Origin of the sequence: Chryseobacterium indologenes (genome assembly GCF_001295265.1) — a bacterium.
Taxonomy (GTDB): Bacteria; Bacteroidota; Bacteroidia; order Flavobacteriales; family Weeksellaceae; genus Chryseobacterium; species Chryseobacterium indologenes_A.
In genome coordinates, this window is sequence record NZ_LJOD01000002.1 from 230,686 (window position 1) to 288,356 (window position 57,671).

58 protein-coding genes (2 of these 58 only partly in view) are annotated in these 57,671 nt (G+C 38.2%); 28 read left to right on the forward strand and 30 right to left on the reverse strand.

Features of this window, described 5'->3' with window-relative positions; translation table 11 throughout:
• Positions 1-161, reverse strand: partial view of a T9SS type A sorting domain-containing protein gene (locus tag AOB46_RS05085; RefSeq protein ID WP_062696993.1) — the 5' end (the start) only. The gene continues 1,144 nt to the left of window position 1, outside the view; the window shows 161 of its 1,305 coding nt (coding positions 1-161); the start codon lies at positions 159-161; its stop codon lies beyond the left edge, outside the window.
• 186 nt (positions 162-347) lie between these two features.
• Positions 348-1,166 (reverse strand): T9SS-dependent choice-of-anchor J family protein, encoded by an 819-nt coding sequence (locus tag AOB46_RS05090; RefSeq protein ID WP_062696994.1) that lies wholly within the window; start codon positions 1,164-1,166, stop codon positions 348-350.
• Between the two features lie 96 nt (positions 1,167-1,262).
• Here AOB46_RS05090 and AOB46_RS05095 point away from each other — a divergent pair, with 96 nt between their 5' ends.
• The 9 genes from AOB46_RS05095 (at position 1,263) to AOB46_RS05135 (ending at position 10,965) form a co-directional block, all read left to right on the forward strand.
• Positions 1,263-3,398 (forward strand): TonB-dependent receptor plug domain-containing protein, encoded by a 2,136-nt coding sequence (locus tag AOB46_RS05095; RefSeq protein ID WP_062696995.1) that lies wholly within the window; start codon positions 1,263-1,265, stop codon positions 3,396-3,398.
• Positions 3,399-3,409: 11 nt separating this feature from the next.
• The gene (locus tag AOB46_RS05100; protein ID WP_117590557.1) at positions 3,410-4,534 is read left to right on the forward strand and encodes an HmuY family protein; all 1,125 of its coding nucleotides are present in this window, start codon (positions 3,410-3,412) and stop codon (positions 4,532-4,534) included.
• A 19-nt stretch (positions 4,535-4,553) separates the two neighbouring features.
• Positions 4,554-5,432: a hemin ABC transporter substrate-binding protein gene (locus AOB46_RS05105; RefSeq protein ID WP_062696997.1), complete on the forward strand. Its 879-nt coding sequence runs from the start codon at positions 4,554-4,556 to the stop codon at positions 5,430-5,432.
• Positions 5,416-6,456 (forward strand): FecCD family ABC transporter permease, encoded by a 1,041-nt coding sequence (locus tag AOB46_RS05110; RefSeq protein WP_062696998.1) that lies wholly within the window; start codon positions 5,416-5,418, stop codon positions 6,454-6,456. The genes AOB46_RS05105 and AOB46_RS05110 overlap by 17 nt, the downstream gene beginning before the upstream one ends.
• Positions 6,456-7,226 (forward strand): heme ABC transporter ATP-binding protein, encoded by a 771-nt coding sequence (locus AOB46_RS05115; protein ID WP_062696999.1) that lies wholly within the window; start codon positions 6,456-6,458, stop codon positions 7,224-7,226. Before AOB46_RS05110 ends, AOB46_RS05115 begins: the two co-directional genes overlap by 1 nt.
• Before the next feature lie 2 nt (positions 7,227-7,228).
• The gene (locus AOB46_RS05120; protein ID WP_062697000.1) at positions 7,229-7,879 is read left to right on the forward strand and encodes a class I SAM-dependent methyltransferase; all 651 of its coding nucleotides are present in this window, start codon (positions 7,229-7,231) and stop codon (positions 7,877-7,879) included.
• Between the two features lie 4 nt (positions 7,880-7,883).
• Positions 7,884-8,912, forward strand: a complete 1,029-nt coding sequence (locus AOB46_RS05125; protein ID WP_062697001.1) for a hemin-degrading factor — start codon at positions 7,884-7,886, stop codon at positions 8,910-8,912.
• A gap of 238 nt (positions 8,913-9,150) precedes the next feature.
• A complete protein-coding gene (locus AOB46_RS05130; RefSeq protein ID WP_062697002.1) occupies positions 9,151-10,023 on the forward strand; it encodes a ChaN family lipoprotein in 873 nt (290 codons plus the stop codon).
• 312 nt (positions 10,024-10,335) lie between these two features.
• Positions 10,336-10,965, forward strand: a complete 630-nt coding sequence (locus AOB46_RS05135; RefSeq protein WP_062697003.1) for a peptide deformylase — start codon at positions 10,336-10,338, stop codon at positions 10,963-10,965.
• 177 nt (positions 10,966-11,142) lie between these two features.
• Here AOB46_RS05135 and AOB46_RS05140 read toward each other — a convergent pair whose 3' ends face one another.
• Genes AOB46_RS05140 through AOB46_RS05150 form a run of 3 tightly spaced genes read right to left on the reverse strand, consistent with a single transcriptional unit; the run spans position 11,143 to position 12,664 of the window.
• Positions 11,143-11,565 (reverse strand): organic hydroperoxide resistance protein, encoded by a 423-nt coding sequence (locus tag AOB46_RS05140; RefSeq protein ID WP_062697004.1) that lies wholly within the window; start codon positions 11,563-11,565, stop codon positions 11,143-11,145.
• On the reverse strand, positions 11,566-12,000 hold the full coding sequence (locus AOB46_RS05145) for a MarR family winged helix-turn-helix transcriptional regulator (protein ID WP_062697005.1): 435 nt from the start codon (positions 11,998-12,000) through the stop codon (positions 11,566-11,568).
• Between the two features lie 31 nt (positions 12,001-12,031).
• Positions 12,032-12,664: an NAD(P)H-dependent oxidoreductase gene (locus AOB46_RS05150; protein WP_062697006.1), complete on the reverse strand. Its 633-nt coding sequence runs from the start codon at positions 12,662-12,664 to the stop codon at positions 12,032-12,034.
• A gap of 235 nt (positions 12,665-12,899) precedes the next feature.
• Between AOB46_RS05150 and AOB46_RS05155 the strand changes: the two genes are divergently transcribed.
• Complete coding sequence (locus AOB46_RS05155; protein ID WP_062697007.1) at positions 12,900-13,652, forward strand: SDR family oxidoreductase; 753 nt, start codon at positions 12,900-12,902, stop codon at positions 13,650-13,652.
• A gap of 118 nt (positions 13,653-13,770) precedes the next feature.
• Here AOB46_RS05155 and AOB46_RS05160 read toward each other — a convergent pair whose 3' ends face one another.
• From AOB46_RS05160 to AOB46_RS05225, 15 genes are all read right to left on the reverse strand, one after another.
• Positions 13,771-14,088 (reverse strand): hypothetical protein, encoded by a 318-nt coding sequence (locus AOB46_RS05160; protein ID WP_062697008.1) that lies wholly within the window; start codon positions 14,086-14,088, stop codon positions 13,771-13,773.
• A 70-nt stretch (positions 14,089-14,158) separates the two neighbouring features.
• Positions 14,159-15,118, reverse strand: coding sequence for a protein-glutamine glutaminase (locus AOB46_RS05165; RefSeq protein WP_062697009.1), 960 nt, complete (start codon positions 15,116-15,118; stop codon positions 14,159-14,161).
• A gap of 276 nt (positions 15,119-15,394) precedes the next feature.
• Positions 15,395-16,123: a lipoyl(octanoyl) transferase LipB gene (lipB, locus tag AOB46_RS05170; protein WP_062697010.1), complete on the reverse strand. Its 729-nt coding sequence runs from the start codon at positions 16,121-16,123 to the stop codon at positions 15,395-15,397.
• A 78-nt stretch (positions 16,124-16,201) separates the two neighbouring features.
• The gene (trpA, locus tag AOB46_RS05175; RefSeq protein WP_062697011.1) at positions 16,202-16,936 is read right to left on the reverse strand and encodes a tryptophan synthase subunit alpha; all 735 of its coding nucleotides are present in this window, start codon (positions 16,934-16,936) and stop codon (positions 16,202-16,204) included.
• A 59-nt stretch (positions 16,937-16,995) separates the two neighbouring features.
• Positions 16,996-18,186, reverse strand: coding sequence for a tryptophan synthase subunit beta (gene trpB, locus AOB46_RS05180; RefSeq protein WP_062697012.1), 1,191 nt, complete (start codon positions 18,184-18,186; stop codon positions 16,996-16,998).
• Positions 18,187-18,202: 16 nt separating this feature from the next.
• Positions 18,203-18,739, reverse strand: coding sequence for a hypothetical protein (locus AOB46_RS05185; RefSeq protein WP_062697013.1), 537 nt, complete (start codon positions 18,737-18,739; stop codon positions 18,203-18,205).
• Positions 18,711-19,247, reverse strand: a complete 537-nt coding sequence (locus AOB46_RS05190) for a hypothetical protein (RefSeq protein ID WP_131724320.1) — start codon at positions 19,245-19,247, stop codon at positions 18,711-18,713. The genes AOB46_RS05185 and AOB46_RS05190 overlap by 29 nt, the downstream gene beginning before the upstream one ends.
• Complete coding sequence (locus AOB46_RS23795; RefSeq protein WP_241489165.1) at positions 19,248-19,376, reverse strand: transposase; 129 nt, start codon at positions 19,374-19,376, stop codon at positions 19,248-19,250.
• A 42-nt stretch (positions 19,377-19,418) separates the two neighbouring features.
• Positions 19,419-20,105, reverse strand: a complete 687-nt coding sequence (locus AOB46_RS05195; RefSeq protein WP_062697015.1) for a phosphoribosylanthranilate isomerase — start codon at positions 20,103-20,105, stop codon at positions 19,419-19,421.
• Positions 20,106-20,107: 2 nt separating this feature from the next.
• Positions 20,108-20,887 carry an indole-3-glycerol phosphate synthase TrpC gene (gene trpC / locus AOB46_RS05200; RefSeq protein WP_062697016.1) on the reverse strand — a complete coding sequence of 260 codons (780 nt, stop codon included), beginning with the start codon at positions 20,885-20,887 and terminating at the stop codon, positions 20,108-20,110.
• 48 nt (positions 20,888-20,935) lie between these two features.
• Complete coding sequence (gene trpD / locus AOB46_RS05205; protein WP_062697017.1) at positions 20,936-21,925, reverse strand: anthranilate phosphoribosyltransferase; 990 nt, start codon at positions 21,923-21,925, stop codon at positions 20,936-20,938.
• A 42-nt stretch (positions 21,926-21,967) separates the two neighbouring features.
• Complete coding sequence (locus AOB46_RS05210) at positions 21,968-22,567, reverse strand: anthranilate synthase component II (protein ID WP_062697018.1); 600 nt, start codon at positions 22,565-22,567, stop codon at positions 21,968-21,970.
• Positions 22,568-22,605: 38 nt separating this feature from the next.
• Positions 22,606-24,030 carry an anthranilate synthase component I family protein gene (locus tag AOB46_RS05215; RefSeq protein WP_062697321.1) on the reverse strand — a complete coding sequence of 475 codons (1,425 nt, stop codon included), beginning with the start codon at positions 24,028-24,030 and terminating at the stop codon, positions 22,606-22,608.
• A 250-nt stretch (positions 24,031-24,280) separates the two neighbouring features.
• Positions 24,281-24,814 carry a hypothetical protein gene (locus AOB46_RS05220; protein ID WP_131724321.1) on the reverse strand — a complete coding sequence of 178 codons (534 nt, stop codon included), beginning with the start codon at positions 24,812-24,814 and terminating at the stop codon, positions 24,281-24,283.
• Positions 24,815-24,955: 141 nt separating this feature from the next.
• Entirely contained in the window at positions 24,956-25,600 is a 645-nt protein-coding gene (locus AOB46_RS05225; protein ID WP_062697020.1) for a hypothetical protein, read from the reverse strand.
• A gap of 138 nt (positions 25,601-25,738) precedes the next feature.
• On the opposite strand from AOB46_RS05225, the gene AOB46_RS05230 reads away from it, so the two are divergent.
• From AOB46_RS05230 to lysS, 4 genes are all read left to right on the forward strand, one after another.
• Positions 25,739-25,960 (forward strand): hypothetical protein, encoded by a 222-nt coding sequence (locus AOB46_RS05230; protein WP_062697021.1) that lies wholly within the window; start codon positions 25,739-25,741, stop codon positions 25,958-25,960.
• A complete protein-coding gene (locus AOB46_RS05235) occupies positions 25,960-26,334 on the forward strand; it encodes a c-type cytochrome (protein WP_062697022.1) in 375 nt (124 codons plus the stop codon). Before AOB46_RS05230 ends, AOB46_RS05235 begins: the two co-directional genes overlap by 1 nt.
• A gap of 3 nt (positions 26,335-26,337) precedes the next feature.
• A complete protein-coding gene (gene rlmF, locus AOB46_RS05240; protein WP_062697023.1) occupies positions 26,338-27,270 on the forward strand; it encodes a 23S rRNA (adenine(1618)-N(6))-methyltransferase RlmF in 933 nt (310 codons plus the stop codon).
• Positions 27,271-27,525: 255 nt separating this feature from the next.
• Entirely contained in the window at positions 27,526-29,223 is a 1,698-nt protein-coding gene (gene lysS, locus AOB46_RS05245) for a lysine--tRNA ligase (protein WP_062697024.1), read from the forward strand.
• 315 nt (positions 29,224-29,538) lie between these two features.
• On the opposite strand, the gene AOB46_RS05250 is transcribed toward lysS, so the two are convergent.
• The 3 genes from AOB46_RS05250 to AOB46_RS05260 are packed head-to-tail and all read right to left on the reverse strand — an operon-like array spanning position 29,539 to position 32,396.
• The gene (locus AOB46_RS05250) at positions 29,539-30,048 is read right to left on the reverse strand and encodes a ClbS/DfsB family four-helix bundle protein (protein ID WP_062697025.1); all 510 of its coding nucleotides are present in this window, start codon (positions 30,046-30,048) and stop codon (positions 29,539-29,541) included.
• Positions 30,049-30,051: 3 nt separating this feature from the next.
• The gene (locus AOB46_RS05255) at positions 30,052-31,056 is read right to left on the reverse strand and encodes a cytochrome d ubiquinol oxidase subunit II (RefSeq protein ID WP_062697026.1); all 1,005 of its coding nucleotides are present in this window, start codon (positions 31,054-31,056) and stop codon (positions 30,052-30,054) included.
• Positions 31,053-32,396 (reverse strand): cytochrome ubiquinol oxidase subunit I, encoded by a 1,344-nt coding sequence (locus AOB46_RS05260; RefSeq protein ID WP_062697027.1) that lies wholly within the window; start codon positions 32,394-32,396, stop codon positions 31,053-31,055. The genes AOB46_RS05255 and AOB46_RS05260 overlap by 4 nt, the downstream gene beginning before the upstream one ends.
• 459 nt (positions 32,397-32,855) lie before the next feature.
• Here AOB46_RS05260 and gyrB point away from each other — a divergent pair, with 459 nt between their 5' ends.
• The 5 genes from gyrB to AOB46_RS05285 all read left to right on the forward strand — a co-directional run bounded on the left by gyrB (position 32,856) and on the right by AOB46_RS05285 (position 40,563).
• Positions 32,856-34,790, forward strand: coding sequence for a DNA topoisomerase (ATP-hydrolyzing) subunit B (gene gyrB / locus AOB46_RS05265; RefSeq protein WP_062697028.1), 1,935 nt, complete (start codon positions 32,856-32,858; stop codon positions 34,788-34,790).
• 124 nt (positions 34,791-34,914) lie between these two features.
• Positions 34,915-36,807 carry a DUF3857 domain-containing protein gene (locus AOB46_RS05270; RefSeq protein ID WP_062697029.1) on the forward strand — a complete coding sequence of 631 codons (1,893 nt, stop codon included), beginning with the start codon at positions 34,915-34,917 and terminating at the stop codon, positions 36,805-36,807.
• A gap of 8 nt (positions 36,808-36,815) precedes the next feature.
• Positions 36,816-38,750 carry a transglutaminase-like domain-containing protein gene (locus AOB46_RS05275; protein ID WP_062697030.1) on the forward strand — a complete coding sequence of 645 codons (1,935 nt, stop codon included), beginning with the start codon at positions 36,816-36,818 and terminating at the stop codon, positions 38,748-38,750.
• Between the two features lie 89 nt (positions 38,751-38,839).
• A complete protein-coding gene (locus AOB46_RS05280; RefSeq protein ID WP_062697031.1) occupies positions 38,840-39,667 on the forward strand; it encodes an RsiV family protein in 828 nt (275 codons plus the stop codon).
• Between the two features lie 5 nt (positions 39,668-39,672).
• Positions 39,673-40,563 carry a diacylglycerol/lipid kinase family protein gene (locus AOB46_RS05285; protein ID WP_410470264.1) on the forward strand — a complete coding sequence of 297 codons (891 nt, stop codon included), beginning with the start codon at positions 39,673-39,675 and terminating at the stop codon, positions 40,561-40,563.
• 38 nt (positions 40,564-40,601) lie between these two features.
• Here the strand turns inward: AOB46_RS05285 and AOB46_RS05290 are convergent, their stop codons facing one another.
• Both AOB46_RS05290 and ggt read right to left on the reverse strand, forming a co-directional pair.
• Positions 40,602-41,882, reverse strand: coding sequence for a dicarboxylate/amino acid:cation symporter (locus AOB46_RS05290; RefSeq protein WP_062697325.1), 1,281 nt, complete (start codon positions 41,880-41,882; stop codon positions 40,602-40,604).
• 312 nt (positions 41,883-42,194) lie between these two features.
• The gene (gene ggt / locus AOB46_RS05295) at positions 42,195-43,883 is read right to left on the reverse strand and encodes a gamma-glutamyltransferase (protein ID WP_062697032.1); all 1,689 of its coding nucleotides are present in this window, start codon (positions 43,881-43,883) and stop codon (positions 42,195-42,197) included.
• Between the two features lie 288 nt (positions 43,884-44,171).
• Between ggt and AOB46_RS05300 the strand changes: the two genes are divergently transcribed.
• Together AOB46_RS05300 and AOB46_RS05305 are read left to right on the forward strand one after the other, a co-directional pair.
• Entirely contained in the window at positions 44,172-45,137 is a 966-nt protein-coding gene (locus AOB46_RS05300; RefSeq protein ID WP_062697033.1) for an NAD-dependent epimerase/dehydratase family protein, read from the forward strand.
• An 84-nt stretch (positions 45,138-45,221) separates the two neighbouring features.
• Positions 45,222-45,974, forward strand: coding sequence for a polysaccharide deacetylase family protein (locus tag AOB46_RS05305; protein WP_062697034.1), 753 nt, complete (start codon positions 45,222-45,224; stop codon positions 45,972-45,974).
• Positions 45,975-46,000: 26 nt separating this feature from the next.
• Here the strand turns inward: AOB46_RS05305 and AOB46_RS05310 are convergent, their stop codons facing one another.
• The 5 genes from AOB46_RS05310 to AOB46_RS05330 all read right to left on the reverse strand — a co-directional run bounded on the left by AOB46_RS05310 (position 46,001) and on the right by AOB46_RS05330 (position 52,532).
• Complete coding sequence (locus AOB46_RS05310) at positions 46,001-46,942, reverse strand: FAD-dependent oxidoreductase (protein ID WP_062697035.1); 942 nt, start codon at positions 46,940-46,942, stop codon at positions 46,001-46,003.
• Positions 46,939-48,396, reverse strand: coding sequence for an amidohydrolase family protein (locus AOB46_RS05315; RefSeq protein WP_062697036.1), 1,458 nt, complete (start codon positions 48,394-48,396; stop codon positions 46,939-46,941). The genes AOB46_RS05310 and AOB46_RS05315 overlap by 4 nt, the downstream gene beginning before the upstream one ends.
• A gap of 12 nt (positions 48,397-48,408) precedes the next feature.
• The gene (locus AOB46_RS05320; RefSeq protein ID WP_062697037.1) at positions 48,409-49,959 is read right to left on the reverse strand and encodes a serine hydrolase; all 1,551 of its coding nucleotides are present in this window, start codon (positions 49,957-49,959) and stop codon (positions 48,409-48,411) included.
• A 235-nt stretch (positions 49,960-50,194) separates the two neighbouring features.
• Complete coding sequence (locus AOB46_RS05325) at positions 50,195-51,400, reverse strand: metallophosphoesterase (RefSeq protein WP_062697327.1); 1,206 nt, start codon at positions 51,398-51,400, stop codon at positions 50,195-50,197.
• 64 nt (positions 51,401-51,464) lie between these two features.
• On the reverse strand, positions 51,465-52,532 hold the full coding sequence (locus tag AOB46_RS05330; protein WP_062697038.1) for a 3-oxoacyl-ACP synthase III family protein: 1,068 nt from the start codon (positions 52,530-52,532) through the stop codon (positions 51,465-51,467).
• Between the two features lie 101 nt (positions 52,533-52,633).
• Here AOB46_RS05330 and AOB46_RS05335 point away from each other — a divergent pair, with 101 nt between their 5' ends.
• From AOB46_RS05335 to AOB46_RS05365, 7 genes are all read left to right on the forward strand, one after another.
• Positions 52,634-53,203, forward strand: coding sequence for a hypothetical protein (locus AOB46_RS05335; protein WP_062697039.1), 570 nt, complete (start codon positions 52,634-52,636; stop codon positions 53,201-53,203).
• A gap of 3 nt (positions 53,204-53,206) precedes the next feature.
• Complete coding sequence (gene ubiE, locus AOB46_RS05340; protein ID WP_062697040.1) at positions 53,207-53,938, forward strand: bifunctional demethylmenaquinone methyltransferase/2-methoxy-6-polyprenyl-1,4-benzoquinol methylase UbiE; 732 nt, start codon at positions 53,207-53,209, stop codon at positions 53,936-53,938.
• A gap of 3 nt (positions 53,939-53,941) precedes the next feature.
• Positions 53,942-54,724, forward strand: a complete 783-nt coding sequence (locus AOB46_RS05345) for a porin family protein (protein ID WP_062697041.1) — start codon at positions 53,942-53,944, stop codon at positions 54,722-54,724.
• A gap of 140 nt (positions 54,725-54,864) precedes the next feature.
• A complete protein-coding gene (locus tag AOB46_RS05350; protein WP_062697042.1) occupies positions 54,865-55,167 on the forward strand; it encodes a hypothetical protein in 303 nt (100 codons plus the stop codon).
• A complete protein-coding gene (locus AOB46_RS05355; RefSeq protein ID WP_062697043.1) occupies positions 55,167-55,454 on the forward strand; it encodes a cell division protein ZapA in 288 nt (95 codons plus the stop codon). Before AOB46_RS05350 ends, AOB46_RS05355 begins: the two co-directional genes overlap by 1 nt.
• A 228-nt stretch (positions 55,455-55,682) precedes the next feature.
• Entirely contained in the window at positions 55,683-57,251 is a 1,569-nt protein-coding gene (gene rny / locus AOB46_RS05360; protein ID WP_062697044.1) for a ribonuclease Y, read from the forward strand.
• 72 nt (positions 57,252-57,323) lie between these two features.
• Positions 57,324-57,671: the 5' end (the start) of an MFS transporter gene (locus tag AOB46_RS05365; protein WP_062697045.1), read on the forward strand. The gene runs 894 nt beyond the window's last position; only the first 348 of its 1,242 coding nucleotides appear in the window; its start codon is at positions 57,324-57,326; its stop codon lies beyond the right edge, outside the window.

Genomic DNA, 57,671 nt, shown 5'->3' on the forward strand with positions numbered 1-57,671 from the left:
GTAACCGTAGTATTAGCGGCCAGGTCGAAAAATACCCTGTTTTGATATTGAGGTCCCATCGTCATATTCACAGTGGTGTATCCGTTGGCGTCGGTCTGGGATAAAACAGTCTGCTGGATGCCCAGAGTTAATAATGAAGCCAAAAGTAATTGTGTTTTCATAATGCTGACTTTTTGTTTTATTATTTAGAATGATTCAACAAAAGTATATTAATTATTTTTAATCAGTCTAAATAAAAACATGATTTTTATCGTGTTTTAACTTATGGATGTGCACAGAATGCCTGTTAATAAAGAAAAAGCCGGTTGACCAAGAGGTCAACCGGCTGTATCATTACCTGATAAGCCTTATTTCTTAATAAATTTTGATTGGATTACTGAGCCTTCAGAAGTTTCTATCAGCATATAGTATACTCCTGTCTGAAGTTCACTGATATTAAATTTTTGCCCTTCCAGTTTTCCTTCAGCAGCTTTTTGTCCTGAAGCAGAGTAAATCCGGATATTTTTAGGGGCATTTTTCGTAATAAATTCCAGAGCAGTGTTCTCATGATTCACTGCAAATCTGAAGTTTTCCTTTACTTTATTCACATCATTAACGGCTAAACTACCGGAAGTAGTATACACAACATCATCAACCTGTATTGCTACGTGAGTTGCGGAAGGTGTAAACTTGAAAGCAATATAAGAACCTGAAGACGCAGGAATATGTACACTGATATTCTGGGTAACGCCAATTGTTGTTACATTGATAATATTTCCAACAGGCACAAATGTAGTCATATCAGTAGGGCTTGTTGTTACTCCGATCTGGATGGTTCCGGGGCCTGGTGACGGAGAAACCAGAGTAGTGGTAAACGTTAATGTTTTATTACCTGTGGGAGCTTCAATCTGAGGAGAAATCAGATAAGAGGGAGCAGAGCCGTTATTACCTGCATAAGACTGTACAAATCTTTGGGTATTATCATTTTCAGGAGCGGCAACAATCATTCTTGGAGATACCGGGGGAAAAGAGCCGGTAATGGGAGCCAGTACAGCAGACCATCCACCTTGCGGAAAGGTCGTATTACCCAAAGTGAAATTATTAAAGTTCTCATTAAGTGCAGCTACCTGTGCATTGGCTGTAAAAGCTGTTAATAGTAATGTTCCTAAAAGTAATTTTAGTTTCATAACGTTATTTTTATTTAGAATTATTCCACAAAAATAATATTTTATTTTTAACTGTTCTAAATAAAGCATTATATTTGTCGAAAATTTTTTGTGTCTATGAAGAAGAAGGTACTTTCCATACTGTCATTATCTGCCGTTCTATGGGTGAATGCACAGGAAAAAGATTCTCTTAATCAGAAAAGAATAGAAGAAATTGTTGTTACCGGGCAATACACACAGCAGTCTATCAATAAATCCATTTATAAAGTAGAGGTTATTAATGCAGAGCAGATTAAAAATATGGCTGTTACCAATGTAGCAGAAGTTCTTAATCAGAATCTTAACATTTTAATACAGCCGGATAGAAGCAGTGGCAATTCTCAGGCTAATATAATGGGGTTAAGCGGAGAGTACACTAAAATTCTGATTGACAATATTCCTGTTGTAAGTGATCAAGGAATGGGAAACCTGGTTGACCTTACCAAGCTTAATGTCAACAATATTGAACGAATTGAGATTGTAAAAGGATCAATGGGAGTAGAATACGGGAATAATGCCGTAGCAGGAGTTATTAATATCATTACCAGGAAAAATTATTCTAAAAAGCTGAATATCCTGGCTTCATTGCAGGAGGAAACAGTAGGAAAGGATTATGACTGGTTTAAAAAAGGAAACGGACGCCATGTTCAGTCTTTGAATATAGGATATAAATTATCTGAAAACTGGTCTGTTACAGCAGATATTAATCATAATGATTTTCAGGGATATAAAGGGAAATTGCAGGGATACAAATTCTTTGACCCTGATAATGCACTCAGAGGTTATGAATGGCAGCCGAAAGACCAGCTGATCACCAATGCGGCAATCCGGTATACAAAAAATAATACCTCTTTATTCTACAAAGTCAATTTCCTTACGGAAACAGTGAATTTCTATAACCCTCTTGTCAATGTAGACATACTGGGAGAAGGAAACAGAACGTATGTGGCTAATGATAAAGATTACTTTACCAAAAGATGGATTCATCAGTTTAATATTCAGACCCAACTTGGAAGAATAAATTATACCGGGGATTTTTCATATCAAAGCCAGGAAAGGAAATTCCAGGATTACAAATCTGATGTACCCAACAGGGCTGAAAGATCAAGAGACGATAAAAAAACCTATTACAAATCAGAAGTTTTATATTCAAGAGGTATGTTCAGTAACTTCCTGGATAACGACAAAATTAATTTCCAGTTAGGATATGAGCTCGACAGAACAAAAGGTTTTGCAAGCAGTACAACAGGAAGTTTCGGAATGACAGGAAATGAAGATATCAACAGAACTATTTTCAATTACGCCAACTTCTTATCGGCAGAATGGAAGGTAACCAATGATTTTTCCCTGCGTCCGGGAGCAAGACTGGCATTGAGCGACCGGTTTGATCCTCAGTTCAATTATTCATTAACGGCTAAATACAGCTTCTCCGAAAAATCAGATATCCGCGGCATTTTTGGTTCTGCCAACAGATTCCCGACCTATGATGAACTGTATACCTATATGGTGGATAACAATCATGATATCAGGGGAAATCAGAACCTAAAACCGGAAACCGGATATTCTATCGGACTGTTCTGGGACTACAATATCAAAAGCTCAGGCAACTGGATTTTCAATCTGAGCACTTCCGGAATGTATCTGGATGTGAATGACAGAATTGAAAGTGTGATCATCAGCAACAGCCCTCTGAAGTATACCTACCTGAATGTAGATAATTATAAGTCTTTACTGTTTGGGGAAAGCATCAATGTGAGAAAAGACAATTTAAGCCTGAACGCCGGGATCTCTGTAATGGGAATTTCCCAGGTAATGAACACCGGAAAAATTAAATCCCCCAATGATTTCAACTTCTATCTTGAGGCTAATGCAGCAGTCAATTATAAACTGCCAGAAACCGGGACTTTGTTTGCCCTTTATTATAAATACTCCGGGGTAAGCAGACAATATACCCATAAAGCCAATTCAAAAGACCCATTGGATCCGGGAGAATATGTTTTAGGAGAGATCGGTGATTTCAATATGATGAATTTTACCGTTTCCCAGCCATTCTTTAACAATCATCTGGAATTAGCTTTAGGAATCAAAAATATTTTCGATGTTTCTTCTATAAGGAATACCACCATTTCCGGTGACGGTCACAATGCCGGATCCAGTAACCAGAACCTATTCTATGGCAGAAGTTATTTTGCCCGTTTAAATTATAATTTTTAATGAGAGTTAAAATGAAAAAAATAATATTTTGTCTTTTATTGGGAACTTCATTCGTTTTTCAGTCGTGCCTTAATGATAATGAAGATCCTGTAGCTGTAGCACCGGTTCAGGGAGCAATAGGAAATCCTTCTGTAGGAGGGGCAACACAGCCTAATCAGGTGTGGATTGACCTGAGTGAAATTGATCCTCAGACTAAAGGACCCGTACAAACCCTTAGCCGAAGAACAGACTGGGATCTGGCATTCTATTCCGGCAGCGATTTTAAAGTCGTATTAAATTCTTCCATCATGATGGCAGCAGCTAAAATTCCTAATGTTACTTCTTTGGATCAGGTGACGGATGCCGGTGTAACAGCTTTGAAAAACCAGGTTCAGGTTGGCAATTTTAATCCGGCGAATGAAATATATATAGATGATGTCCACGGGAATTTTCCTTCCGGATATACTGCTATTGAAGAGATTAAAGCTAATGATTCTGAAAACGGTATCTACCTGGTGAATATGGGTAAAGAAATTTATACCGGTTCAGTAGCAGTGGGCTCAACAGCAACAGGCGGAGCAGGCAGAGGCTGGAAAAAAATTCAGATTGTAAGATCGGGAGAGGGCTACAAAGTAAAATCTGCTGATCTTGACGGCAATAATTACTACGAAGTAACCATTGATAAGAATGCTGCCTACAATTACAGTTTTGTAAGCCTGAAAAATAAAAAACAGGTATTTATTCAGCCTGAAAAAAATAAATGGGACCTGTGCTTTACGGTATTTACCAATACTATTGAAGGAGCAGGAAGCTATACCTATGCAGATTTTGTAAATAATAATAATCTTGGCGGGGTAGGAGCCTATGAAGTAATTGTTACTTCAGGTTCCGGAATTGATGCCTATAATAATTTCAAACGGGCAGATGTGGTTCAGTCCAAGTTTGTTTACAACGACCATCGTGTTATTGGAGGAAACTGGAGAAATCCGGTCGGAGCCAACGGACTTGAAGTATATGGAGACCGGTTCTATGTTATTAAAGATGCAGAAGGGTATTATTTTAAACTGAAATTCACAAGATTTACAAAAAGTGAAACTGATAATACCGGAGTAGCAGGAGAACGCGGTTTTCCTCAGTTCGAATACAAACCTTTATAATATCAAATAATAGTATATCATGAAAAAATTCATTCTTGCAGCTTCTATCTTAATGGCAGTTTATTCCTGCAAAAAAGAAGAAGGCGCCAAAACAGAAAGTACAACAGAAGCCTCTGCCGAAGCTCCGAAAAGCAATAATAAAATTGTTACCCTGAATGGTGGAATCACCGAAATCGTAAGTGCATTGGGGCACGAAAAAGAAATTGTGGGAACAGATGTTACCAGTACTTATCCTGAAACCTTAAAGGCTACGGCTAAAGATCTGGGCCATGTAAGATCAATGACCATTGAACCGATTATGGCCGTAAATCCTACACTGATCTTAGCTTCAGATAAAGATATCAACCCTGAATTGTTGGGGAAAATCAACTCTTCGGGCATCAGAACTGAGGTTTTTAAACAGGAATATACGGTTGACGGAACCAAAAAGCTTATTGCAGAAGTAGCCAAAGCAGTAGGAAACACAGATTACCAGAAATTGAACGATAAGATTGATGCCGATCTGAAGCAGGTACAGCCAATCGCGAAAAAACCTAAAGTGCTATTCATCTATGCCAGAGGAAATATGCTGATGGTAGCCGGTAAAAATACACCAATGGCTTCATTGATCAGCCTTGCAGGCGGGGAAAATGCAGTTAATGATTTTGAAGATTTCAAACCTTTAACACCGGAAGCTGTGGTAAAAGCAAATCCTGATGTACTATTCTTCTTCTCAACAGGACTTCAGGGAGCAGGCGGAAATGAAGGAGCACTTAAGATGCCGGGAGTTTCCCAGACCAATGCAGGAAAAAATAAGAAGATCATCGCAATGGATGGAGGACTGGTTTCCGGTTTCGGACCAAGATTAGGAGAAGCAGCTGTTGGATTAAACAAACTTTTAATTGAAAACACAAAGTAAACTATACTTTTATCTGACTATAAGCACAGTACTGCTTGTTATTATAGCAGTACTGGCGCTTAATACAGGGGTGTATGACTTTGGCGGAAACTCACCCTTCAAAGTTCTGTGGCAGTATATAAAAGGAGAACCGGGACTATCTTTAAGCGACAAATATGTGATCTGGGATGTGAGAGCAGCCAGGATTATCATGGCCATTTTAATAGGAAGCATGCTGGCGGTATCCGGAACAAGCCTTCAGGGGCTTTTCAAAAATCCTCTGGCAACGGGAGATTTAATAGGACTTACATCGGGAGCAACGCTGCTGGCGGCAATTGCCATTGTTTTAGGAGGACATTTCAAACAGTATCTTCCTGAAGCCGTACAATTTTCACTGGTAGGAATTTCCGCATTTATAGGATCTTTTTTATCAATGATGCTGGTGTACAAAATTTCAACAAGCGGAGGGAAAACCAATGTAGTGATGATGCTCCTTACCGGTGTAGCCATTACAGCCATCGGATTTTCAATTACAGGTTTCCTCATCTATATCTCAAAAGACGAACAGCTCCGGGATCTGACATTCTGGAATCTGGGGAGTCTTGCGGCAGCAACATGGACGAAGAATAGTATTTTAGCCATAGTTCTGATCATTTCCTATATTATTCTGCTTCCTAAAGGAAAAGCACTCAACGCGATGATGCTGGGAGAAAAAGATGCCCAACACCTGGGAATTAATGTAGAAAGACTGAAAAAGCAGATTATTATCACGGTGGCCCTTATGGTGGGAACCTGTGTGGCATTTTCAGGAACAATAGGCTTTGTAGGGCTTATTGTCCCTTATATTTTAAGGCTTTTGTTTAAATCCGATTATACATTTATTCTGCCTTTGTCAGCTTTATGCGGAAGCATACTGCTTCTTACGGCAGATACATTCAGCAGAAGCATCGTAGAGCCATCGGAACTGCCGATCGGGATTTTAACAGCGCTTATGGGAGGACCTATTTTCATCGCTATTTTAGTTAAATTCAAAAAATCACTGTAATGATCAAGGCACATCAGATCAGTTATAAACATAAAGAATTTCATATTCTGGATGGCGTGGATGTTTCTTTGGAATACGGAGAATTTCTTGCCATTGTAGGCCCGAACGGCGCCGGAAAATCAAGTCTGTTGAGTGTTCTGTCTAATGAAGTGAAGAGCAAGCAGGGCGTACTTTTTAAAGACAAAGCAATCAGTGAATGGAACGTAAAAGAACTTTCAAAACATAAGGCTAAATTTTCCCAGCACAATAGTAATGATATTCCTTTAGAAGTAAAAGACGTAGTGATGATGGGAAGATACCCGTATTTTGATGCCCAGCCGGGAAAGGAAGACGCAGAAGCTGCAGAAGGCATGATGAATGAAACCGATATTCTCCATCTGAAAGGTAGGGAATACAATACCTTATCGGGAGGAGAAAAGCAAAGAGTACACCTTTCAAGAGTAATGGCCCAGCTGCAGAATGATATTGCCCATAAACTGGTTTTTCTGGATGAGCCGTTGAATAATTTAGATATAAAACATCAGTATAAAGCGCTGGAGATTATTAAAAAATTTACCCAAAAGGCTAACAGTGCCATTGTTGTACTGCATGACCTGAATCTGGCAGCACAGTTTGCTGATAAAATTTTATTAATGAAGTCCGGAAGGGTTTCCGCCTATGGAACACCACAGGAAGTTTTTACCGCTGAAAATATCAGCCATGCCTATAATTTCCCGTGTACCATCTGTGGACATCCTATTACCAATAACCCTATGATCATTTTTGGATAACCATGGAAAAAGACGATTTAAAGATCCTCGCACAGAATCTTGCCAATCCTCAGGGAGCAAAAGGAATAGAGATCGGTGAGATGATGAATGAAACTAACATCAGCATGACGTTGGAAAGCATTACTAGACTTTTAATAGAAGATGATGAGCATATTCTGGAAATAGGGCACGGCAATGCAGGACATGTTAAACATATTTTCAGCAGAGCCCGAAACCTTAAGTATACAGGAATAGATATTTCCGAAACCATGCATCAGGAAGCAAAAAAACTGAATAGGGAATTTGAAGGAAAAGCAGATTTTGTATGGTACGAAGGAAAAATACTTCCCTTTGAAGATAAAACCTTCGATAAAATATTCACCGTCAATACCGTTTATTTCTGGGAAAACCCCCTGGAGTTTTTAAATGAAATCTACAGAGTTCTGAAGAAAGGCGGAACGGTGGTTATTACCTTCGGACAGAGGGATTTCATGGAAAAACTTCCATTCACGGAATTTGATTTTACTCTGTACAGCAATACTGAAATGGAAAAGCTGGTTTCCAAAAGCCATTTCAAAAGAATGAAGATCACCGAAAAACAGGAAGAAATAAAAAGCAAAACAGGAAAAGAAACCATAACAAGAATTTATACAGTTTTAACCATAAAAAAATAAAGTAATGAGCACATTAGTTAATGATTTAAAGGAAAAATGGGAAGCTCTGAAAGCAGAAAATCCACACATCAGAATAAGAAATGCAGCAGCACAGCTGGAAGTAAGTGAGGCTGAATTACTAGCGACAGGCATAGGAGAAGGAGTAACTGTTCTGAAGCCCGAATTTCAGAATATCCTTACTGAAGCAGAGCAGCTTGGAAAAGTAATGGCTCTTACCCGCAATGATGAGTGTGTGCACGAAAGAAAAGGAACCTATCTGAACGGAGATTTCAGCAGCCCTCATGCCCAGCTTTTTGTAGGCGAAGATATTGACCTGAGAATTTTCCTTAACCACTGGAAATTTGCTTTTGCTGTAGTGGAAGGAGATAAAAAAAGCCTTCAGTTCTTCGGGAAAGACGGTCTTGCCCTGCATAAAATCTACCTGACAAAAGACAGCAATGAAGCCGCCTTCGATGCCATTGCTGAGAAATATAAAGCTGAAGATCAGAATGAAGCCTTAATTGTTGAAGCTGTCGCTCCAAAGGCAGCAGAAAAGCCAGATTCTGAGATTGATGCGGAAGGATTCAGAAAAGCCTGGACAGAATTAAAAGACACCCATGATTTCTTCATGATGACCAGAAAATACGGAGTAAGCAGAACCCAGGCTTTAAGACTGGCTCCGGAAGGATTTGCTAAAAAAATAGATAATGCTAAAGTGGTGAATGTACTGGAAGATGCTTCCGAAAAGAATATTCCAATCATGGTGTTTGTAGGAAACAGGGGAATTATCCAGATTCACACCGGAAATGTAAAGAAAACCCTTTGGCATCAGCAGTGGTTCAATGTAATGGATCCTGATTTCAATCTTCATATGGATGTAACAAAAATCGCAGAAGCATGGATCGTTAAGAAACCTACAGAAGACGGAGAAGTAACTGCCATCGAAGTATTCAATAAAGAAGGTGATTTCATCGTTCAGTTCTTCGGGAAAAGAAAACCGGGTATCCCTGAATTGCAGGAGTGGAAAGACCTTGTAGCAGAATTAGAAAAATAATAATTAGATAATTTTGAATGAGCCGTTTTGTTTTTTTATTCAAAGCGGCTTTTTTTAGCAGATTTGAAATCAGATTCAATGATGGGAAAATTAGACAAAACCTTAAATACTGCTCAATTATTATTTATCCTTGTCTTACTTGCGATTTGTAAATCTAATTTTTCTGAAGTTGATGCCCAATCCTGATTGGCTGTTCGTTCAAAAAAATGTAATTTGTGATTAAATTAAATAACAGGAAATGAAGAATATTTTCATAGCCGTACTGGTGGCAGGATTCTGTTCATTAAAAGCGCAGAATTTTAAAGCCTATCAGTTTTATGATAAAAAAGGAAAAGAAGTAAAGACCGAAAAGCTTGTCAAAGAACTGGCGGAATATGATGTGGTTTTCTTTGGTGAAAATCATAATAATTCTATCAACCACTGGCTTCAGCTGAAAATTACGGAAGCTTTATCCGAAAAGAAAAAGGGTCAGATCATTCTTGGGGCCGAAATGTTTGAAAGAGACAACCAAAACCAGCTGAATAACTATCTCAACGGGAAATTTGATGCTAAAACTCTTAAAGATTCAGCTCGTTTATGGAACAATTACGCCACAGATTATAAGCCTTTGGTTGATTTTGCAAAACAAAAAAAACTAAGTTTTATTGCAACGAATATCCCCAGAAGATATGCTTCCCAAACGGCTAAAGAAGGTATAGAATCTTTAAATAAATTAAGTGAGCAGGAAAAAGCGTACATTGTCCGGCTTCCGGTAAAAGTTACCCTGGATACACCCGGTTACCCTGAAATGAAAACTATGATGGGTGAGCATGCGGAAGGAACAAAAGTCATGAACTTTATTTCTGCCCAGGCGGTAAAAGATGCTACCATGGCAGAATCTATCCTGGAAAACCTGCAGGCCGGGAAAACGTTTATCCATTATAACGGAAACTATCACAGCAAAGAATACGGCGGAATTTACTGGTATATTAAGCAGAAGAATCCCAACCTCAAAATGGCAGTCATCTCTGTTTTTGAATCCGAAGATCCGGATCTGAAAGTCCCTTCAAAAGATTATATCCCGACAGATTTTAATCTGATTATTCCTTCAGATATGACGAAAACCTTTTAATCATATTCATAATAAAATAGATACTATTTAAAACAGGTTTTGGCCTGTTTTTTTGTTTCCTGCAGATTTTTCTGTATTGATGTGATTCATTCTGCTTCATCAGAATAGTTCATGTTTTTCGGACAGATTACTGTTCATTTAATTTAATTCTTAATCCGGGATAAAAGTTCATCTTTTTAAGAGCATCTGATCTTAGAGTGGATTTCAGTATCTATTACAAAAGCATCTTTCAGCCTTTTTATACCTAATTTCTTATCCCTGAATCAGGTTAATCTGCAACAATCTTTATCTTTGCACTACATTTCAATAACAATGAAAAAAATATCCTTTCTGCTTATCTTATGTATTGGTTTAGTCAATGCTCAGAAGTTGACACCGGCTGAACTTTCCATCATCAATCAGGGAGACGGCAGCACTGCACTTCCGATTTACCAGGCCACAGACGATCATCAGCATAAAATATTACTGGCTTTTTCTTCAGAAATTGATGCTACAGATCCTCATACTGCCGTTTTAGTCAAAAGAATGAAAGAGTCGCTTCTTTCTACGAACGGTGGAGTGGGAATTGCGGCTCCGCAGGTAGGAATCAACAGAAAAGTGATCTGGGTACAACGTTTTGATAAGCAGGGAGAGCCCCTGGAATATTTTATCAACCCTGTTATTGTCTGGAAATCAGATATACAGAATCTGGGTCCTGAAGGTGATCTTTCCATTCCTGATTTCAGAGATCAGTTTTACAGGAGCAAAGTGATCCAGTTAGAATATGTTGATTTAAAAGGACAGAGATATTCAGAGATTGTGGAAGGTTTCACTGCTGTGATTTTCCAGCATGAAATTGATCACCTTTTCGGTATCCTGATTTCTGATAAAAAAGAACGGGAAAAGAACGATGCTTACAAAAAAGTGGATGCCTATCAGAAGAGTGATCTGATGAGAAGATAGGAGAGCGGGAACAATAAATTCATAAAATTTTAATACGAATTTTTTTGCTTTTAATCTCTCGCGGATCTGGCAGATTGTATTCCTGGAATTAGCTTCTGTTTATCGTGTTTATATGGTTTAGGTACAAAAAAGACATCTTATTTTTGATAAGATGTCTTTTTATTATGTAGAAAATAATTAGTTATTGGTTACCGAAAGTTTCACTTCCATATTATTTCTTGTTGCATTGGAGTACGGGCAGATCTCGTGAGCTTTCTCCATCAGTGCCTGCGCTTCCTCTAAGGAAACTCCGGGGATATTCACATCCAGTTCTGCTGCCAGACCAAACCCTCTGTTTTCAAGCTGTCCAATGCTTACCTTTGCCGCTACGGTTGTTTCACCGGTCTTTATTTTAGAAAGGCTGATCACGCGGTTAAGGGCACTGTCAAAACATGCTGAATATCCCGCCGCAAAAAGCATTTCAGGATTGGCAAAATCATCATTGCTTCCACCTAAAGCTTTAGGCATTCTTACGTCAAGATCCAGAACACCGTTTTCACTTTTTACATGGCCGTTTCTTCCGCCCTGAGCTGTTACTTTTGTTGTATATAACGTTTTCATTTATTTTTCTATTTTGTTTAATATTTTTTGGATGGTTTCCTTAAGATGAATAAGATCTTCGGGGTCTGCATCAATCTTATTCCGGATTTTTCCGGGAATTTCACAGGCCTTTTTTTGAAGCTGTTTCCCTGATTCCGTTAAAAATACTTCAACTACTCTTTCATCTTCTTTTTTTCGTTTTCTGTTAATAATTCCTTTGCTTTCCAGTCTTTTCAGAAGGGGAGTTAAGGTTCCGCTGTCCAGGAAAACTTTTTCACCGATATGGCTTACCGTAACTCCGTCATTTTCCCATAGTACCATCAATACAAGATATTGAGGATACGTAATGTCAAGCTCATCCAGAAATGGGCGGTAAAGACCTGTGATCTCTTTGGCAATAACATATAGAGGAAAGCAGATCTGGTTTTCTAATTTTGGAGGGTTTGAATTGTCCATAAGGTTGAATATGAAAGAAATGATGAAGATATTACTTTTTGATGATAAATTCCTCCATAGGAATTCTTACTTTTTTCATAGAAGACAGCCAGTCATTTGCTTCATCCCTGTATCCAAGGTATAAAAGGCTTACACTTCTAAGTCCCAATTCTTTTAATCCAAGAATTTCATCTACTATCTGGCTGCTGAACCCTTCTGCGGGAGTACTGTCAATTTTTAACTCGGCTGCCTGTGCTAGAGCCATTCCCAATGCGATATACGTTTGACGGGCAGTGTGGGCAAAATGTTCTTCAGAGCTCTGTGCATTGTACATTTCCTTAATTTTATCAGTATAAGATCCGAAACGTCCTCTGGGAAGTTCTCTTACATCAGTATGATAATCATATACCTTATCTATTTTTTCATTGGAATAGCTGTCCCATGCCGCAAATACGAGAACATGTGAGGAATCTCTCATTACCTCAGGATTCAGAGCGCCGGCCATCATTTTATTTTTTAATTCCTGATTTTCTACAACAATAATGCGGAAAGGCTGTAATCCTGATGAAGTAGGGGCTAATCTCGCAGCTTCTAAAATTTTGTTCAGATCTTCTTCAGATACTTTTTTGCTTGAATCATATGCTTTTACTGCATGTCTCCATTGTAAATCTTCTATTAATGACATTTTTCTTATTTTTTTAATTAAACTACCTGGGTTGTAATTTCCAGTTTCATGAACCGGATGTTAAAATAACTATGCAAATATACAAACAATTAAATTGTGTGCAATTTAATTATGAGAAATTTAATTGTGCTTTGCATAATTTATTCTCAGCGTCCAATGATTTTTTCCGCAAGAATCGGATTTTTCTGAATGGATTGTATTTTAATCTTTGCAGGAGAATTTTAAATAAAAACAAATGCAACGATTTAAAAACAAAACCATTTTAATTACAGGCGGCACCAACGGAATGGGATTAGCCACAGCAGAACAGTTTATCCGTGAGGGAGGAAGAGCGGTTATTACAGGCAGAAGTGAGGAGACTGTCCGCAAAGCTTCAGAAAAATTGGGAGAAAAAGCTTTTGGAATTGTTTCCGATGCAGGGAGCCTCACAGACCTGATGAACCTGCGTAATGAAGTGTTAAGATATACCGAAAGCATTGATGTGCTTTTTGCCAATGCAGGGTATGGAAGGTTTGCTCCAATTGAGAATGTAGGGATGGAACAGTTTGATGAACTTTTCAATATGCTGGTGAAAGGATCATTTTTTACCGTTCAGCAGATCCTGCCGATGATGAAAAAAGGAAGTTCGGTGATTTTCAATACTTCTATAGCGACTGAAATGGCTATGCCGAATTTTTCGGTGTATTCAGCAGCGAAATCGGCAGTACAGTCTTTTATTAAAACCTTTGCGGTAGAGTTAACGGAAAGAGGAATACGGGTAAACGGGATCAGTCCCGGACATATTAAAACCAATATTTTTAATAATACAGGCCTTACAGAAGAGCAGATTGATCAGGCGGTTATCGATATTATTCCTACAATCCCTTTCAAAAGGCAGGGAGAGCCTGCGGAGATTGCCGGTACAGTACTGTTTCTGGCTTCGGATGATGCTTCGTATATTCATGGTGCAGAAATCAAGGTAGATGCGGGAATTTCTGTCATCCGTTAACAGAAAAGGACCCCGTCGAGAACTGGACGGGATCCTTAAGAACAGTCTGCTGAGAAGAATGCAGACTGTTTTTTGAAATCAATCTTTTAATCAAAAATGTATAGAAAAGTCGGAAGGCTTATTTCTCCTTTTTCACTTCTTTCATTTCTTTAATGATGTTGGTGTTATTTTCAATACCTATATCAAAAGCTTTTCCTCTTTTATAGCTTTGAGTTGCTTTATCCAGGATGAGACCATCATCTTTCTTTCGGGATACATAAAATACCTGCTGGCTTATTCCTATAGATACACGCATGAAGTTTTCCGGATTGTCCGGGTCTTCTGTAATATGGGTAATGGTTGAATTGTTATACCATGTCAGGTTTTTTGGGCTTGAATTTCCGGAGCAGGAGGTAATCATAACGAATAATAAGAATAGATAAGTCCAGGCTTTCATAAAATAATGTATTAAATAACAGTTCCTGCAATTTATTAATAAAACAGATACAGGAACTGCTGAGATTTAGTTAAAACCCACAGTGTCCCACATAAGGAGCCGGGGAAGGAGAACATCCGGATAAAGAGCTGAAGGTGGTCAGTACGCAATTGGTATTGATGTAGCTGTTATCATACATCAGAGCACCGGCAGGGCTTCTGTAGTAGACATTTCCTGCTGTATTGGCATATGAGCTTACCGATACAGATCCACAGCTGGAATTGGCACATGCAGCTCTCCATACAGCGTCTGTAACCGGTCCGCTTGGGAAAAGGGAAGGGTCAAAGATTCTTTTCTCTGTAACACCGGAAGCATTTTTATAGCTCACCAGAAGGGCAACGTGATAGCTCCATGATACACAGCAGGTACCAGTGGAAGCTTTTAGGTTACCATATACAAACTGCTTTTCAGCATCGTATCCGTTGTTGATGAGGATCTGTCTCATTTTGTGCGCTCTGGCATAGCATCCGTCAACCGGGTATCTGAAAGTAATACATGGTGAAGAAGCTGTTGAGGTTCCGCAGGCCTGATTTTTAATCAGGGTGAACATGCTGTTTAAAGTCGCAACATTAGGCAGAACACTGGTTAGTTTATTAGTCTCCTCCTTTACTTCTTTTGACAGGACAGATTTGAAGTAACGAAGGTCTTCCTCGGTTGCTTTTTCAACTTTGGCAATTTCAGTGGTATTGGGCTTAAGAAAAACATGAACCGGAGTTTCGTTTTTCACGGCCTGCCGGAGCATTTCAACATAGCTTTCATTTTCTTTGGTTGGCTGAATGGTATAGAACTGTGCGGTAACAATGAATGAAACTTTAAGGGCTCCGTTTTCCTCTTCTATTCCCACCGGAATGGTTTTTCCAAAGTCTTTTAAAGCAATACTGCTTTCTTTAGCAGTTAAATCCTGATTCGCATTGGAATCTGCACAGGCATTAAGTGACAGAACACTTAGAAATGCCATCATGGATAGGATAAGGTTTTTCATAATTCTCATGATTTTGTGGTTTAAAATATATTAAGTTGGTGTAGTTTTTAGTTTTATTGTAAAGATAAATTAGTTCACCTAATTGTGATATTAAATGTAAATAAAAATAAAATATGAACCAATTATTTTGAACTAAAAATCAAAAAAAAATTGCTTTGAATAAGAAATGGATGATTTGAAAACCAATGAAATAAAGGGTTCTTATGAATTTTTAAGGCTGAAAAAAGACCAGCTGTAATACCGCTGGTCTTTGATTATATAATGTAAGTTTTATTGATTTCTGAGCTATTTGTAAAGCAGTTCTGCCTGGAAAACATCTGCAAAATGCTTTCTGATTTTTGCTTTTACATCTTCCATTTCCTCCGGGGTCAGGTCTCTTTCAAGCTCTCTTTTTAAAGAAGTTACCTGTTTATCTTTGATACCGCATGGAATAATATATTCAAAATAGCGCATATCTGTGTTTACATTCAGGGCAAAACCATGAAGGGTAACCCATCGGGAAGCTTTTACACCCATGGCGCAGATTTTTCTGGCATAAGGTTTACCAACATCCAGCCATACTCCTGTCTCTCCCTGGGAGCGTTCTCCTTTAAGCCCATATTCATCAATGGTTCTGATGATCACCTCTTCCAGATTTCTCATGTACAGATGAATATCCGTAAAGAAATTTTCAAGATCCAGAACGGGATAACCTACAATCTGCCCGTAGCCGTGATAGGTAATGTCGCCACCGCGGTTGGTCTTCACAAAAGTTGCTTCAATCTCTTTCAGCTTATCAATCCCGGCAAGCATATTTTCTTCATGTCCGCTTTTTCCCAGTGTGTAAACGTGAGGATGTTCCACAAAAAGAAGGTGGTTAGGCGTAGTAATATGCTGCTCTGCAGGAAGATCACGGTTTTTAATCTTGGTATCGATGATATTTTTCATCAGACTTTCCTGATAATCCCAGGCGGGCTGATATTCTTTGATTCCCAGATCCTCAAATGCGACTGCTTTATTCTGATTTGTATTCATATACTGATGTCTGTTTTATTTTAATGGATGGAACCTTGATTTCATACCATTTTTCTAACCCTACAAATTTAGTGAATTTTACCCTTTTACAGCATGGATAAAATCTATGGCAGCATTCTTCCAGTCTTTATTCTGCAGCAGGATGTTCACAAATGCTGTTCCGATGATACCACCGTCTGCTTTTTCCGTTACATTTTCAAAATCTTCCTTCGATTTGATTCCAAAACCAATCATTACCGGATTTTTTATCGGCAGGGAGGCTAATTTTGCCAGATAGTTTTCGTTCTTCAGGACAGCGTTGTCATTCCCTGTTGTAGAAGAGGAGCTTACTGCATACAGGAATCCTGAACTTAAAGAATCCAGATACAGAATTCTCTCGTCAGAAGTTTCCGGTGTTACCAGAAAGGTAAAGTTGAGATGGTATTTTTTTAAAATCTGCTGATAATTTTTTTCAAATTCAATAGGAGGAAGATCAGGAATGATCAATCCTGAAACCCCGCTTTCTGAGCATTCATGACAGAATTTTTCAAACCCGAAACTTAAAACCGGGTTGATGTATCCCATCAGAATTACCGGAACTGTAATCTTCGCTTTAATTGTTTTTAATTGTGAGAAAAGCTTTTCAATGGTCATTCCGTTTTGTAAAGCCAGCTCATGTGCCTTCTGGATGACGGGTCCGTCTGCTACCGGATCAGAATAAGGCATTCCGATTTCAATCATATCCGCTCCGGAATTCTGAATCAGTTGTATAATGTCTGCAGTATCTTCCAGTTGTGGAATTCCTGCTGTAAAGTATATGTTTAGTTTTTTCATATTTTTAAAAAGATAAATAAAGATCCTAAAGCTTCCTGAATAGCTACCAATAAGTATTTTTATTCATTATTACCCAGATGTTTCAGATAGGTTTCCATGTCTTTATCGCCGCGTCCGCTCAGGCAGATAACGACGATATGACTTTCGTTAAATTTCTTCTGATCTAAAACTGCCAGAGCATGGGCGCTTTCGAGTGCGGGGATAATTCCTTCCAGTCTTGTAAGCTCAAAAGCGGCCTTTAGGGCTTCATCATCGTTAATGCTGAAAAATTCGGCTCTTTTTTCTTTAAAGAGATGGGCATGAAAAGGGCCAATTCCCGGATAATCAAGTCCTGCGGAAATCGAGTGGGGCTCTGTAACCTGCCCGTCTTCCGTCTGCATCACAAGACTCTTGCTTCCGTGAAGAACTCCTGAAGTTCCCAGAAAAGTAGTTGCGGCAGACTTTCCGGAATCAATACCATATCCTCCTGCTTCTGCGGCTATAATTTTTACATCCTTTTCTTCCACAAAATGATAGAAGGTTCCGGCCGCATTGCTTCCTCCGCCTACACAGGCAATAACGTAATCGGGGTTCTCTCTTCCTTCCTGCTCGAGAAGCTGTTCCTTGATCTCTTTTGAAATGATGCTCTGAAATCTGGCTACCAGATCAGGAAAAGGGTGAGGGCCCACTACACTTCCAATCACATAATGAGTGGTAACAGGGTTGTTTATCCAGTCTCTTAAAGCTTCGTTTACGGCATCTTTCAGTGTTTTGGAACCGGAGGTGGCCGCTACAACTTCGGCCCCGAGCATTTTCATCCGTGCCACATTGGGAGCCTGCCTCTGAATATCAATTTCGCCCATATAAACAATGCACTTCATTCCAAGAAGAGCGCAGGCCGTAGCGGTAGCCACCCCATGCTGTCCGGCTCCCGTTTCGGCTATAATTCTGGTTTTTCCTAAACGTTTTGCCAGCAATACCTGTCCTAAAGCGTTATTGATCTTATGGGCTCCGGTGTGATTAAGATCCTCTCTTTTAAGATAAATCCGGGTATTGTATTTTTCACTTAAGTTCTTAGAAAAATAGAGCGGAGTAGCGCGGCCTACATAATTTTTAAGCAGATCCTGATATTCTTTCTGAAATTCTTCAGATTCTATGATTTCAAGATAGTTTTCCTGAAGTTCTTTTACATTCGGGTAAAGCATTTCGGGGATAAAAGCGCCTCCAAATTCTCCATAATATCCGTGTTCATCGGGGTTTCTATAATTCATTTCTTTTTATTCTTTATTAATTAAAATAAGCATTGTTTTCTGGGCTGAGGGATTTCAGCAGCTCTTTCCTTTTACCGGACAGATGAAAAATCAGGATGTCATCGTCTTCAGAAGCGGTCCATTCTGTTCCGTTGTTTTCCATAATGTTTTTGGCTTTATTTTCTAAAATCTCAATCCTGCATTGACGATAAAAAGGGCGTAATTTTTTTAGACAGAATCCTATGGCTTCCAGGTTTCTCTGCTGTGTGTTTTCTTGTAAGAATTTTACCAGAAGAGAACCATATCCTTTTTTTTTCTGTGCAGAAACCAATCCTGTAATTTCTGCAAAAGCATACTGTTTTCCGTAGATTTCAAGGGTGAAATCAAAATTGAGCCTGCTCAAAGCCAATATTTTTTCATGATGATCCGTCAGGAAATGAAATTCCGAATCCTTAAAAGAAAACCTGAAATCTGAAGGATTCATGGTCATCCATTCAGGAATATCCCAGAGCTTCAGGATATATTCAATTTCCGGGAGGCTTAGTTCATCCGTTTTTTTGATCAAGTAATTCATGGATAAATTTATTTATAAAATCCTGATTATACTGATATTGCTGTGCAGGGATCAGTTTTTTATGATAAAGCATTTCAATTTTGTTCGCCAGATCAATCCATGTCGCCATATCTATTTCAGATTCATACATCGTAACCGCAATTTCAAGGTTATCAATTAAAAAATACGGATCGGAATCCTCATAAAGCAGAAAAACTTTAGCATAAATTTTTCCGAGATCGTATTTAACACTGGCCTTAACATGACTGTTTAAAAATTTGTCTGAAATAATCACCAGATAGTAGCTGTTCCACAAGCCGATTCTTTCGAAAAAGTATTGAATATCACTTTCATCAAAACTTTTGATGATGTTGATAAATTCAAGAAGCGGTCCGTCTGTAGTCCAGTATTCCACATCCCTGTCATTCCGGGAAACAAAATTATACAGGGCCTGTATTTTTTCATTCCCGAAATTTGGCGGAAACAGGGTTTTATAAAATGTCTTTTTTAACTGATGGATATTCATCATTTATTTGTTGTTTTTAAATACAGCAATGTAGGAAAACAATTCTTTTTCTATCACTTCATCAATGAAATTTTCCCGGTATTTTGTACTGAAAATAATATGGACATAATTTTTTACTAATGATTGGGACATTTTGTGTTTTTATTATTTTAACCGGATTGTAACGATTCTTTGTTAAGCCGTCCCTTCGGGACTATTTGGGAATATTGTTTTTATTTTATCAAGGTCTTTAATCCCTGGTGCTGTTTCAAATTTAGAATTGATATCTACTGCGAAGGGCCTTTGCTGCAAATGACGGATATCGTTAATATTGTTTTCGGAAATACCGCCGCTCAGAAAATAGGGAAGGGGAATTTCCAATTCATTTAATAGAGTCCAGTCAAACTGTTTTCCCGTTCCTCCAAAAGCGCTGCTGTCTGTATCAAAGAGTATATAACTGATAACTGAGCGTTGAGAGTTCAATACTCTCTGAATCCTGTCTCTGGTTTCGTGATTATTTTCACCTACTCTTATCACTTTTATAATTTTAGTTTCAGGTGGTAATTTTTTTTTCAGCTGGCTTACAAAATTTTCGTTTTCATCTCCGTGAAGCTGGATCATACTAAGACCTGCTTTTTCTGCAATGTCTGCAATTTTATCCGTTTCTTCATTGACAAAAACACCTGTTTTTCCTGGATGGCTGAGGCTGAAAATATCTTCCGGATTCAAATGATTCAAAGCATATCTCGGTGACTTTTCATAAAAAATAAAACCCAGAAAATCTGCTTTCATCGAAATAAGCTCTTTGATCTGATCATATTGTGTTAAACCGCAGACTTTCAGTTTAAGAGACTGGTTAAGGGGAATAGATGGCAAACTCATAATTATTTATAAATTTCAACACTGAACTCTTCAAATGCTTTCATCGGATTTGAACTTTTCATAAAATATTCTCCCATCAGAAAACCATCAAACCCTTTATTTTTTAAGTAATGAAAATCCTCAATACGGTAAATTCCGCTTTCCGCAACAGATAATGTATCCTTAGGAAGCTGGTCTTTTAACCGGACGGAATGCTGAAGGTCAATTTTAAAATCTTTTAAATTTCTGTTATTGATACCAACCAGGTCGATATCCGTATTGAAGTGTCCAAGCTCCTCTTCTGTATGGATTTCCAGTAATACTTCCAGATCAAGCTGGTGGGCAAGCTCTGTGAATTCCTGAACCTGCTGTGGTGAAAGGCATGCGGCAATTAGTAAAACGGCATCAGCACCAATATTTTTTGCCTCATAAAACTGGTATTCATCAATCATAAAATCTTTTCTGAGGATTGGAATATGAGTCTGTGACCTGACTTTCAGAATGTCATCAAAGCTTCCTCCGAAAAAATCTCTGTCAGTAAGAATTGAAATTCCGGAAGCTCCGAAATTTTGATAGGCTGCTGCTACTTCCGATGGCAAAACCAGGTCATTAATAATTCCTTTGGAGGGTGATTTTCTTTTAAATTCAGCAATAATTCCGCTTTTACTTTGTATAGATTCTTTCAGGGACAGGCTTTTTCTTCCGAAAAACGCTGAGTCTTTCAGTTGGTCTGTTGAAATTTCTGCTTTTGAAATGGCAACTTCTTCTTTTTTTCTCGCAATAATTGTATCCAGGATCGTCATTTGTTTATGCATTACAAAAGGTCATTAAGTTCATTTTAGTTTATACGATCAACCGTTGATCAGTAATTCCAGGCTTCTCAGTGCTTTTCCGTTGTGCAGGCTTTCCCGGGCGAGCTGCAGGCTGTCCTCATACGTTCCGAATTTACGGGTGTGATAAAGGGCAGTGGCTGCATTGGCAAGCACTACCGAATTCTGGGATTCTGTTCCTTTTCCCTCCAGAATATTTCTGAAAATACGGGCCGATTCTTTTGGGCTTTCACCTCCCTGTATACTTTCCGGGGTAACAGGATGAAACCCGAGATCCTCCGCAGAATATATTTCTTCAGTATTTTGGGTGATAATCTTACTGTCCTGGGTAAGGCTTATTTCATCATAGCCATCCAGTCCGTGAAGGAGAATAAATTCCTGATTCTCTTTCTGAAGAAGATACTGGTAAATTCTTGCAATTTCCAGGTTATAAACCCCGATCACTGAATACTGAGGTTTGGCAGGGTTTACTAAAGGGCCGAGGAGATTGAAGAAAGTCCTCAGTCCCAAGGCTTTTCTCAAAGCCCCCACAGATTGCAGGGCAGGATGAAAATACGGAGCATGAAGAAAACATATATTCGCTTTTTCCAGATCCTCATTCAGCTGGTCGGAATTGTTTTTAAACTGGTATCCCAATTCTTCCATGACATTGGATGATCCTGTAGTAGCAGATGCTCCGTAGTTCCCGTGTTTGGCTACTTTTTGTCCTGCTCCGGCAACCACAAAGCCTGCCAGGGTTGATATGTTGATTGTGTTTTTTCCATCACCTCCGGTTCCTACAATATCCAGTGTATCATGGGTGTAAAGATTTACCGGAACAGCCATCTGCAAAAGGGCTTCCCTGAATCCTTTCAATTCATTAAGGGTAATATTACGCATCAGAAATACACTGATAAACGCAGTAACTTCCGCAGAATTGAATTTATTTTGTGCAATCTCAATCATCGTAGCTTTTGCTTCAGATTTAGATAAAGTATGATGGTTGAACAGGTATTGAAGAATTTCTTTCATTTGTGGAGTTTTTATGGTGGTTGAAGAAGAGTTTGGCATTCTTTAATGATTTAAGAAATTCCGGATAATAACTTCCCCGTCAGGGGTTAAGATACTTTCAGGGTGAAACTGAACCCCGTGTACATCATAGGTTTTATGCTGAAGAGCCATAATCATCCCGTCTTTATCTACAGCAGTAATTTCCAGTTCTTCAGGAAAACCTTCAGGGTTGACAGCCCAGCTGTGGTATCTCCCTACTTCCAGCCCGCTGGAAAGGTTTCTGAAAAGCCTGGTATCTTCTTTTACCAGTTCCGCAGAGGTTGCAACCCCGTGAAAGATTTCAGAAAGATTAATCAGGCTTCCTCCAAAAGCTTCAGCAATAGCCTGCTGTCCGAGACATACTCCCAGAATACTTTTGCTGGGTGCATATTCTCTGATAAGGTCAAGTAAAATTCCTGCTTCTTCAGGAATTCCGGGTCCGGGAGAAAGAATGATTTTGTCATATTTTCCGATTTCCTCTAAAGTAATTTCATCATTTCTTACCACATCTACTTTTTGGTTCAGAATTCGTTCAATGATCTGGACAAGGTTATAGGTAAAGCTGTCGTAATTATCAAAAACGAGAACTTTAGCGGGGGATTGAGAATGGGTGGTATTGTTCATTGTTCTATTTTTAATTGTTGGAAGATGAATAAGTTTTTTTAATTCACCATTAATTTACCGGCTTTATCCACTGCTTTTTTGAGTGCGTTTAATTTATTATTAACCTCCTGCAGCTCATTTTCAGGTACAGATCTGGCTACAAGCCCTGCTCCGGCCTGATAATACAGGGTATTGTTTTTGCTTAAAAAAGTACGGATCATAATGGCCTGATTGCAGCTTCCGTTGAGGCCGATCATCCCAATACAGCCTCCGTAATAGCCGCGGGAATCTTTTTCATACTGATTAATAAGCTGAAGAGCTTTATGTTTGGGAGCACCGCTTAAAGTTCCCTGCGGAAAGGTAGCTGATACCATTTCCAGAGGATTGATGTTTTCCTGAATATCAGCTGTAACTTCACTTACCATATGAATGACATGGGAGAATAGCTGGATTTCCTTAAGTTTGGTAACCGTTACATTTTTACCCAGTTTACCGAGGTCATTTCTGGCAAGGTCTACCAGCATGGTGTGCTCTGCATTTTCTTTGGGATCATTTTTTAGTGCTTCAATGGATTGAAGATCAGTCTCAAAATCTCCCGTTCTTTTAAAAGTTCCTGCAATAGGATGTATTACGGCCTTCCCGTTTTTAATGATCAGCTGGCTTTCCGGGCTGGATCCGAATAATTTGTAATTTCCGTAATCAAAAAAGAAAAGATAGGGTGAGGGATTGATATTTCTTAAAGCACGGTAGACGTTGAATTCATCTCCTTTAAACTTCTGTTCAAACCTTCTGCTTAAAACCAGTTGAAAGACATCACCTCTCATACAGTGTTTCTGGGCAGTTTTTACCAGTTCTATATATTCTTCATCGGTTAGATTAGATATTTCATCACCGGTTTTTTCAAAAGGGTAGACGGGGGTATTCTGATTTTTAATAAGGTTTTCCAGCAGATAAACTTCAGATTTTATACCGCTGATCTGGTTTTCAATGATATGCATTTCATCATTGTAATGGTTGATGGCGATAACGTATTGATATAACCTGTAGCGGAGGATAGGAATTTCTACTTCCGGGCTTTGTGGCTTCAGGCTGATGTTCTCAAAAAATTGTACAGCCTCAAAACTGGTATATCCGAAAAGACTTTGAGCGGTCTGTTCAACCGGATCTGCAGAGGATTCGCTTTCGAAAACAGTACGGAATTCATCAAATATTTCTGTAATATTCCGTTCCCCGATAAACTGTTTTACGGGATCGGAACCGGGAAGTTTCACTTCAAATTCGCTGAGGTTTTTAACTTCTATTCCTGCAATGGCATTAACGGCAATAAAAGAGAAATTATTATCAATGTTTTTTGAGTCCGAGCTTTCCAGGAGGATGGTATCACGGAAGCGGTCCCGGATCTGAAGATAAATATTCATCGGGGTATGAAGATCACCCAATGTTTTCTTTGAAACGGTTTTTATTTTAATTTTTTGAATAGACATCTGCTGTTTTTTTTGTTGGTTTACTGAGATTGAATCATAAAAAAAGGCTTCAACGGAATCCGTCAAAGCCTATATATTGTTTTTGCTTATTTCTATTGTAAAATTAACAACAGGACAATACTTCCAGACCCGACGAAGAGTTTGAAAGCCACCACCACATATTGTTGTTGATATTTAACATGGGACAAATGTAGAAATTTTTTTTGATACAGAAATAAAAAAAATGAAAATAAAAGAACTTTAATACACTTTACCGGTAGTTTGCCCGGTAATATCGTACCCCTTTCGCTCCTACAAACAGCATAAGAATTCCCATGAATCCAAAAAAAGCAATTAATAAATATGTGTTTTTCTGGTGTGCTTTATTGTAATCGTCCATCGTTAAGTACTGAAGATTATTTTTATGAATTTCAACAATACTTATGGTGTTGTTACGTAAATAGTTTTCAGGAAACGGGATTTTCTCCGATCTTAAAATTTTACTTCTGAATTCTGTACTTTCAATCGAGAAGCTAAGGGTATCATCCTGTTTGTTTTCAGACATCAATTCATGAGTATAGGTTTGATCTATTACAATACTGCCTATCACAAACTTTATTTCCGGATATTCTTTTAAGCTGATGATTAGCGTTTCGCTACCTCTTTTTCCCTTTTTAATTTTAATATTCTCCTTTAAAACTCCTTTTATTTCAGTACTATTATCAAAGGTTACCCGTTGTTTCATGGAAGCCTTAACGGCAATGAAAAAGAAGATGAAACATGAAATGAAACAAATCCAGATCATTCTCACATTTGTTTTTTTTTCTATAAAGTCTGTTTTCAATGGATAATAGTTTAAATTATATAAAATGCAGATGCAGTTCAAATGATAATTTGCACAGTTTATAAATTAAGATCTGTTTTATGGCCCTTTCCAACTAAACTGCTATCTGGAGCTGTCTGATTCTCTTTTTAATTCCTCGAGTTTATTCCTGTATTCAGGTTCTTCGTATAACTGCAGATATGCTTCCAAGGCATCGGAATATTCCCGGATAAATTCCTGATTGGTCCTGTCTGCTTCATATTTGATTCTTGCGGAATTTACCGGACCGAGCTTTTCATATCTGAGCATCTTTTTTCCCTCTTCTGACTGATAGTAAAGGATCACAATATTTTTTTCATACCCCGGAATATATTTTACGGGGAATGGCTTTTCAGTCTCCGGAATTCTGATTGCATTTTCAATAGGGTAAATAGAGGCTGTTGTAGTGGAAAAGAATGTAGCAATATATTTTCCATCCTGTTTTTTTACAATAGCTTCGTAATCATGGATGTACATGTCATTTAAGGTAGAGTTGGTTTCAACATCTGAAGTAATAACAGCAATACTCTCTGTTCCGTATTGGTTTAAAAACCAGGCGTTCAGATACTGTCCGGCAAAACCGTTCAGAATAGCTAAAGGAAGAATCGGAATGAGAAGCCATGCTTTTTTTGTCAGAAATGAAAGCAGTCCGAAGAACAGCAGAAGGACAATCACAGTATAAAAACCATGATGGCTGGTGAAAAACAGTATTTTAGAAATAAAAATCATAGTTTAAATTTAAAATTATCTGTGAGAATTGCTGCTATAAAGTCGTTAAATTCTGTACAAATATCATGAATGTGGACAGATGTCATGATCTGAAACACTTATTTTTTATATTTTTGTCTAAATTTTATAGAAAAAATAATGAAAAAAGTATTAGCAATCGCATTCATCGGAGGTTTATTGGCTGTAAGCTGCTCTAAAAAACCTGATCATTCATTACAGGACAGCAACACGATGCTGCCGGAACCGGACGCTCCAACTGTAGCTGCAGATTCTACAGCTAAACCTGCTGCAACACCAGCTGCTGCTCCTGCAACTGCTGCTCCTGAAGCTGCTAAAACAGATTCTACAGCAAAAAAATAATGAAAAAATTACTTTTGGCAGGAGCTATGGGATTGCTGATCCTTTCCTGTTCTAAAAAAGAAAATACGGTGGCAGAAAGTCTGCCTTCTGAGACCAGTACGGCTTCAGAACCGGCAAAATCTGATCTTTCCGGTGAGCAGATTATCGGAACATTAGACTGTTCAGGGTGCCATGCCGTTAATGAAAGAATGATAGGACCTTCTTATAAGGAAATTGCAGAAAAGTATTCTGATAAAGATATTGAACTGCTGGCTTCTAAGATTATAGAAGGCGGAAGCGGAGTTTGGGGAGGCGTTCCGATGGCTGCCCATCCACAGGTTTCGAAAGAAGATGCCAAAAAAATGGTAGCCTATATTTTAAGCCAGAAAAAATAAAATATGGCTGCTGAAAAATCCAGTCTGCACACAAGAAATCTGCATCGGGATCCCTATGATTTTGAGCAGCTTATTTCTTGTGTGCCAGAACTGAAACATTATGTTTTTGTGAATGCCCACCAGACGGTAACCATCAATTTCAGCATTCCTAAAGCCGTAAAATTACTGAACAAAGCGTTACTGCTCCATTTTTATAGTATCAAAGACTGGGATATTCCGGAGATCAACTTATGTCCTCCTATTCCCGGACGGGCAGATTACATCCATTATCTTGCCGATTTGCTGGCAGATCAGCATCCGGAAATTCCGACAGGAACTTCGGTAAAAGGATTGGATATCGGAACGGGAGCTAATCTTATCTATCCTTTGCTCGCTAACAGGTCTTACGGATGGACAATGACCGGAACGGATATTAATAAGGATTCATTGGGAAATGCACAGCTTATTTTGAATCAGAATCCTGATTTATCATCTTTTATTCATGTAAAGCAGCAGCCGGATTCCAATCATATATTCAAAAATATTATAGACCCTGGTGAGCAATTCATGTTTTCTATGTGTAATCCTCCTTTTCATGATTCAGAAGAATCTGCATTAAAAGGAAGTTTCAGAAAAAGAAAAGGCCTGGGACAGTCAAAGTCCCGAAAGCCGCTGCTTAATTTTGGAGGACAGCAATCTGAATTATGGTGTGAAGGAGGCGAACTGGCTTTTATCTCAAAGATGATTGAGGAGAGTTCTTCTTACTCTTCGCAGGTTTTATGGTTTACATGCCTGGTTTCAAAAGGTGACAACCTTCATAAATTAACAGCACTCATCAAAAAAATAAAAGCCGTGGATTTTAAAATCATTGATATGGCCCAGGGGCAGAAGGTCAGCAGAATTTTGGCCTGGACGTTTGTACCGGAGATGGACAGATCCGGCTTTAAAAGCCAATAGTCAATTTTGCTTTGCAAGTCAATAGTGAATTGTGGTAACTTGTGAAAATTCACTGCGAAGCAAATTAACAATTGTCCATTCACATTTTCATAGGCCTCTCATCTCTTCGTCTATTATCTTTTCTCTTTTCCTTACTTCTGTCCTTCTTTCCAGCAGAAACTCCCTTACCAACTGCCATTTAATAAATTTCTGATAAAAGACATTGACGGTCAACTCAAAAATCCCTAAATTTGTACGCTTTTAGAAAAATAAGAAATGCAATTATCAGAACAAGAAATCATTAGGAGAGAAAAGCTGAACAAGCTTACTGAAATGGGGATTAATGCGTTCCCTGCGGATGAGTATACCATTACAGATACTACAGAATCTATAAAACAGGATTTTTCTGAAAATAAACAGGTGAAGATCGCTGGTAGATTAATGTCCCGCAGAATTCAGGGGAAGGCTTCTTTTGCAGAATTGCAGGATTCTAAAGGGAAAATCCAGGTTTATTTCAACAGGGACGAAATCTGTCCGGGAGACGATAAGGAATTATACAATGAAGTGTACAAGCACCTTTTAGATATCGGTGATATTATTGGTATTGAAGGTACCTTGTTTACTACGCAGGTGGGGGAAAAGACAGTTTTGGTAAAGAATTTTACATTGCTTACGAAGGCTTTACGTCCGCTTCCACAGGCTAAAACAGATGAAAACGGAGTCGTACATGACGGATTTACAGATCCTGAACTGAGATACAGACAGCGTTATGTAGATTTAACGGTAAATCCGCAGGTGAAAGAAATCTTCGTAAAAAGAACAAAACTGTTCAATGCCATGAGGACGTTCTTCAACGATGCCGGATATTTTGAGGTTGAAACGCCTATTTTACAGTCTATTCCGGGAGGAGCAGCTGCAAAGCCGTTTATCACGCATCACAATGCTTTAGACATCCCATTATATTTAAGAATTGCTAACGAATTATATCTGAAAAGACTGATTGTTGGTGGATTTGACGGGGTTTATGAGTTCTCGAAAAACTTCAGAAACGAAGGAATGGACAGAACCCACAACCCGGAATTTACGGCAATGGAAATCTATGTAGCCTATAAGGACTACAACTGGATGATGGATTTCACTGAGAAATTACTGGAATTCTGCGCAATTCAGGTGAATGGAACTACAAAAGCTACCTTTGGAGAGCATGAGGTGGATTTCAAAGCACCTTACCCAAGAGTCTCCATGACAGAAGCCATCCTGAAATTCACAGGTTTTGATATTACAGGAAAAACGGAGAAGGAATTATATGATTTCGCCAAGTCAATCGGTATTGAAGTGAACGAAACAATGGGTAAAGGAAAATTAATTGATGAGATCTTCGGTGAAAAATGTGAAGGAAACTTCATTCAGCCGACTTTCATTACAGATTATCCTATTGAAATGTCCCCACTGACTAAAAAGCACAGAAGCAAAGAAGGCTTAACAGAGCGTTTTGAATTGATGGTATGTGGTAAAGAAATTGCCAATGCCTATTCAGAGCTTAATGATCCAATTGATCAGAGAGAGCGTTTTGAGGCACAGATGGCTTTATCAGAAAGAGGAGATGATGAGGCAATGTTCATTGATCAGGATTTCTTAAGAGCTCTTGAATACGGTATGCCGCCAACTTCAGGTTTAGGAATCGGTATGGACAGATTAATCATGTTCCTTACCAATAATGCATCCATCCAGGAAGTATTATTCTTCCCTCAGATGAGACCTGAAAAAACAGTTCCTCAGATTGAATTGGGAGAGGACGAAAAAGTAATCCTTGAGATCCTGAATTCACAGATAGAACCAATGGCTTTAGCTGAAGTAAAAGACAGAAGCCAGTTATCAGGAAAAAAATGGGATAAAGCTTCCAAGACTTTAACCAAAAATAACCTGGTGAAAGTAGAAAAGATTGATGAAAATCTTTTGATGAAACTGGTTTAAAATCTAATAAGATAAAAAAAGACTGCCTCACAATTTAAGCAGTCTTTTTTTATAAAGTAACATTGGTATATCGCTTCTGATATTCTGCATTATAACAATAACGAGGAAAATAATTTTGCTGTTTTTTCTAAACCTGAACAGCCCTCATGTTCATAAAGCTTTACTTCATCATGATTAAGCCTGATCCATACAGTCCATAAACTATTACTTCCGCAGGTTACTTAAAAGCAAGATTGGATCATTTTTTTTTTAAACTGTATAGATAAAACTCAACGCTGATCAACTCAAAATCTTTTAAATTATACTCCTCTGAATTCATTGACTTTCTTTTTTCCATTTCCGAAGTTGTGCCCTGAAATTCTTAAACGGGGCCACCGTATTAATATGAATCCATTTCCAAACCGGCCATTTTGCAGGAGTGGTTGCCCATTTTCTCTGCTCCGGAAGAAATAAGGCCTCATCATCAAGATTTTCTATCCATTGGACAATTTCATCTACCTGTTTTCTCAGCAATTCTCTTTGCTGCTGCAGGCTGTAAGAACTGTATTCTTCATAAAAAGATTCATATAACCCTTTTAAATTATTCCATTTGTATTCCGGTGTGGGAGTTTTTACATCAATACCTCTCTTCTCATCAGATTCCCATTGTAAAAGAAGGCTGGTCCAGCCCAGCTGGTAGGAAATATTTTGAGCAGGCGTTTTATCAGCTCCCGGTTTCAGAAGATCTTTTTCCCCTTCCTTAATATCATTGAATTCCTGATCATAAAGCAGATAATTCTTTCTTATGGTGTCAATAAGGTCTGCTTTGTCTTTATACTGAATCATTCGTTATTTTCTCTGTTTGCTGAATGATGCCATCAGGTAAAACAGAAACGGGAGAATGAACAGAGAGCCCAGCATCAGAGCCCATCCTAAAGCTGCGATGGTTTTCGGAGGAGCTGTATGCGCAAGTAATGAAAGGTGCTGCCCGTTTCCTAATAAAATGATATCCGGATTATGCTGATAGGTAGCAGCAACAAGGATCATTACCATCTGGAAGCCCGCAAGAGCGCGTACCGGAAGTAGTTTTTGTCTGTTCATAGCCCGAAGAATAAGCAATAAGGCAATAGTAGCAAAAGCAATTGCCATAATTCCCAAAGGCTTTGAAAATACCCACATCAAAAGAGGAATGTCTGAAAGATAGGCGGTTAAAAATACCAGTATTCCGGTGATCACTACAAAGATCATGGTCTGTTTGGATTTCCTGATCATCAGGAGCAGATCTGCTTTATCCCGGGTTTCCCTTAATGAAAAAATGGAAGCCAGGTAAGCACAGAGAGCTACGGTAAATAATCCCACAGAAACCCCGAACCAGTTCAGCCAGCTGAAAATATACAGATCCAGAAAACCAACGGTATCAGGGTTTATAGAATGAGACACCGTAGCTGCAGCAATCAGCCCCAGAAAAAACGGGGTCAGAAGACTGGCATAATAAAAGATCTGGGTATATAAAATCTGCCAGTTGTCTTTCACGGCATCATAATGTCTGAATGTAAAAGCTGTTCCTCTTGCAATGATTCCTAAAAGCATCAATACCAAAGGAATATGAAGATAAGTAGACATTGTGGTATAAATTTCCGGAAAGCCTACAAAAAGAATCACAATTGCGATGATCAGCCACATATGATTGGCTTCCCATACCGGAGCAATGGATTCATACATGATCTCTTCCGTTTTATGACGTGCCTTTTTATGGGTGAAAAGCTCTACAATTCCTGCCCCGAAATCAGCTCCGCCTAAAATAATATAAAGACAGATAGAGAGCCAGAGAAAGCCTATAACAATGTAGATCATGATTTTTTGCTTTTATTGTTAAACTGAGGATCGGTAGGATCGTAAAGCTTCGGTACCATCTGAATTTGCCTTCTGAGCAGGAAAATAATAATCAGGGATAAGGAAACAAAAATAGCGGTAAAGAAATAAAAGGAATACTGTATTCCCGGCATTGGGGTTACCGCATCTATGGTTCTCATCACTCCGTAAATAATCCATGGCTGGCGTCCTACTTCTGTAACCGTCCATCCGGCTTCCAGAGCAATATATCCGAAAGGGGTAGCAATCAGAAATGTTTTTAAAAGCCAGTTTTTGGTGAGCCATTCTTTCCTGAAAAAATGAGCATACAGATAAACAGCTCCAATACATATCATAACTACTCCGAAGAAGATCATAATCTGAAAAGCATAATGTGTAACAGCAATCGGAGGCCACTCATCTCTTGGGAAATCATTCAGGCCCTTAACTTCAGAATTAAAGTCATTGCTTACCAGAAAGCTCAAAACCTTAGGGATCTTTATGGCATATTTTATTTCACCTTTTTCTTCATCAGGAATCCCTCCAATAACAAAAGCGGCTCCTTTTTCAGTCTCAAAATGAGCTTCCATGGCAGCAAGCTTAATAGGCTGTCTTTCAGCAACAGATTTGGCAGCAATATCACCGCTTAAAGGGGCACCGAATGCTCCTATTAATGCAAAACCGGCAGCAATTCTGAATGCTTTGGTATGAAATTCCACATTTTTCTTCTTCATAATCAGAAAAGCATGTACCCCGGCTACTGCAAATCCTGTAGCACAAAATGCAGCAACGGTCATATGAAGTGCCTGTGGAAACCACGCATCATTAAACATGGCTTTGATTGGATCAATATTCAGATACTGTCCGTTGATATAATCGAATCCGGAAGGAGAATTCATCCAAGCATTGGCGGCAACAACCAGAATTCCGGAGGCTAAGCCGCTTAACCCTACCAGAAATCCGCAGAACCAGTGGAACCATTTGTTGAATTTCTCCCAACCGTATAAAAAGAATCCTATTGCAATAGCTTCAATAAAAAATGCTGTTCCCTCTAAAGAAAAAGGCATTCCGAATATAGGTCCGGCATGTTTCATAAATCCGGGCCAGAGAAGCCCAAGCTCAAAAGAAAGCATTGTCCCGGACACGGCCCCCGTTGCAAACAGGATAGCAACGCCTTTACTCCATGCTTTGGTGAGTCCTTTATATACTTCATTATTCGTCTTAAGGTATTTCCAGTGGGCGAAAGCCATCAGAAAAGGCATGACCATTCCCACACAGGCGAAAATGATATGAAAGCCCAGCGAAATGGCCATCTGCGCTCGGGCAGCAATAAAATCATCCATACTATCAACTTTTGAGTAAATAAATTTACGGATAAATTATTGATGATGAATATGATTTACAACAGCAGGAATTTTAGAAATCAATTTTAACTTTGGTATTTTTTGAGAATATAATTTTTTTGCCAAAATAAAAAACACACAGATAATCATGGGAGAAAAAACTCATTCCGGCATCAGTCTTATGCCTTCATCTGCATCTGATACTATTCAACGGAATACATAGGGCTTATATAATTAAATTCATAACGGAATCCAGTAAAATTATTTCGGGGCAGGCAATAAAAAATTGATTCTTAAATGGTAATGAATTTTGTGAATTACTCTAAAAACACAAGCAGGCCCGGGTCTGCTTTCTTTATGCTGATAACAATACTTTTTTGACACTTTTTAACTTTCATACCTCGAAAAAAATCACGATATTTGTAGGTCTTTGCATTTGGCAGGATTTAATAATTTAATATGAGTCAGAAACAATATACAGCTAGTAGTATTCAGGCATTGGAAGGAATGGAACACGTTCGTATGCGTCCTTCAATGTACATTGGTGATGTAGGGACAAGAGGTCTCCATCATTTGGTTTATGAAGTAGTAGATAACTCTATTGACGAAGCGTTGGCAGGATACTGTGATACGATCTTTGTTGCAATTAAAGAAAGAAACGGAATTGAAGTAAGCGATAACGGTAGAGGTATTCCTGTTGATTTCCACGAAAAAGAACAAAAATCAGCTCTTGAAGTTGTAATGACCAAAATCGGAGCCGGAGGAAAGTTTGATAAAGATTCCTACAAGGTTTCGGGAGGTCTTCACGGAGTAGGGGTATCGTGTGTGAATGCACTTTCCAACGAAATGATCACTACCGTTTACAGAGACGGAAATGTATATCAGCAGGTATATTCCAAAGGAAAAGCACAAACCGAGGTTGAAGAAATAGGGCACAGTGACAGAAGAGGAACAAAGCAGTTTTTCCAGCCTGATGATACGATTTTCACAGAACTGGTTTATAACTATGATACTTTAGCCAGCCGTTTAAGAGAACTTTCCTACCTTAACAAAGGAATCACCATTACTCTTACGGATGAAAGAGAAAAATTGGAAGACGGTTCTTTCCGATCAGAGGTTTTTCATTCTGAAGGCGGTTTAAAAGAGTTTGTTGCCTATATCGATGGAAACAGAGAATCAATCATGGAGAATGTTATCTTCATGGAAGGCGAAAGAGATGATATTCCGGTGGAAGTAGCGATGCGTTACAATACCTCTTTCAATGAGAACCTGCATTCTTATGTGAACAACATCAATACTCATGAAGGGGGAACCCACCTGGCAGGTTTCAGACGTGCTTTAACGAGAACCCTTAAAAAATATGCTGATGATCTGGGAATTCCGCAGAAAGAAAAAGTAGACATTACCGGAGATGACTTCCGTGAAGGTTTAACAGCAGTAGTTTCTGTAAAAGTAATGGAGCCTCAGTTTGAAGGACAGACTAAAACTAAGCTTGGAAACTCTGAAGTTTCAGGTGCCGTAGATAAGATTGTTGGAGAAATGTTAACCAACTTTCTTGAAGAAAACCCTAATGAAGCAAAACAAATTGTACAGAAAGTGGTTTTGGCAGCAAAAGCAAGACAGGCTGCGAAAAAGGCCCGTGAAATGGTTCAGAGAAAATCCCCGATGGGAGGTTCAGGGCTTCCTGGAAAGCTTTCTGACTGTTCTTCCAAAGATCCGGCTGAATCTGAATTATTCCTGGTAGAGGGAGATTCCGCAGGTGGAACCGCAAAACAGGGAAGAGACAGACATTTTCAGGCAATCCTGCCTTTAAGAGGTAAGATCCTGAATGTGGAAAAATCTATGCTTCATAAAGTATATGATAACGAAGAAATCAAAAATATTTATACTGCGCTTGGAGTTTCTGTAGGAACAGAAGAAGACAGCAAAGCGTTGAATATGACTAAATTGAGATACCACAAAATTGTCATCATGACCGATGCTGATATTGATGGATCTCACATTTCTACCCTGATTCTTACATTCTTCTTCAGATATATGAAAGAGCTTATTGAAAATGGATATATTTACATTGCCCAGCCGCCTCTATATCTATTGAAGAAAGGAAATAAGAAAGTATATGCTTATAACGAAAAAGAGCGTGAGGAATTTACTCTGGAAATGTCTCCGGATGGAAAAGGAGTAGAAGTACAGCGTTATAAAGGTCTTGGAGAAATGAACCCGGAACAGCTTTGGGAAACAACGCTGAATCCTGAGCATAGAATTTTAAAGCAGGTAACCATTGATAATGCAGTAGAAGCAGACAGTATCTTCTCTATGCTGATGGGGGATGAAGTTCCACCAAGAAGAGAGTTTATTGAGAAAAATGCAAAATATGCTAAGATTGATGCGTAATTGTTAAAAATATAAATTAAAAAGGCTTCAGCAATGAAGCCTTTTTTTATAAATATCATTTAGATTAAAATAAAAAATTTAACAGTTATTAAGATTTTACTATTTTTGCGCAATTTTAATAACTATGATGAAATTTTTAATCTTAGGGGCATTCTCCACAGCCTCAATATATTTTGCCCAGACCTATCCCGTTTCTGCAATCCCCGAAAATTTAAAGAAAAACGCTGATGTTGTCATCAGGAAAGATTTCACAACTATTCAGATTAATAAAATTGATGAAATACAGTATACAAGTAATACCGTAACAACCGTTCTGAATAAAGAAGGAGATTCCAAAGCTGCTGTATATATTCCTTATAAAAAAGGCGATAATATTTCCGAAGTAAAAGTTACCGTGTATGATGAGAGCGGAAAGAAAATAAAAAGCTTTTCAAAATCTGATTTCGGAGACTTTGCGAATAACGGACAGGGAGTGTTTTATTCAGACAGCAGAGTTTTAGTATTGTCATATACCCCTGCTCAATATCCTTATACTATTGATTTTTCCTATAAGACCGAATTAGAGAATACTGCTTTTATTCCTGATTTTGTACCATTTTCTTCAACCAATACCTCTTTGGAAGAAAGCCAGTTTAAAATCATCAATAAATCAGGTATTGAGCTGAGAACCAAAACATATCCGTCAAAATATGACTATACATCCGTTTCATTTAATGATCTTGGAGGCGAAAAGATTTACTCCTATAAAAATGTTCCGGCTATCGATAATGTGCTGATGCTGCCTCAGCCTGTAAAAATTTTACCAAAAGTAAGTTTTGCGCTTTCTAAATTTAATTTAGAGGGAAAACAGGGAACTTTAAATAACTGGACAGATTTCGGAACCTGGTATTATAATAATCTTGTTGAGCCGGTTTCTATAGCTACTCCTGCAATCAAAGCTGAGGTTGAAGCCCTGAAGCTGACAGGTTCCACAGAGGAAAAAGTGAAGAAGCTTTTCCAGCATATGCAGTCGAAAACCCGCTATATATTTGTAGGACTTGGGATTGGCGGATGGCTTCCCATGCTTCCTGATGAGGTGCAGAAGAAAGGCTATGGAGACTGTAAAGGCCTTACCAATTATATGAAAACCTTACTGAATGAAGCAGGAATTCCTTCCAATTACTGTGTGATCAACTCCAGCTCTTCACAGGTCTCCTTTGATCCTGATTTTCCTACAATGGCAGGAAATCATGCTATCCTTATGGTTCCCACTGAAAAAGGAAATATCTGGCTTGAAAATACGTCCCAGCAGATTGCTTTCAATCATTTAAGTTATAATACAACAGACAGAAATGTTCTTGCTGTAACAAAAAAAGGAATAGAGCTCATCAATACCCCTTCCTATACAGCTGAGCAGAACGCTGAAAAACAGAAGATAAGAATCAGTATTAACGATGATAACAGTATTAATGGTGAGGCTCAGTTCACTTATACCGGAAGTCAGTATGACTTTAACCTGGCCTATGCCTACCGGTCTCCAAAGGAAAAAACAGAAACTGTGAAAAACAGATTTGATGTTTTGAATTTTGAAAAAGTTGAAGTGAAGAATTTTGTTAACGATAAAGATAATGCATCGATAAAGCTTGATATAGATTTTAAAGCCGGAAATTATTCTAAAAATGTGGGAAGCAGCTTAATTTTCAGAGCGGTACCTATTTTTTCCAATTACAATTACAAAGCCGATGAAAAAAGAGAGCTTCCGTTTGAAGTAGGGCAGTCCTATGAAGACGAATATGAAATAAGCTTTGCGATTCCAAAAAATTATAAAGTAGATGAGATTCCGGATAATGTACAGATTAATTCTGAATTTGGAAGCTATAAATTAAATATTGCCAAAAGTGATGGCGAAGTAAAAGTCACCAGACTTATTAAAATGAATAAAGGCATATTCCCGAAAGAAAAATATAATGAATATATGAGCTTTAGAAAAAAAATCGTCAATGGTGACAATTCAAAAATCTTAGTAACAAAAATATAAAACATACAATGAAGAAAGTCTTATTATTGGCCTTCTGCTATTGCAGTCTGGCATTAGTCAGCGGTCAGAAACACGAGTTCCTGGATACTCCTAAATTCAACAATGAAGATCTGAGTAAAACAAAATCTGCCTTGGATGAAAATGCTCCGGCTGAAATCTTATACAGATCAGTTCATTATTATATTGACGGAGTGAAGGGAGAATTCCACAAAAATGTGGTCTGCAGAGTAAAAATCTATGATAAAGATAAAGCAGAAGACTGGCTTAACCTTGAAATTCCACTGTATCAAAACTCTACTGCCAGAGAAACCCTGAATAAAATAAAAGCCTTTACCTATAACCTTGAAAATGGCAATGCCGTTTCTACCAAAGTAGATAAAAGCTCAAAGTACAAAAGTAAAGAGAGTAAATATACCACCATCACAAAATTTGCATTTCCTAATGTAAAGAATGGTTCCGTAATAGAATATCAATATGAGGTTTTATCACCGTTCCTGTATTCAATTCCGCAAGCCCTGATAGAAAGTGATACCCCTTCACTATATACAGAATATGTATTGGACAGCCCGGTTAATATTTCTTATAATGTGAACTATACAGGATCTTTAATGCCAAAATACAGGATGGTTGAAGATAAGCTGATGAATGGCATGGATTATAAGACTTACAGATTAGGTTTTGAAAACTTAAAAGGGTTTAAAACGGAGAAGTTTGTAAAGAATGACAGGAATTACCGTACTAAAATAAGTGCAGAGCTTCATTCTACCCATATCGGACAGTTGAAATTGTACTCTTCATCCTGGGAAGAAATCAAAGAAAAGCTCTATAGTGACGATGATTTTGGTGGAGAATTAAAAAAGACGAGATTGGCAAAAGAAAATATGCCTGCTCATATTGCCGGACTAAAAACAGATGAGGAAAAAGCAAACGCCATTTTCGATTATGTAAAAAATACCTTTACCTGGAATAACGACAGAGGAATTTATACAGAAGATGGTTTGAAAAAATTAATAGAAACCAAAACAGGAAATGCTGCCGAAATCAACCTGTTTCTTGTTATGATGCTTAGAGAAGCAGGGCTTAAAGCAGATCCGCTTCTTATTTCTACTGTGGACAACGGGCTGATTAACCTGGCATCTCCAAGTCTTATGAGTACCAACTTTGTGCTGGCTGCCGTGGGCAACAAAGAAGGTTATAACCTGTATGACGCTACCTCAAAGCAGTCTTCAATGAACAATCTTCCACCCAGAGACTGGAACGAATATGGAATTCTGATGGCAAAAGATAAAGCACGACAGATGCAGATGTCAAATGCTACAGCGAGCTTCAATTATCTGATCGCCAACGCCAAAATTAATGACGATGGCAGTATTTCCGGAACTTATGCTGATAAAGATACCGGAACTTTTGGAATGTTTGCCAAGGAAAGCTATGATGAAAATGCCGAAAAATATAAAAAGCAATACAAAGAAAACTTTTCAATAGATTTTACGGATATCAATTGTAAAGTTCTGGATAAAGGAGAATTTGAAAGTACAATGAAATTCACTTCTGAAAACCTGATAGACAAAATAGGAAAAAAGATGATCATTAATCCTATGCTTTTCCTGGGAAAAACTTCCAATGAATTTGATCAGACAGAAGCCAGAAAATATCCTATCGATCTAATATCTGCCTTTGCTAAAGTAAAAAAAATTACCTTGGAAATTCCGGAAGGATATACCATTGAAGAAATGCCTAAGAGCAAAAAGATTGTTACAGACGATAAAGAAATAGAATACAGCTATACTGCCGATTTGAAAGGAAACAAGCTGGAGGTTACCTCGGTTATTAAGATTGCAAGCCCGGATTATCCGAAAGAATATTATCCTGCTTTTAAACAAATCTGGAACACCGCTTCAAAAAGTGAAAACCAGGTGATCAGTCTGATTAAAAAGTCTTAATATTCAGATCTGATATAAAAAATAAAGATTTTTTTTAAACCATTCATCTTTTTGAATGGTTTTTGCATTCCTATCGGAAAATTGAAATTATGAAAAACAGTATTGCTGTTCTGGCTCTTTCGTCTTTGCTGGCTTTTTCTGCGTGTAAAAAAGAAGAAAAAGGAGGAATTCCGGCAGATAAAACAGAAAACCTGAAATCTGTAAGCCTAAAAATAGATTCAGTGAATGTATCTGATTCCGTAAAGATCAGCGATTCACTATCAGTAGCGTTCTCTTCCGAGTTCCTTGTTTTTCCGGAACTGAAGGATAAAACACTGTTAGATAGTATTTATTGGGGATATAAACGAATCAGAGACTTCTCGAAACAAGGGTTGGAAAACTATCTGATCAATGAAAAGGATAATTATTTTACCTCTGTAAAAAAAGAAAGTAAAGATGTACTTTCGGATCTTTCCTACGCCCAAAACTGGTATTCAGAATTCCGGATGAGTTTAGTTTCGAACATCAATGACTATATGCATATTAATTATGCCCAAAGCTCATATACAGGAGGAGCACATGATAATTACGGATTTTCAGAAAGAGTTTTTGATCTTAAAAAGAACAAAAGGCTGGAGCTTAAAGAAATTACTTCTATGCCTAAAGCCAAACTGGAAGCTATTCTGATGAAGAATGTCAATAAAATTCCCAACGGGTCTATAGACGAAAAAAGAGAAATTAAAAACTCTGATATGCTATTGGTGGAAGTTATTCCCGTAACAGAAAACTTCTATTTTGATCAGAAAAATCTGTATTTCCATTACAGCCCTTATGAAATTGCTGCTTTTGCCGCTGGGGATATCATTATTCCTGTTTCCTGGGAAGATTTAAAAGGTACCCTGAATTCTGAATTCAAAGAAAGAATGAAAATAAAATAAATAAAATGCTTCCCGATCAGGAAGCATTTTCTATTTTTGCGGTAATGGAAAAAGCAGCGTTTATCATCAATCCCTTTTCGGCTAAAAAAAATTACCAGCCGTTTCTGAATGAGCTTAAAAAAAAGGTCGATAATCCCTTGTATTATGTCTCTGAATCTATTCCGGGGACAGATGATTTCATCAGAACCCATTTTGATGAGGTGGATATATTTGTAGCGATCGGAGGGGACGGAACCATTTCTACCGTTGCTAAAAATCTGATCAGTACAGAGAAGATTCTGGCCATATTTCCGGCCGGATCAGGAAATGGCTTTTCCAATGAAACCCGTTTCAATAAAAATCTGGATGAACTTTTAGAAAAAATCAAAGCCGGAAAATCCAGGAAGATTGATACCTTTATGGTCAATGACAGGCTTTCCATTAATGTCTCAGGAACAGGTTTCGATGGTAAAGTGGTCAAGGAATTTGAGAAAACAAGCCGCGGATTTAAAAATTACATTAAAGTCTCACTTAAGACCTTCTTTAACTATAAACCAATCAAGGTTAAGTTTTTTGATGAAGAATATGAAAAATACAACGGGAAATACCTGATGCTGAATATTGCCAATACCCGCCAGTTCGGAAACAATGCCTATATTGCCCCGAATGCAAGCAAAAGCGATGGCCTTGTTGATATGGTTTTGGTGAAAAAATTTCCGCTTACCTATTCTGCTCTTTTCGCCTTCAGAATGTTTACCAAGCGGCTGAAAGATGATGAATATGTAACCTATCTTCCCGTTTCTGAAATATCATTTAAGGTCAATACCAAAAACTGGCATCTTGACGGGGAATTCAATAAAATAAAATCTCCGGTTCATGTAAAAGTGCTGCCAGCCAGTCTGAATATTCTGGTTTAACTTTCTTTTAAAAGCTTCTGTCTTCCATTGCCCATCGTTTAGACTTCCAGTTTTTTCTCAATTTCAGCCGGATAGTCCAGACAATATTGCAGCTGTTTTTTATCCAGCTGTTTTTCCCAATTGGCAACAACCACTGTTGCTACAGAATTTCCGATGACATTGGTCAGGGCTCTGCACTCACTCATAAACTTATCAATTCCCAGAATCAGGGTCATTCCGGCAATCGGGATTTCCGGCACAACAGCAAGGGTAGCTGCCAAAGTAACAAATCCGGCTCCCGTAACGCCGGCTGCTCCTTTCGAGCTCAACATGGCTACCAGAAGCAGCATCAGCTGTTTTTCAATCGAAAGATCAATATTAAGGGCCTGTGCAATGAATAAAGAAGCAAGCGTCATATAAATATTAGTGCCATCCAGGTTAAAAGAATAACCGGTGGGAACTACCAACCCTACAATCGCTCTGGAGCAGCCTGCCTTTTCAAGCTTTTCCATAATGCCGGGAAGAGCAGATTCAGATGAGCTGGTTCCTAAAACAAGAAGAAGTTCTTCTTTCAGATAAAACATCAGTTTAAAAATATTAAATCCATTGTACCAGGCCACGGCTCCTAATACCAAAACAACAAACAGGAAAGATGTAATATAAAATGTGGCCACCAGAAATATAAGGTTCAGAACAGAATGAAGGCCGTATTTCCCGATCGTAAATGCCATGGCTCCAAACGCCCCGATAGGCGCAAGCTTCATCAGCATGTGAACGATCTTAAAAACAGGTGTTGATAGATCCTGAAGAAAATTTGTCACTTTCTGGCTTTTTTCCTTCGTTAAAACAAGTGCTACCCCCATTAAGATAGCTACCAAAAGTACCTGAAGAATATTTTCACCTACCAGCGGACTGAAAAGTGTTTCAGGAATAATATTCATAATGAATCCTGTAAGCGTAGATTCGTGAGCTTTCTGCTGATATTGGGAAACATCTCCTGAAAGAGTTGAGGGATCAATATTTAATCCATGCCCCGGCTGAAGAAGGTTTCCTACAATCAATCCGATGATCAGGGCTAAAGTAGAAAACGTAAAAAAATAGATCATGGCTTTTACGGCGATTCTTCCTACTTTTTTAAGGTCGGTCATATGGGCAATTCCCAGGGTGAGAGTAATAAAGATCACCGGTGCGATAATCATTTTAACGAGTTTAATGAATCCGTCACCCAGAGGTTTCATTTTTTCACCCAGTTCAGGATAAAAATTTCCCAAAAGAATACCTGCGGCAATCGCCATAATCACCTGGAAGTAAAGCTGCTGATGGAATTTTTTCGCTTTCAAAGATTGGTTTGTTTTCAAAGAGCGAAAATTAAGAATTTTAATCTTAAAACATGACAAAAATCAGTAATAATTGTACATCCTGACCGGATCAATAATAATGGTTAACCAGAAAGATTTTATGCCTTTAATGGATTCAGAGTAAGATTAAAGAGAGGGTTTCCGCTCATTTTTTGATATGCATGTTTTTAGCTTTAAACGGATGATAGTGCATTCCCACTAACTAAGAGCAAATGTTTTTTCAGGAAAAATATAATGAAAAATGTCCCAGGGATTATAATCCGGGACATTTTTATAAAATTATATCAGATACTGTTATTCAACCGCAACAGAATCATCTCCGCGGCCGTCTGCCACAGCATGAATAGTTCCGTTGTCATCAAGAACAATCATTTCTGTTTTTCCGATCTGCTTTACCTTTTCAATCACATAATTCTTACTTTTCAGCTCGGCAATTGTACTTTCCGGGAAATTATTTTCGACTTTTATCGTTTCCGGAAGCCATTGATGGTGAAATTTAGGAGCATTAACCGAAATATTGGCATTCAGTTTAAAATCCACTACATTGACGATTGATTGGTAAACAGAGGTAGGAATTGTTGTTCCTCCCGGAGTTCCTACTACCATATATGGTTTTCCGTTTTTCAGAAGAATGGTAGGAGTCATGGAAGAAAGCATCCTTTTATTGGGTTGTATAGAATTGGCTTCTCCGCCTACCGCTCCGAACATATTGGGTACGCCGGGTTTGATGGAGAAATCATCCATTTCATTATTTAAGAAAAATCCCGCTCCCGAAACTACGACTTTGCTTCCGTAATAGCCGTTAAGCGTTGTGGTTACAGAAGCTGCATTTCCGTCTTTATCCAGAACGGAAATATGTGTGGTCTGGGTGGACTCTTTCGGTTGAGGAATGATTTTCCCGACTTCAGAACTCGGAGTTGCTTTACTGAAACTGAAGTTTTTCCATCGGCTTTTTAAATAGTCATCAGAAATCAGGTAAGCGGTCTTATCCTGAATGAAATCAGGATCGCCCATATATTCTGCGCGGTCTGCAAAAGCTCTTCTTTCTGCTTCCGTCATAATCTGAACAGCTTTTGTGGAGTTTTGCTGGTATTTTTCAAGGTTCTCAAAACTGGCCATTCTGAGCATCTGGGCGAGAAGGACACCGCCGCTTGAAGGCAGAGGCATGGAAACCACATTGTTACCTTTATAATCAAATTCTAAGGCTTTTCTTTCAGCAACCTTATAGTTTTTAAGATCATCCAGTGTAATAATTCCGTTGCCTCTTTTCATTTCAGCAACAAGAAGTTCAGCGGTTTTTCCTTCATAGAAACCTTTAGCTCCCTGTTTCTGGATTAGTTTCAGGGTTTCAGCAAGTTCTTTCTGAATCAGAAGATCGCCTGCTTTCCAAGGGGTGTCTTTTACAAAAACGATGGAAGATGTATTATGTTTCTTGAAATATTCTCTGTTGTTATTAAGCATATCAGCTTCCTGCTCCGTGATGGCAAATCCCTGCTCTGCCAGATCAATGGCTGGCTGGATGATTTTTTCCATCGGAAGTTTGCAGTGTTTTAAAGTCGCGAAAAAACCAGCAACACTCCCCGGAACACCTACTGCCAGTCTCCCGTTTTGGGAAAGATCAGTGTCTGCTTTTCCCTTCTTATCAATATACATATCTCTCGAAGCCTTTTTGGGAGCAGTTTCCCTATAGTCCAGAGTAAATTTTTCTCCATTGTTCTTCACTCCGACTAAAAATCCGCCTCCACCGATATTTCCGGCCTGAGGATATACAACAGCCAGTGCATATTGCGTAGCTACAACAGCATCATAGGCGTTTCCTCCCATTTTAAGAACTTTAGCGCCTGCTTCGCTGGCCAATGGATGCGCAGATACCACTACACCTTTATTCTTCACTTTTACCTCTTTTACAATGCTGATGTCAGTAAATTGGGCCCGGTAAAATTGACCGGCCAGCAATACCGCAGCAATAAAAAACTTCTTCATAGGATTTTCTTTATAACAACAAAAGTAGATATTTTTTTTCTGTAAACAGCTGCATGCTAAACTGATGGAATATTCCGGCTTAACAGAATGGATAATATAAAAGAAATCTGTCTCCGGATAATGGTGATTATTTTTTATTAAAACCTTATTATGGTTAACTTCCCGGAAATCTGAATGGTTGTAATGCTTTTTTTCAATCGCTCTTATAGAAAGTGTTTTTAGAACACCTTTTTTATTATGATAAGCATGATTTTTTTACTTTTGTACAATTCTAAAAAAATCTGAAAAATGGAATCCTATACGGAAAGAATACTGATCACGGGAGCCTTGGGACAAATAGGCACCGAACTTACCAACAGACTTGTTGAAATTCACGGAGCAGACAATGTGGTTGCTTCAGGACTGGACAGATGGCAAGAGGGAATTACCTCTGCCGGACATTATGAAAGAATGGATGTTACCAATACACAATTGGTAAGACAGGTAATTCAGGATTATGATATCACAACAGTGTATCACCTGGCGTCACTTTTGTCCGGAACTTCAGAAAAGCAGCCTATTTTTGCCTGGAAACTGAATCTGGAACCTCTTCTTCATTTTTGCGAAATGGCGAAAGAAGGACTGATTAAAAAGATCTTCTGGCCAAGTTCCATCGCCGTATTTGGAAAAGGAATTCCAAAACATGATGTAGGGCAGGATGTCGTTCTGAATCCAACTACAGTGTACGGAATTTCTAAAATGGCTGGAGAGAAGTGGTGCGAATACTATTTCGATAAGCATGGAGTAGATGTAAGAAGCATCAGATATCCTGGACTGATTTCATGGAAAACTCCTGCAGGGGGAGGAACAACGGATTATGCTGTAGAGATTTTTTACAAAGCAATAGAAGACGGAAAGTATACAAGCTTCATTTCCGAGAATACAGGAATGCCGATGCTGTATATGGATGATGCCATCAATGCAACCCTGAAATTAATGGAAGCTCCGAAAGAAAGTTTAACAGTCCGTTCTTCATACAATCTGGGAGGAATGTCATTTACTCCAAAAGAACTGGCAGAAGAAATCCAGAAAGAAATCCCGGATTTTACAATTGATTACAACCCGGATTTCAGACAGGCAATTGCAGATTCCTGGCCGGCTTCCATCGACGATTCTGTGGCTAAAAAAGATTGGGGACTGACCTACGATTTCGGAATTTCTGAGATGACAAAAGATATGATTAAAAATCTTAAAGTAAAATTAGCTAAGAATTAATTACTTAAAGTTAAAGTTTAATTGAAAATTTATTTAACATCTGATTTTTAATTATTTATAAAATTTATCTAAAATTTAATTGATATGATATTGTTGACTTTTAACATCCTGAATATTGAAGCCGAAGCCAAAAAAGAGGCTCAGATTTCTGATGAAGAAAGATTAAAAATCACAGAAGACAATACCAAAGCATTGTTAAGAATTTTAGATATTCATGACGTAAAAGCAAGTTTTTTTGTGGAGATTTCCATCGCAGAAAAACTTAAAAATTTAATTAAAGCAATTTCATCCCAAGGGCATGAAATTGCTTTTTATAACAAGAGCTCCAGTCTTAAGGAAATTGAGGACGCTAAAAAAAATCTTCAGGAACTTCTGGAAAAACAGATCCGGGGAATCCGGCAGAAAGATCATAAAGAGCTTCAGGAGAATCTGAAGTTATTAGAATTTAATTACGTTTCAAATATTGATAATGCTGATATTCTTTTTCCGTTCAAAAGACTGAAAAGGGATACTGAAATTACCGAAGAGGACGGACTGAGTATGGTTCCGGAAAGTATCTCTCCCTACAGCCAGCTGCCATATAATGATTTTGTGTTTCAGATCCTGCCGATGAAGTATTATCAGAACATGGTATTTGAAACCCTGAAGAATGACGATTTTGTTCTCATTTACCTTAACTCCTGGCAATTCACCGATTTCAATAAATATCCGTTTGATATCCCTTTTTACCGGAAGCTGTTTTCGGGCAAAAAAATGGAGGACAAATTAGATGCCCTTCTTACCTGGATTAACGAGAAGGAGCTGGCTACTTCCCGGATGAAAGATTATATTTTTTAATAAATACACTCAGTAATAAAAATTGCTCAGCAGGAGCCGGAGATTATTTCGGCTAATTCCAATGCACAGCCCCAAGCTACGGTGAACCCTGAACCACCATGTCCATAGTTATGAAAAATATTTGGATACTGATCATCAAATGTAAAGCGTACCTCACTACGTTTGGGACGTAATCCAACCACTTCTTCAAAAATTACAGGAGGTTTTGGGAAAAGCCCGGCAGAGATAAAACGGGATATAATCAGATCTGTATCGTTCTGGCTTGCGTTCATATTCCAGTCATTAAGATAATCAGTGCCTCCGATAATACAGTCGTTGTTTCTCCTGATAATATAGCTCAGAGCTCCATCCCGGATAGATTTTACACATGATTGTACATCAAGCACTTCTGTTCTAAGTATTTGTCCGCGCATTGGAATAAGTTCTTCATCCATACAGATAAACTTTGCGCCTAATCCTGTACAGTTGATAACAAGATTGTCTAGTTCACTGAGCTGTTTTAAGGTTTTAATTTCAATTTTTTCAAAAGACCCTCCATTACTTATGAAACGTTGAAAAAGGTGCGGTAGATATAATGGCGGTTCAGCAAGGGGTACGATGGCAACATAGGCGGTTTCTGCTCCGGAGGGTAATTCTTTATTTTCTGCAGGCCTTATAGTTCCCGCTGGTAATCTTTGTGCCCATGAAATATCACTGGTCGTATCATAAACGATGGTAAAAGGAATAAATGAAACGCCATTGCCCGGGAATTGTTCCTTTGTATACTTGTGATAGGTCTTAATGCTCCATCTTGTTGATTTTTCTACGGGTTGTATAGCAAAGGGGAACCATATTGCACCTACTTTATGTGATACCGTATTGTCAAATCGTTCTTTTGCTATCAGCCGGACTTTCCATCCTTTTTCCTGTAGGGCAACTGCACTTGTAAGGCCGATAATGCCACAACCAGCAACTGTAATCTGTCTCATCTTGTATTTATTTTACTTCCTTTGATGGGTCTTCCCGGAAATATATTTTTAAGAATTTTTCCTTTTGAAATGAGGGTTTTTCCGTTTACCCATACATAGTCCATTCCTGAAGAATTGGAAAATCCGTTTTCATAAGTTGCATTATCTTTTACCTTATGGGGATCAAATAGTATAAGATCCGCAAAGCATCCTTTTTGTACTCTTCCTCTCAGTTTCATTTCTGGTACTACCTTTTCCAGTACTTTTGCCGGCATTAGGGTCATTTTTTTTATAGCTTCAGGTAAACTAATCAGACGTTCTTCACGGACATATTTACGTAATATTTTACAGAAAGTTCCGGATGCTCGGGGATGGCCTTTGGTAGAGTAATTCCCGCCGTCACTGGCAATCATTGTAAAAGGAGATGAAATAGCTGTTCTGATCCAGTCTTCCTTGAGCATGTGGATGATTACCTGGCCATTTTTCTTACGGTATTTTTCAAATGTTTCAGGGGTAAGTCTTTCACCGGTTTCTACCCATTGCAGGTCATGATATGAACATCCCAAACGCTCCTGCCATCCTTCATTAAATATGGAAGAACCTATTTCTGTATTGCCTGCTGTATACGGGTATAGTTCTGTAGTGATGGGAAAGCCTCTCGTCTGAGATTTACGGATCATATCAAGACAGGGGAGGATGTCTTTACGGGCCATACTGTTAATATGGCAAATATGTAGTTGTGTTCGGTTCAGTATTGCATCGGCAATAGCCTGTTGGAATGCTATGGCTCCTCCTTCACGGACATGGGTGAATACAGGTACATTCCATTTACCGGCCATGGTATATACAGCAGTGATTTCCTCTACGGATGCCGCAGGTAAGTATCCAACCGGAATACCAATTCCGATAGCTCCTTCATTTATGGCTTTTCTGATCTGTTTTTCAAGAGCTGCAAAATCTTTTTCCGGTAGTGGTTGCTGGGAAATGCTGTCAGTTATTTCATCATAAACGGAAGGAAGTGCTTTTTGATTTTGTCTAATGATTTTGTTTCTGTAGGCTATTTGACAGGCAGATGCTCCATAGTTGAGCAGTGCTTTATCCTTACGAAACTTAAACCAGCTGCTAAGGGTATCAATACCTATTTCCAGTTCTAATGCTGTAGTTACGCCGTCAAAAGCCTGATAAGCATTTTCTATATTGGTTTGTCCATGGGCATGAAGGTCTATAAAACCGGGAGCAAGTACTTTGCCTTTCCCGTTGATCATTACTTTTCCTTTAATGGGTTGACCGGTTACGGCAGCAATTTTATCATCAATAATTCCGACCTGAAGTATACTGTCAGTTTCGGTCTCCGGATCGATGATGCGGGCATTTTGAATTACAATATCATAGATCTGCTTGTGTTCGGAGCTGCTACAGGAAAGAATTAAAGGTATCAGAATCAGTAATATCCATTTTTTGAATTGTGTCCTCATAGATTGACGGCTTTATTTAGAACTATTTTTTTCTTTTGCAGCGTATATTCTTATGAATTGAATAGGGGGAAGCATGGGCTCCATTTGGGCAGTTAGAGAACTGATATTTCCTGATTCATCTGTTTGAAAATTAAAGTTGAATCCAATATCTGAGTTATTTTCCACAGTGCCGTTTTTTACAATCATGGGTGTAAATGTATCGTAATGCCTGTGTGATAGGTAGAATTGTTTATTCAGGGTCTGAACAAAAAGAGAATCATTTTTAGCCGTGATATGAAAGGTTCCGTATCCGGAATGCTTATAGTGTCCTGTGAATGCCTGAAGTAGGTGTGAAGGCTTTGTATTCTTTATGGTGTTGTTTTCCTGCCGCTTTCTATTAATGGCAAGCTGATCTTTTGCGCTCTTCAGTTTTTCTTTTAAATACGCTATCCAGTTAGTAGGCTTACTGTGAAGTATCATATCAGAAGCTATATTACGGGCTAAAGCTGGAAACATGGATGAATTTTGGTTGCATAATACGACAATTCCGAGATTGTCTGATGGAAAAAGACAGACATTGGCAGAAAAACCATCAATATTTCCACCATGTTCCAGGCGGTAATGTCCTTTATATGAAGATATACGCCATGCGTATCCATAGCTGTTTAGATGCTGATCCGGAAATTGAAGGTCACGGATTCCGTCTTCCAGTGAAAAGAGTGGATTGACTGCTTTTTTTACATAACTTTCAGGAAGTATGGATTTTTCCTTATATCTTCCTTTATTCAGCCATATTTCAAGCCATCTGCTCATTTCGGCAGAGCTGCTGTTGATACTTCCTGCGGGGCTCATGGAGGCAATATTGTAGTATTCCATAGCTCTTGTAGTTTCCATGTTTTGCCATTCGTAGCCAGTAGCAATATTTTTTGCTTGTTTCATCTCTTCAATGCTTACACTGGAACGTTTCATTTCAAGTGGAATAAAGAAATGTTCACGGATATTATCTTCCCAGGATTTTCCTGTAATTTTTTCAGCAATCATTCCTTGAATCAGATAACCAAAATTGTTATAATGCCATTGGGTACGAATAGGCCTGAAAGGTTCCTGATACCTTATCCTTGAAAGCAGAGTGTCTTTGTTTTCGGTTGGAAAAAGATACCATGACATATCATGCCTTGGTAATCCTGAACGATGGCATATTAAATCTTTTATAGTGAGTTCTGTATTAAGTGTATTATTGTAAAACTCCAGTTGAGGCAAATATTTACGTGGGTTATCATCAAAGCTTAGTTTACGTTCAGATTCCATAATGCCCAGTAAGGCAGTGGTAAATGCTTTTGACGTAGAACCTATAGCGAATAATGTATTTTCGTCTGTTTTTTGCCGTTTTTCTATATTGCTGTATCCGAAGCCTTTGCAATAAATTAATTTGTTATCCTTTACAATAGCAATAGAAAAGCCAGGAACATGACTTTCATTTAACAGTTCAAGCAGTTTCCGGTCTAATTTTTTACCAGAAAAAGTGGTTTGAGAGAATAATAAGACGAACTTAAACAAAAAAATGAAAAAGAAAGTAATCTTCATAATAAATGTGTTTTTCACAAATATAATGAATTATTATACTGTTTTTTTTGCTGTAAGCTTAAGGGAAATAATGTTTTACGCGGGTGTTTGTTATTGATTGTATTTTGATGTAAAAAATTAAAAATATAAAGTATCTGAAAGAATTTTGTTTATCGTATATTGACTTTTGATTGATATTGGCTTTTAAAGATCAGGAGAACTATAATTGAGTTTGGCATTTTTTATATTGGTTTTGTTAGCTCAATTCAAAAAGCGTAATTTCCGGCAGTACACCCACTCTTCCCGGATAACCAAGCACTCCGAATCCTCTGTTCACGTAAAGCATTTTTCCTTCACTTTCATATAAATCGGCCCATTTTGGATAACGGTACTGTACCGGAGACCATTTTACATTTTTAAGATCAAGGCCGAACTGCATCCCGTGAGTGTGTCCTGACAGCGTTAAATAAATGTTTCCGGGGTGTTTTTTTACAACGTAATCAAAATGGGTAGGGTCATGGCTCATCAGGATTTTAGGAGCAGATTCCGGAATCCCTTTTAAAGCATCATCAATTTTTCCGAATTGAGGAAAAGGTTTCAATCCCCAGTTTTCGACCCCGAGGATGTATAGTTTTTCGCCGTTTCTTTCGATAATTCTGTTCTCATTTCTCAGCATATCAAATCCTGCCTGTCTTTCATAATCGATAAGGGTATCAAGGTTTTTCTTTTTGGCATCCATGGAAGTCCATGTCACATAATCCCCGTAGTCATGATTTCCAAGTACAGCCAGCTTGCCGTCTTTAGCTTTTATTTTTGAAAACAAAGGGATGAAAGGTTTAAACTCATCTGCGACATTGTTTACCATATCCCCGGTAAAAAGAACAAGATCAGGTTTCTGCTCATTGATCAGGTCAACCGCATGCTGAAGTTTGCCGGGATCTGGAAAGCTTCCGCTGTGGACGTCCGAGATCTGAATAATTTTGTATCCTTTAAAATTTTTACCCAGACCCGGGATTTTTACTTTGATCTTTCTTACTTTATGCCTGTATTTTCCGAAAGTAATTCCATCAATGAAAAGAGTGGAAAGTACCCCGCCAAGCCCCAGTCCAACCAGGCTCAGAAACTTTCTTCTTTCCGGGAAAAAGTTTTCTTTCGGCTGTGTTAAGCCTACTAAATAGCTTCCCGTTCTGAAAATGTCATCAATCAGCAAAAACAGGACGATGAAAATTTTCGGAAGGATAAAGATCAGGAATAGGGAAATAGCGATCTGGGCCCTCAGGGAAGTTCTGTCTGCCTTTTGGAAATGGGAGATTTCATAGGCGAAAAAGCCGTAAACAGCTAAAGATACCACCCAATATCCGATTCGTACCCAAAAATTATCGCTTAAAGTTCTTATTGCCTGGTAAATATAAACCTCCAAAATAAAGAAGATACCGGCAATGATTAAAAAGTTCTTCATGATCAGATCTAAAAAAAGCACAAAAGAAGACTTCCTTTTGTGCTTTTATATTTTTAATTAAAATTATTTAAGGAAATCTGTAAACGATAGCATTGATGTTCATTCCGGCACCTACCGAAGTCATCACAATGTTACCATTATCTTTAAACGATTGACCCTCCATTTTTCCTTTAATTATTAAATCATACATGGTAGGAATTGTTGCTACAGACGTATTTCCAAGGTCCTGGATCGTCATAGGGGAGATTGAGTGGTCGTAATCTTTTATGTCGTAAAGCTTGTGAAGTCTTTCAATCATGGCATAATCCATTTTGGCGTTGGCCTGGTGGATCAGGATTTTATCGATGTCTTCAATAGAAAGCCCGGCTTCATCAATGGTTTCCTTGATGGCTACAGGAACGTTTTTAAGAGCGTATTCATAGATTTTTCTTCCCTGCATTCTTACGAAAATGCGGTTCTGATCAGAATCTTTATTGATAGAAGGGCCGTTGGCCAGATAGTTCAGTTCAATACCGTTGTCACAGATCGTATTATGGGCAATGATTCCTACATTTTCGTCATCAGTAGCTTTTACGACTACAGCACCGGCGCCATCTGCGAAGATCATTCGGTTTCTGTCGTGCGGGTCAGTTACCCTGCTTAACGTTTCACCTCCTACAACAAGAATTGTCTTCGCTGTTTTAGCTTTAATTAAGTTGTCGGCCAAAATCATCGCTTCTACCCATCCCGGACAACCGAAAAGCATATCATAGGTAACGCATTTTCTGTTTGTGATGCCTAATTTATTCTTCACTCTTGCTGCCATTGTCGGCATAAAATCAGCATATCCGTTTTGTGTTACTTCTCCAAAGTTGCTTGCGTAAATAATATAATCCAGTTCCTCGCCATCTATTTTTGCGTCTTGAATAGCGAGTTTAGCAGCTTCATAACCGATTTGTGAGTTGGAAAGATCGTCCTCAATAAATCTTCTGTTTTCTATTTCTGTGATTTCTACAAACTTGGCAATAGTTTCTTCCGCAGGTTTTTCAATCTTCACCCCGTCTTCCGTATAGAACTCAGAATCCATGAAATAGTCTCTACCAATAACTCTGTTAGGAATATAGGATCCGGAACCAATAATGATCGTATTCGGCATTCGTTTATATGATTTTTTTAAAGATGCAAAGTTAATAATTAATATTAATAACGGAGAATTAAAAATATTATTAAATTTGCAAAAATTGTACTTTACAATCTATGAAAAACAATCCGTCCTTAAAAGGCTTACTTATTGCAGCTGTGGCGTTTATCGTTGCCTTTGGGATCTACTTCCTTTTTTTAGCCAAGAAGAATTATTATGTCGTAGATAATCCTACCCCCAATACGTATTATTTTAAAATCAATAATGGTTCCGAAGGTATTATTTCTGCAGGACAGTCTGTGCATGTTGATCTGAATAAAGGAAAAAACTCTATTAAAGTTTTTGACCAGAATAAGAAAATGCTTTACGATTCAGCATTTGAAGTGAATAAAATTCGCGGTCTTCTGAATATTGCACATCAGGATTATTACATCAATGATCAGTATTACGGATACAATCTTAAAAAAGATTCACTACTTATGCAGCTGGGGAAGACAACTATTGACGGTAAAGAGTATTTCGGAGGCGCTAAGCACTTTAATAAGCTGTTTACGGATGATTTTTATTACAATGTAGATGAAGATTATGACAAACTGATTAAAAATATCCAGAAAGTGGAATCCAGATCAAAAATCTTCAGAAAGCAGGATTACCTTAATTATTATAAAGAATATTACAAGTTTTAAGTTTTGACAAAAGATATTACCAAAGTTACTCCCTATAATTCCGAGGCTACAAAGAAGAGCCAGGTAGAGGATATGTTCGACAATATTGCACCGAAGTATGACCTTCTGAATCATGTTTTATCTATGAAAATTGATGTTTTGTGGAGAAATACATTGGTGAAAATGATGAAAAATGACAGTCCGCAGGAAGTGCTGGATGTGGCTACAGGAACGGGAGATCTCGCGATCACCATCGAAAAAGGAACCGGTGCAAAAGTAATTGGTTTAGATTTATCACAACAAATGCTAAATGTTGGCGTTATTAAAATAAAAAAACTTAAATTAGACGGCAAAATTTCCATGCAAAAAGGAGATGCAGAAAACTTACCTTTCGAGGACAATAGATTTGATGCTGTTTCCGTTGCATTTGGAGTGAGGAATTTTGAAAACCTTACCAAAGGTTTGGCAGAATTAAGAAGAGTAGTTAAAGATAACAAGAGTGTTTATATACTGGAGTTTTCAAAGGTTGAGGGGTTCTTAGGACCATTTTATATGTTTTATTTCAAAAATATATTACCTGCCATCGGCAGACTGGTTTCCAAAGATAATAGGGCATACACGTACCTTCCGGATTCTGTAAATGCTTTTCCTTTCGGGGAAAAGATGAAACAAATTCTTTTAGATACAGGATTTAAGAAAGTAGAATATAAAAAACTAAGTTTAGGTATAGCCACAATTTATAAAGCAACAAAGTAACCTATGAATAAATTTTTATTAAGAGCACTGGTTTTAGCCTCAGTAAATATCGCTGTTTTTGCAGATGCACAATTCAGAACCCGAAACAGAATGGATAAGTTGGAAGACTTTGACGAACAGAAATTCAGCTGGGGTTTTTACTTGAATGGCAACAGACTGGACTACCGTATCGTTCTTCACCCAAGATATGGTATGAATGGGAATCAGAATCTTGTTAAATCTAAAGAAAGTTACAGTTTCGGAGCGGGTCTTATCGCCAAATGGAGACTGAACGATTATCTGGATTTAAGATTAGAACCAGGCTTACAATTTGCTCAGAGGCAGTTGATCTTTGAAACGCAGTCTAATGACCAGTATGCAGCCGGAACATTAACGAACCCTGCGTTTATGCCTTTTCCTTTAACGGATAAAGACAAAACAAGAGAGATCAAATCTACTTTGGTAGACGTTCCTGTACTATTGGAACTTCATGGTCAGAGATGGTATAATTCTAGACCTTATATTGCTGCAGGGGTTAATTACATCGTAAACCTTCAGTCTAATGCTTCTTCAGAAGATGATAATATGCAGCAGGTATTCAGATCAACAACGCATAACTTTGCATGGTCTGCTGAAATGGGAATTCAGTTTTATTTCAATAAATTTAAGCTGACGCCGGCAGTAAGAGGAACATTCTTTATGAATAACGAGAAAGTGGCTGATAATGCCAATACACCTCCATACTGGGCCACTGCAATGTCTACCCTTCAGACAAGAGCGGTAATGTTCGTATTGAAATTTGAATAAAAAATATTTTATAAAAAATACACAGGGAGATGCTTCTGCATCTCCTTTTTTGTGAACAGATCAAAATATAGGGACATTTATTTTTGTTACTGTTAATATTTTGTTATTTTTGCTATTAGTTAGAATATACAAAACCTGAAATGCTTCAAGATTTAGAAAACAATTTTTCAGAATTAGAGAAAAAGATTTTGAATTTACAAAAGAATTATAAGAATCTTGCTGAAAAATTATCAGAATTAAATACTGAGCATGAAGAACTGAAAAAGAGATACGACGAAGAGAGGAGGAAAAATCAGGTATTAGCAGAAGAACAAAAAAATATAAAACTTTATTCAGCAATATCAGGAAATCCGGAACATAACAGACTGATGAAAAATCATATTAACAGGCTGGTGAAGGAAATTGATTTCTGTATTGCACAGCTTCAAAACAGTGGATTATAATGGAGGTAAGAAGAATAACCGTAAACATTGCAGGAAGAGTGTATCCGCTGAACGTACCGGCCGCAGAGGAAGAAACTTTGCGTAAAGTAGGGAAGCAGATTGAAAATATGATTAAAGATTTTGAACAGAACTTCGATGTAAGAGATAAACAGGATGCTCTGGCCATGTGTGCCCTTAAACTGGGAACCAATGCCGAAGTAGTTTCTCTTAACTACGAAAAAAATATAAATTCTACCAATGAGAGATTAAAAAAGATTAATCAATCGCTGGATGAAATCGGGAAATAGATTTTTTTTCCTGAAAAAAACTGCCTACAATAATTCTAACACATTAAAGGTAAACTCAACGCTAAACAATTACCGAACAAATGTCCGCTGAATGGCGTGCCGGTTCGTCCGGATTACAGACAGCAGAAATCAGTTCAAATCGTGTTGATTAGGAGTTTACTCTCAATCTCTGGATTATTGTAGGCTTTTTTATTTAGATATGAAGACAATTAAAACTCAATATATATTATGACAGCAGCCATTATAGCCGGCGTTATTTGCTTAGTTATCGGGGCGGTACTAGGGATGTTTTTCTCCAGAAGCTCACTAAACACTAAGGCAAAATTTATTATAGATGATGCAAAGAAAAATGCCGAAAACCTTATAGAAAAAGCAACCGTTCAAGCTGAATCCATAAAGAAAGAAAAGAACCTTCAGGCCAAAGAAAAATTTTTGGAACTGAAATCACAGCATGATGCAGACATCCAGTCCCGCGAAAAGAAAATGCAGGAAGTAGAAAAAAGGACTAAAGACAAAGAGCACAAGCTGAATGACGAACTAAGCAAGATCGGAAAGCTTGAAAAAGACCTTGACAAGCAGATTGCAGATTACGCCAAGAAAAATGAAATCTTAGAAAGAAAGCAGCAGGAACTGGATACGGCAACCGCTAAAAAAGTGGAAATCCTTGAAAAAATTTCCAATTACACCGCAGAAGAAGCTAAAGCAGAATTGGTAGAGACCATGAAAGCAGAAGCTAAAACAAGAGCTCAGGCACACGTTCAGGGAATCATGGAGGAAGCTCAGATGAACGCGAAGAACGAAGCCAGAAAAATTGTAATTCAGACGATCCAGAGAATCGGAACCGAGCAGGCTATCGAAAATTCAGTATCTGTTTTCAACATTGAATCAGATGAGGTAAAAGGTAGAATTATCGGTAGAGAAGGTAGAAATATCCGTGCTTTAGAGGCAGTAACAGGTGTAGAAATTATCGTTGATGATACCCCTGAAGCGATCCTTCTTTCATGCTTCGATCCGGTAAGAAGAGAAATTGCAAGATTATCCCTTCACAGGCTCGTAACCGATGGAAGAATCCACCCGGCAAGAATTGAAGAAGTGGTGGAAAAAACAAGAAAACAAATTGAAGAAGAGATCATTGAAGTAGGAAAAAGAACCATTATTGATCTGGGAATTCATGGATTACACCCTGAGCTGATTAAAATTGTAGGGAGAATGAAATACCGTTCTTCTTACGGACAAAACTTACTTCAGCACTCCAGAGAAGTAGCGAATATTGCTGCAACAATGGCTGCTGAACTGGGATTAAACGTAAAACTGGCCAAGAGGGCAGGTCTGTTGCATGATATTGGTAAAGTTCCTGAGCAGGAATCTGAATTACCACATGCTTTATTAGGAATGCAGTGGGCGGAGAAGTACGGTGAAAATCCTGAAGTAGTTAATGCCATTGGAGCCCACCACGATGAAATTGAAATGAAATCTCTTTTATCTCCGATCATTCAGGTAGCCGATGCAATTTCAGGGGCAAGACCGGGAGCAAGAAGACAGGTGTTGGAATCATACATTCAGAGATTAAAAGATCTTGAATCTGCAGCACTAAGCTTCGATGGTGTATCCAGCGCCTACGCAATTCAGGCTGGTAGAGAACTGAGAGTAATGGTAGAAAGCGGAAAAGTGAACGATGAAGTAGCTTCCCAGCTGTCTTACGACATCTCAGAAAAGATCCAGAACGAGCTTACTTATCCGGGACAGGTGAAAGTAACGGTAATCAGAGAGACAAGAGCTGTGAATATTGCAAGATAATAACAGATCAAGATATTTTATAAAAACCTTTCAAGAAATTGGAAGGTTTTTTATTTTTATCAAAACTTAAAAATGCAAGAACTGTCTTTGTCTTCAAAATTGAAGTACATTTTTTCTATTCCCGTTATTATTTCCGCTTTGGGATACTTTGTAGATATTTATGACCTGCTGTTATTCGGAATTGTGAGGATTCCCAGCTTAAAAGCATTAGGGCTTAACCCGGACACTGACGGAACCTTTATCCTGAACTGCCAGATGGTAGGGCTTCTTATCGGCGGCGTTTTCTGGGGGATTTTTGGAGATAAGAAAGGTAGGCTTTCCGTGCTTTTCGGATCTATATTAGTCTATTCTCTGGCGAATATAGCCTGCGGATTTCTGCCGTATTTTCCTAAAGAGCATTTAGTGTATCAATATGCTGCT

Bases quoted from the DNA above. Each gene is read 5' to 3' on its own strand.
- AOB46_RS05090 (WP_062696994.1), bottom strand. From the start codon at position 1,166: ATGAAACTAAAATTACTTTTAGGAACATTACTATTAACAGCTTTTACA.
- AOB46_RS05095 (WP_062696995.1), top strand. From the start codon at position 1,263: ATGAAGAAGAAGGTACTTTCCATACTGTCATTATCTGCCGTTCTATGG.
- AOB46_RS05100 (WP_117590557.1), top strand. From the start codon at position 3,410: ATGAAAAAAATAATATTTTGTCTTTTATTGGGAACTTCATTCGTTTTT.
- AOB46_RS05105 (WP_062696997.1), top strand. From the start codon at position 4,554: ATGAAAAAATTCATTCTTGCAGCTTCTATCTTAATGGCAGTTTATTCC.
- AOB46_RS05115 (WP_062696999.1), top strand. From the start codon at position 6,456: ATGATCAAGGCACATCAGATCAGTTATAAACATAAAGAATTTCATATT.
- AOB46_RS05120 (WP_062697000.1), top strand. From the start codon at position 7,229: ATGGAAAAAGACGATTTAAAGATCCTCGCACAGAATCTTGCCAATCCT.
- AOB46_RS05125 (WP_062697001.1), top strand. From the start codon at position 7,884: ATGAGCACATTAGTTAATGATTTAAAGGAAAAATGGGAAGCTCTGAAA.
- AOB46_RS05130 (WP_062697002.1), top strand. From the start codon at position 9,151: ATGAAGAATATTTTCATAGCCGTACTGGTGGCAGGATTCTGTTCATTA.
- AOB46_RS05135 (WP_062697003.1), top strand. From the start codon at position 10,336: ATGAAAAAAATATCCTTTCTGCTTATCTTATGTATTGGTTTAGTCAAT.
- AOB46_RS05140 (WP_062697004.1), bottom strand. From the start codon at position 11,565: ATGAAAACGTTATATACAACAAAAGTAACAGCTCAGGGCGGAAGAAAC.
- AOB46_RS05145 (WP_062697005.1), bottom strand. From the start codon at position 12,000: ATGGACAATTCAAACCCTCCAAAATTAGAAAACCAGATCTGCTTTCCT.
- AOB46_RS05150 (WP_062697006.1), bottom strand. From the start codon at position 12,664: ATGTCATTAATAGAAGATTTACAATGGAGACATGCAGTAAAAGCATAT.
- AOB46_RS05155 (WP_062697007.1), top strand. From the start codon at position 12,900: ATGCAACGATTTAAAAACAAAACCATTTTAATTACAGGCGGCACCAAC.
- AOB46_RS05160 (WP_062697008.1), bottom strand. From the start codon at position 14,088: ATGAAAGCCTGGACTTATCTATTCTTATTATTCGTTATGATTACCTCC.
- AOB46_RS05165 (WP_062697009.1), bottom strand. From the start codon at position 15,118: ATGAGAATTATGAAAAACCTTATCCTATCCATGATGGCATTTCTAAGT.
- lipB (WP_062697010.1), bottom strand. From the start codon at position 16,123: ATGAATACAAATCAGAATAAAGCAGTCGCATTTGAGGATCTGGGAATC.
- trpA (WP_062697011.1), bottom strand. From the start codon at position 16,936: ATGAAAAAACTAAACATATACTTTACAGCAGGAATTCCACAACTGGAA.
- trpB (WP_062697012.1), bottom strand. From the start codon at position 18,186: ATGAATTATAGAAACCCCGATGAACACGGATATTATGGAGAATTTGGA.
- AOB46_RS05185 (WP_062697013.1), bottom strand. From the start codon at position 18,739: ATGAATTACTTGATCAAAAAAACGGATGAACTAAGCCTCCCGGAAATT.
- AOB46_RS05190 (WP_131724320.1), bottom strand. From the start codon at position 19,247: ATGATGAATATCCATCAGTTAAAAAAGACATTTTATAAAACCCTGTTT.
- AOB46_RS23795 (WP_241489165.1), bottom strand. From the start codon at position 19,376: ATGTCCCAATCATTAGTAAAAAATTATGTCCATATTATTTTCAGTACA.
- AOB46_RS05195 (WP_062697015.1), bottom strand. From the start codon at position 20,105: ATGAGTTTGCCATCTATTCCCCTTAACCAGTCTCTTAAACTGAAAGTC.
- trpC (WP_062697016.1), bottom strand. From the start codon at position 20,887: ATGACGATCCTGGATACAATTATTGCGAGAAAAAAAGAAGAAGTTGCC.
- trpD (WP_062697017.1), bottom strand. From the start codon at position 21,925: ATGAAAGAAATTCTTCAATACCTGTTCAACCATCATACTTTATCTAAA.
- AOB46_RS05210 (WP_062697018.1), bottom strand. From the start codon at position 22,567: ATGAACAATACCACCCATTCTCAATCCCCCGCTAAAGTTCTCGTTTTT.
- AOB46_RS05215 (WP_062697321.1), bottom strand. From the start codon at position 24,030: ATGTCTATTCAAAAAATTAAAATAAAAACCGTTTCAAAGAAAACATTG.
- AOB46_RS05220 (WP_131724321.1), bottom strand. From the start codon at position 24,814: ATGATCTGGATTTGTTTCATTTCATGTTTCATCTTCTTTTTCATTGCC.
- AOB46_RS05225 (WP_062697020.1), bottom strand. From the start codon at position 25,600: ATGATTTTTATTTCTAAAATACTGTTTTTCACCAGCCATCATGGTTTT.
- AOB46_RS05230 (WP_062697021.1), top strand. From the start codon at position 25,739: ATGAAAAAAGTATTAGCAATCGCATTCATCGGAGGTTTATTGGCTGTA.
- AOB46_RS05235 (WP_062697022.1), top strand. From the start codon at position 25,960: ATGAAAAAATTACTTTTGGCAGGAGCTATGGGATTGCTGATCCTTTCC.
- rlmF (WP_062697023.1), top strand. From the start codon at position 26,338: ATGGCTGCTGAAAAATCCAGTCTGCACACAAGAAATCTGCATCGGGAT.
- lysS (WP_062697024.1), top strand. From the start codon at position 27,526: ATGCAATTATCAGAACAAGAAATCATTAGGAGAGAAAAGCTGAACAAG.
- AOB46_RS05250 (WP_062697025.1), bottom strand. From the start codon at position 30,048: ATGATTCAGTATAAAGACAAAGCAGACCTTATTGACACCATAAGAAAG.
- AOB46_RS05255 (WP_062697026.1), bottom strand. From the start codon at position 31,056: ATGATCTACATTGTTATAGGCTTTCTCTGGCTCTCTATCTGTCTTTAT.
- AOB46_RS05260 (WP_062697027.1), bottom strand. From the start codon at position 32,396: ATGGATGATTTTATTGCTGCCCGAGCGCAGATGGCCATTTCGCTGGGC.
- gyrB (WP_062697028.1), top strand. From the start codon at position 32,856: ATGAGTCAGAAACAATATACAGCTAGTAGTATTCAGGCATTGGAAGGA.
- AOB46_RS05270 (WP_062697029.1), top strand. From the start codon at position 34,915: ATGATGAAATTTTTAATCTTAGGGGCATTCTCCACAGCCTCAATATAT.
- AOB46_RS05275 (WP_062697030.1), top strand. From the start codon at position 36,816: ATGAAGAAAGTCTTATTATTGGCCTTCTGCTATTGCAGTCTGGCATTA.
- AOB46_RS05280 (WP_062697031.1), top strand. From the start codon at position 38,840: ATGAAAAACAGTATTGCTGTTCTGGCTCTTTCGTCTTTGCTGGCTTTT.
- AOB46_RS05285 (WP_410470264.1), top strand. From the start codon at position 39,673: ATGCTTCCCGATCAGGAAGCATTTTCTATTTTTGCGGTAATGGAAAAA.
- ggt (WP_062697032.1), bottom strand. From the start codon at position 43,883: ATGAAGAAGTTTTTTATTGCTGCGGTATTGCTGGCCGGTCAATTTTAC.
- AOB46_RS05300 (WP_062697033.1), top strand. From the start codon at position 44,172: ATGGAATCCTATACGGAAAGAATACTGATCACGGGAGCCTTGGGACAA.
- AOB46_RS05305 (WP_062697034.1), top strand. From the start codon at position 45,222: ATGATATTGTTGACTTTTAACATCCTGAATATTGAAGCCGAAGCCAAA.
- AOB46_RS05310 (WP_062697035.1), bottom strand. From the start codon at position 46,942: ATGAGACAGATTACAGTTGCTGGTTGTGGCATTATCGGCCTTACAAGT.
- AOB46_RS05315 (WP_062697036.1), bottom strand. From the start codon at position 48,396: ATGAGGACACAATTCAAAAAATGGATATTACTGATTCTGATACCTTTA.
- AOB46_RS05320 (WP_062697037.1), bottom strand. From the start codon at position 49,959: ATGAAGATTACTTTCTTTTTCATTTTTTTGTTTAAGTTCGTCTTATTA.
- AOB46_RS05330 (WP_062697038.1), bottom strand. From the start codon at position 52,532: ATGCCGAATACGATCATTATTGGTTCCGGATCCTATATTCCTAACAGA.
- AOB46_RS05335 (WP_062697039.1), top strand. From the start codon at position 52,634: ATGAAAAACAATCCGTCCTTAAAAGGCTTACTTATTGCAGCTGTGGCG.
- AOB46_RS05345 (WP_062697041.1), top strand. From the start codon at position 53,942: ATGAATAAATTTTTATTAAGAGCACTGGTTTTAGCCTCAGTAAATATC.
- AOB46_RS05350 (WP_062697042.1), top strand. From the start codon at position 54,865: ATGCTTCAAGATTTAGAAAACAATTTTTCAGAATTAGAGAAAAAGATT.
- AOB46_RS05355 (WP_062697043.1), top strand. From the start codon at position 55,167: ATGGAGGTAAGAAGAATAACCGTAAACATTGCAGGAAGAGTGTATCCG.
- rny (WP_062697044.1), top strand. From the start codon at position 55,683: ATGACAGCAGCCATTATAGCCGGCGTTATTTGCTTAGTTATCGGGGCG.